Genomic DNA, 55,036 nt, shown 5'->3' with positions numbered 1-55,036 from the left:
CCGGCATGGCTGGGCTGGCATGCGCTGCGCGGTCTGCCGCGGGAACGGCGCCCGCACTGGGTCACGACCATGCACGGGCTCAACTCGCCGGGCCGCTACAGCGCCATCATGGCCACTGGCGAGCGAGTGATCTGCGTGTCCAACACCGTGGGCGACTACCTGCTGGCGCATTACCCGGCGACCGACCCGCAGCGCCTGCGGGTGATCCCGCGCGGCGTGGACCCGGCGCAGTTCCCGCAGGTGGCGGCGTCCGACCGGCGCCCGCGGCAGGCGGTGGATGCGCTGTACCCGTCGCTGGCCGGTGACGGGCCGCTGTTGCTGTTGCCGGGCCGTGGCACCCGCCTCAAGGGGCATGCGCACGCACTGCACCTGCTGGCCGCACTGCGGCGGCAGGGGCTGGCGGCACGGTTGTGGATGCCCGGCGCGCGCGAGCCGGGGCGCGAGGCGTACGTGCGCGAACTCGAGCAGCAGGCCGCGGCGCTGGGCATCGCCGACGCGGTCGCCATCACCGAGCCGACCCCCCGGATCGCGCAGGCCTATGCGGCCAGCGACCTGGTGTTGCAGCTGTCGGACAAGCCCGAGGCATTCGGCCGCACCGTGCTCGAAGCGCTGGCGGTGGGCCGCCCGGTGCTGGGCTGGGACCACGGCGGGGTCGGCGAACTGCTCGCCGAACTACAGCCCAGCGGGGCGGTGCCGCCGGGTGACGCCACGGCACTGGCGGCGCGCGCGCTGGAGCTGCTGCGGCATCCGCCGTCGCTGCCGCGGCGCCTCCCCTACACCCTGCGGGCCATGCAGCGCGCGACGCTGGACGTCTATGGCGAACTCATCGGCTGAATCCTCCGTGCCGTCCGCGACGTTGCCGATGCGGTGGGCCCCGGCCTGGGTGATCGCCTGCGTTGCGGCGTGGCCGGCGCCGGGCATCGCCGAAGCGCTGCTGTCGCTGGGCGCGCTGGTCACCGTGGGAACCCTGCTGTGGCGTCGCTTCACCGGTGACGGCCGCACCCTGCTCAGCGTTCCGGCCTGGGCGCTGACATGCACGCTGTTCCTGGCCTACTGGCTGCCGCAGCTGGTCTCGGCGGTGGATGCCGACGATCCCGGCCGTGCCTGGGGCCGGGTGGCGGCCGGGCTGCGGTACCTGCCTTTCATGTGGCTGGTGGCCATCGCCGTGGCGACCGACGCCCGGCGCCGGGTCACGTTCACCGGATTGGGCGTGGTCGTCGCGCTATGGGTGGGCGATGCGCTGGTGCAGGCGCTGGTCGGCAGCAGTCCGCTGTTCTGGTCGATGGACCAGGTGAAATGGCTGGCCAGCGGGCATGGCCTGTGCAGCGCGGCGGAAGCGGCGCAGGCGGACCGGCTCAGCGGCGTGTTCGGGCCGTGCAACCTCAAGTTCGGGCAGGTGCTCGCCAGCCTGACGCCGTTCGCGCTGTTCGCCGCGGCCGCGCGCTGGGGGCGCTGGGGCTGGCTGCTGGTGGCGGTGCCGACCGGGGTGGTGATCGTGCTCGCCGGTTCGCGCGCGTCCTGGATCACCTATGCGCTGGTGCTGCTGTTCTCCGGCTGGCGGCTGCTGGGCAGGAAGGGCATGGCCCTGGTGCTGCTGTCCGGGGTGCTTGGCGCGGCACTGCTGGCGGGGCTGTCCACCCAGGTGCGCGAGCGCGTGGCCCGCACCACCCTGGCCTTGACCGGCGATGCCGCCGGAATGGATGCGGCGCTGTCCGGGCGCGGCCAGATCTGGTCCGCGGCGCTGTGCATGGTGCGCGCCCATCCGCTCAACGGGGTGGGCGCGCGCGAGTTCCGCAACGCGTTCCCGCAGTGCGATCCGGCGCACGGGCAATACGCTGCCTGGGGGGCGGGCCCGGCGCTGCATGCGCACCAGCTGGTGCTCGAGATACTGGCCGAAACCGGCGTGCTGGGCCTGTTGCTGTGGCTGGCCGGTGCGGCAATGGCGTGGCGCGCGTGGCGCTACGCCGGCGAGGAGGCGCGGGCCCGTGCGCGTCCGGCGACGCTGGCGCTGGCGGTGACCGTGTTCCCGTTCAACACCCACCTGGCGTTCTACTCGGCGTTCTGGGGGGGCGCGACCCTGCTGCTGGCCGCGTTGTTCGTAGGCGCGCTGCTCGCGTACCCGCCGCCGGCGGCCGTAGGCGGCGATCAGTCGCGCTGGTAGAAGCGGCTGCGTCCTTCCGGCTGGCGCTTGAAGCGGCGGTGGATCCACAGGTACTGGGCCGGCGCTTCGCGCACCATCTGCTCGATGGCGGCGTTGACGCGCGCCGTGTCGGCGACCGCGTCGCCGGTCGGGAAGTCCGCCAGCGGCGGCGCGATCTTCAGCACGTAGTGCCCGCCTTCGCGGCGGTGGAAGAAGGGCACCACGGCACAGCCGGTCATGCGCGCGAACTGGTGGGTCGCGGTGATGGTGGAGGCCGGCACCCCGAAGAACGGCACGAACACCGACTCCTTGCCGCGCATGTCCTGGTCGGGCGCGTACCACAGCAGGCCGCCTTTCTTGAGGTGGCGCACGGTGGCACGGATGTCCTCGTTGGCGAACATCGCGCTGGCGTAGCGAAGGCGCCCATGCTTGACCGCCCATTCCATCACCGGGTCGCGGTAGCGCCGGTACATGCCGGCCAGCGGCACGTGGTCGCACAGCAGGCGCCCGCACATTTCCAGGGTCATGAAATGCCCCGACACCAGCAACACACCGCGGCCCTGCGCCCGCAGCGCCTGCAGGTGCTCCAGGCCCTCGATCCGCACCCGCGGGCGGATCGCGTCGATGCTGCCCCACCAGGCGCGGGCGAATTCGAAGATGCCCACGCCCAGCGCGTCGAAGCTGTCGCGCAGCAGTTGCCGGCGCCAGGCGTCGTCCTGCTCGGGAAAGCACAACCGGATGTTCACTTCGGCGGCATGCCGGCGGGTACCGGCCAGGTGCAGCGCCAGCCAGCCGATGCCGCGGCCGATCGCCCGCTGCAGCAGCCAGGGCAGGCGTGCGCCCAGCATGGCCAGCGCCAGCCAGGCGAACGTCGGCCAATGGCGCGGCTGCCACAGTGACGGGCGGGTGGCGGAGGTGGGGGTGTCGGACATGGGGGGATTCTAATGAGGAACCCGTGGATGGGAACCCGGAACCGGTGAAAGCAACAGCGGCGCAGGCTGGTTTCCACGCGTTTCCATCCACTAATTCCCCGCTCCTAGGTATCCTCGCCGCATGCGCAAGGATCCCGTCGAACTGTTGCTGCGGGGCCTGTACTCGGCCTTGCTGTACCTGCTGCTGCCCATCACCGTCTACCACCTGGTATGGCGTGGCTTCCGCGTGCGCGAGTACTTCAAGCGCTGGGACGAACGCTATGCGTCGTATCCGCAGAGCGGCCGCCGGCCCTGTGTCTGGCTGCACGCGGTCTCGGTGGGCGAGGTCAACGCCGCCGCGCCGGTGGTGGACGCGCTGCGCCGGCAGCGCCCGGACATCCGCTGGGTCATCACCACCATCACCCCGACCGGCTCGCAGCGGGTACGCGCGTTGTGGGGCGACGCGGTGGACCACGTCTACCTGCCCTATGACGTGCCCGGCAGCGCCGGCCGGTTCCTCGATCATTTCCGCCCGAGCCTGGCGCTGATCCTGGAAACCGAGCTGTGGCCGAACCTGCTGTTCGGCTGCCGCGATCGCCGGATCCCGGTCTACATCCTCAACGCGCGGCTGTCGGCACGCTCGTTGAAGGGCTACCGGCTGCTGCGGCCGCTGGTCGGGCGCGCGCTGCGCACGGTGACCTGCGTGGCCGCGCAGTCGCGCGAGGACGCGCGCCGTTTCGTCGTGCTCGGTGCCCGCCAGGAGCAGGTCTGCGCGCTGGGCAACCTGAAGTTCGACATCCATCCGCCGGATCCGGCGCCGCTGCTGGCCGCGTTCCACGCGCATGTGCCGGCAGGACGCGTGACCTGGATCGCCGCCAGTACCCACGAGGGCGAGGAGCAGCCGGTCATGGACCTGCACGCGCGGGTGCTGGAGCGCTATCCCGATGCGCTGCTGTTGTGGGCGCCACGGCATCCGGAGCGGTTCGCCAGGGTCGAGGCGTTGGCGCGCGGCCAGGGCTGGCGCGTGGCCACGCGCAGCGTCGAGCAGTGGCCCGCGGCCGATACCCAGGTGTTCGTGCTCAACACGCTGGGCGAACTGATGCCGTTCTTCGCCTGCGCGCAGGTGGCTTTCGTCGGGGGCAGCCTGCAGGCGATCGGCGGGCACAATCTGCTGGAGCCGGCGGCGATGGGCACGGCGGTGATCACCGGCCCGCACCTGCACAACTTCGCGGAGATCTCGCGGCGCATGAGCGAAGCCGGGGCGCTGAGCATCCGCGACGATGCCGCCCAGCTCGGCGACGAACTGCTGCGCCTGCTGGGCGACGCGGCGGCGCGCCAGCAGATGGTGCAGGCCGGCGCGGCGCTGGTGGCCAATGGCCGCGGCGCGCTGGAGCGGACCCTGGAACTGATCGGGCCGCGGCTGCCGGCACCGGAGTAGGGCGCCGGCAGAACCCCGGGCACCGCTACGGGCGGTGGCCCCTGCAGGAACGCGAAAGGCGGGCCGGACCCCGCCTTTCGCGCATCCATGCCAGTGCAGCGGCGGGGCTTACTGCATGCTGCCCGGCGCCAGCTGCGCCTCGGCATCCTGGGTCAGCAGGCGGTTGATGTCCTGCACCTCGGCCACGTCCAGCGCGCCGATGGCCTGGCTGAGCTGCAGCCGGCTGAGCAGGAAGGTGTAGCGGGCCTGCGCATAGTCCAGCTTGGCCTGGAACAGGGTGCGCTGGTTCTGCACCACGTCCAGCACGGTGCGGGTACCGACTTCCAGCCCCACCTGCGAGGCGTCGTACGCGCTCTGCGCCGACACCACGGCCAGGCGCCGTGCCTCGACCTCGCTGATGCCGGCCACCACGGCCTGGTAGGCATTGCGGGTGTTGCGGTCCAGCGCGCGCTTCTGCTGCTCGTAGCCATCCTGGGCGATGTCGCGCTGGGCCAGGGCCTGGCGCACGTAGGACTGGGTGGCGCCACCGGAGAAGATCGGCACGTTCAGGGTCAGGCCGATCGAGTTGGTGGTCGCGTCCGGGCCGAACGAGGAACCGCCGACGCTGTCGCCCCAACTGGCGCTCTTGCCCCAGGTGCCGCCCAGCGACAGGGTCGGGTAGTGCCCGCCGCGGGCGGCCGAGACGCTGGCCACGGCGGCGTTGACCTTCAGCTCCTGCGCCTTCAGCGCCGGGTTCTGCGCGATCGCATCGGCCACCAGCTTGTCGACGTCGCCACGGTTGGCCGGCAGCGCCGGGCGGAAGTCCTCCGGCAGGCTGCGCAGGCCCTGCACCGGCTGCCCGGTCAGTTCGCTCAGCGCCTGGTAGGCATCGGCCAGGGTGTTGCGGGCGAGAATGGTATTGGCGCGCGCCTGGTCGTACTGGGCGCGCGCTTCGTGCACGTCGGTGATCGGGGCCAGGCCGACTTCCAGGCGCTTGTCGGCATAGTCGAACTGCTTCTTGGCGGCCGCCTCGTTGGTCTGCGCGGCGCTGAGCGATTCGATCGCCACCAGCACGTTGAAGTAGGTGGTGGCGGTGCGCACGATCAGGTCGTCGTTCGCCGATTCCAGGTCGAAGTCGGCGGCCTTGCTGATTTCGCGCTGCGCGCGCAGGTTGGCGAACTGGGTCCAGTTGAACAGGGTCTGCTCACCGCTGATGCCGTACTTGCGCGAGGTGGCGGTGGTCGAGCCGCTCACCCCGTCCAGCGAGGTGCGGGTGCGGTTCAGCGATGCCGAGCCGCCCAGCGAGGGCAGCAGGGCCGCGCGGGCCTGCACCTGGCCTTCCTTGGTGTACAGCCGGCTGGACTCTGCGGAGGCCAGCTGCGGATCGCCGTTGCGGGCCATTTCGTAGACCTGCAGCAGGTCGGCGGCGTTGGCCGCCAGCGGCGAGAGGGCGACAGCCAGCGCAAGGGCGAGGGATCGGCGGATCATTGCGGCTTCCTTGGATGTAGCGGATCAGAGTTGGAACTGCGGGGCCGGGGCGGCGCCCTGCAGATAATCGATGTCGGTTTCGAACAGGGACTGCACGCTGCCGTCGGCCTTCACCAGCACCGCTTCCATCACCGGCGAGCGGCCCTGGATCACGAACAGGCGGCCGCCGGGGCGCAGCCACTTGAGGATGTGCGCCGGCACGGTGTCCACCGCGCCGGTGATGCAGATGGCGTCGAAGTGGCGCTGGGTCTGCCAGTGCAGCGCATCGGCGACTTCGATGCGCACGTTGGAGCCGAGCTTGGCCGCGTCCAGGCTGGCGCGCGCGCGCTCGGCCAGTTCCGGCTGGATCTCCAGGCTCAGCACTTCGCGGGCCAGTTCGCCCAGGCAGGCGCTGATGAAGCCGCTGCCGGTGCCGATCTCCAGCACCTCGTCGCCCGGCTGCAGGTCCAGCGCCTGCAGCATGCGGCCTTCGACCACCGGCTTCATCATCTTCTGGCCATGGCCCAGCGGCAGCTCGATGTCGGCATAGGCCAGCGCCTTGTGCGATTCGGCCACGAAGGCCTCGCGCGGCAGCCGCGCCAGGACGTCCAGCACGCGCAGGTCCAGCACGTCCCAGGGACGTACCTGCTGTTCGACCATCAGTTCGCGGGCGTGGGAGTAATCGATCGTCATGGTGTCTCGTCAATCCGGCGCAGTGGGCCGGCCATTTTACCGGTTGGCGCGGGCAGTGCGGGGCAAGCATCGCCGTGCCCGCGGCAGGTCCGCAGTGCCGGAAGTCACCACGACCTCCGGTTCGTTCAGGTTAAGGGCGGGGCGCATAGGCGCGGATGAAGAAGTCGACCGTGGTGGCGATGTGGGCCTCGGCGTCGGGCTGCTCCGGGGCCGCGCACAGCCCGCACATCATGTGCGCGTGCAGCTCGCCCTTGATCAGGCAGAAGAACTGGCGCGCGGCCAGGCGCGGGTCGTCGATCGCCAGCTCGCCACGGGCCGCGCGGGCCTCCAGGAACTCGGCCAGCGCGCTTTCGGTGCGCTTGGGGCCGGCCTGCCAGAACATCTCGCGGATCCGGTCGTCGGTTTCCGGGGTCATCATCATGCGCTGGGTGGCGATGGCCTCGTCACTGCTGATCAGGGCGAAGAAGGCGTGGCCGATGCCGCGCAGCTGTTCGCGCAGCGGGCCTTCGCTGTCGGTCACGAACAGGTCGTCGGGCATCATTTCCACGCACTTGGCCTGGATCGCCTCGAAAAACAGCGTCTCCTTGTCGCCGAAATGGCTGTAGACGGTGAGTTTGGAAACGCCGGCGCCGGCGGCGATGCCGTCCATGCTCACGCCGTTGAAACCCAGTTCGATGAACATTTCCTTGGCCGTTTCCAGGATCGCGGCACGCTTGCCCAGGTCCTTGGGGCGGCCGGGACCGGCGCCGCGCGGAGTCGGCTTGCCGGTGGGTGGGGAAGGATGATGCGCGGACATTCGACAATACTAGACCAGCTGGTTCGATATTTATACTATACCGGCTCGTTCAGTAATGACGCTGAACCGCCAACCTTCCCCCCTCATCCCCTTCCTCACCTGCGATCCTCACCCATGAACATTGCCCGATGGATTGGCGGTTCCCTGCTGGTGGCCGTGCTGGCTGCCTGCGGTAAATCCGAACCTGCTCCCGCACCTGCCGTACCGGTTCTGGTCGTCCACCCCCAGGACGGCGGCCAGGCCATCAGCGCGTACCCCGGCGAAGTGCGGGCGCGCGAGGAAACCGTGCTGTCGTTCCGGGTGGGCGGCAACCTGCTGCGGCGCGAGGTCGATGCTGGCCAGCGGGTGCGCGAGGGCCAGCTGCTGGCCGAACTGGACGTGGCCGACTACGCGCTGCAGGCGCGGGCGGCGCAGGCGCAGTACGCCGCCGCCGAGGCCGATCTGGTGCGCGCGCGCGACGAGCACAAGCGCTATGCCGCGCTGGCCGCGCAGCAGCTGGTCAGCCGCTCGGCGCTGGATGCGCAGACCGCCGCGCTGAAGGCGGCGCAGGGCCAGGCCGATGCGGCCCGTTCCAACCTGGACGTGGCCCGCAACCAGGCGGCCTACGCGCAGCTGCGCGCCCCCGCCGATGGCGTGATCGCCAGCCGCCAGGCCGAGGCCGGGCAGGTGGTCGCCGCCGGCCAGGCCATTTATACGCTGGCCGCCGACGGCGCCCGCGAGATCGCCATCGCCCTGCCGGAGAGCGGGATCCGCGATTTCGCGGTGGGCCAGGCGGTGGAAGTGGAACTGTGGAACCGTCCCGGCAAGCGCTGGCCCGGCACCATCCGCGAGATCGCCCCGGCCGCCGATGCCCAGGCGCGCACCTATGCCACGCGCGTGAGCCTGGCGGCCGAAGCGCTGGATGCGGTGGAACTGGGGCAGAGCGCGCGCGTCTACGTGGCCCACGCCAAGGGCGGCGCGTTGAGCGTGCCGCTGGCCGCGGTGCAGCCGGGCAAGACGCAGCAGCAGGCCGGTGTGTGGGTGGTGGACCCGGCCAAGGGCACGCTGCAGCTGCGGCCGGTGACGCTGGGCGCCTACGGCGCGGAGCGCGTGCCGGTGCTGGCGGGCCTGAAGCGCGAAGACTGGGTGGTCGCCGCGGGCGGCCACCTGCTGCGCGAGGGCCAGCCGGTGACCGCGGTGGACCGGGCCAACAAGCCGGTACTCGCCGCGCCCGCGTCCGCCAAGCGGGAGGACTGAGGCGTGCGCCGCTTCAATCTTTCCGAGTGGGCCCTGGGCAACCGCGCGCTGGTGCTGTTCATGATGATCGCGCTGGCGGTCATCGGCGCCTGGTCCTACAAGCACCTCGGCCAGTCCGAGGATCCGCCGTTCACGTTCAAGGCCATGGTGGTGCAGACCGCGTGGCCGGGCGCCACCGCCGAGCAGGTCTCGCGGCAGGTGACCGAGCCGATCGAGAAGGCGCTGATGAACACCGGGCAGTTCGAGTTCATCCAGTCGTACTCGCGGCCGGGCGAATCGCAGGTGATCTTCATGGCGCGCGATTCGATGCGCTCCAAGGATGTGCCGGAACTGTTCTACCAGGTGCGCAAGAAGGTCGGCGACATCCGTTCGCAGCTGCCGGCCGAGGTGGTCGGGCCGTTCTTCAACGATGAGTTCGGCGACACCTTCGGCAATATCTACGCACTGACCGGCAAGGGCTTCGACTACGCGCTGATGCGCGACTACGCCGACCGCATCCAGCTGGAGCTGCAGCGCGTGGCCGACGTCGGCAAGGTCGACCTGCTCGGCCTGCAGGACGAAAAGGTGTGGATCGAACTGTCCAACACCAAGCTGGCCACGCTGGGCGTGTCGCTGCAGCAGGTACAGCAGGCGCTGGCCGACCAGAACGCGGTGACCCCGGCCAGCTGGTTCGAGACCGGCAGCGACCGCGTGCAGCTGCGCGTCACCGGCCAGTTCCAGTCGGTCGAGGACATCGCCGCGTTCCCGATCCGCGCCGGCGACCGCACCGTGCGCCTGGGCGACATCGCCCAGGTCAAGCGCGGCTTCGCCGACCCGGCCTCGCCGAAGATGCGCTTCATGGGCGAGGACGCCATCGGCATCGCGGTGGCGATGAAGGACGGCGGCGACATCCTCAAGCTCGGCAAGACCCTGGACGACGCGTTCGCGCGGCTGCAGAAGACGCTGCCGGCGGGCATGGAGCTGCGCAAGGTCTCCGACCAGCCGCACGCGGTCGAGGATTCGGTGGGCGAGTTCGTCAAGGTGCTGACCGAGGCGGTGGTGATCGTGCTGCTGGTGAGCTTCTTCTCGCTGGGCTGGCGCACCGGGCTGGTGGTGGCGGTGTCGATCCCGCTGGTGCTGGCGATGACCTTCTTCGTCATGCACCAGTTCGACATCGGCCTGCACAAGATCTCGCTGGGCGCGCTGGTGCTGGCGCTGGGCCTGCTGGTGGACGATGCGATCATCGCGGTGGAGATGATGGCCACCAAGATGGAACAGGGCTACGACCGCCTGCGCGCGGCCAGCTTCGCCTGGGAGTCGACCGCGTTCCCGATGCTGACCGGCACGCTGATCACCGCCGCCGGCTTCCTGCCCATCGCCACCGCCGCCTCCAGCACCGGCGAGTACACCCGCTCGCTGTTCCAGGTGGTGACCATCGCCCTGGTGGTGTCGTGGATCGCCGCGGTGCTGTTCATCCCGTACCTGGGCGACAAGATGCTGCCGGACCTGCACAACCCGCAGCCGCCACGGCCGGGCAGCCTGGCCGGCCGCTGGCATGCGCTGCGGCTGCGCTGGGCCGACCGCAACCCGGCACTGGCCAACCTGATCCGGCCGCGGCAGCTGGAACACGACCACGACCCCTACAAGAGCGCGTTCTACCAGCGCTTCCGGCGTTTCCTCGATGCCTGCCTGCGCCGCCGCTGGCTGGTGATCTTCGCCACCATCGGCCTGTTCGTGTTCTCGCTGGCCATGTTCCGCTTCGTGCCGCAGCAGTTCTTCCCGGACTCGACCCGGCCGGAGCTGATGGTGGACATCGAGCTGGCCGAAGGCGCGTCGCTGGCCGCCACCCAGGCGCAGGCGCACAAGCTGGAGGCGCTGCTCAAGCAGCGCCAGGACATCGCCAACTACGTCGGTTACGTGGGCAGCGGTTCGCCGCGTTTCTACCTGCCGCTGGACCAGCAGCTGCCGGCGACCAATTTCGCCCAGTTCGTGGTGCTGGCGCAGGACATCCACGCCCGCGAAGCGGTGCGCGACTGGCTGCTGAAGGAGGTGGTGCCGCGCTTCACCGACGTGCAGCTGCGCGTGACCCGGCTGGAGAACGGGCCGCCGGTGGGCTACCCGGTGCAGTTCCGCGTGTCCGGCGAGCACATCGACCGGGTGCAGGCCATCGCCCGCGAGGTCGCCGCCAAGGTGCGGCAGAACCCGCACGTGGCCAACGTCAACCTCAACTGGTCCGAGCCGAGCAAGGTGGTGCGGCTGGTGGTGGACCAGGAGCGCGCGCGCGCGCTGGGGGTGAGCAGCGCGCAGATCGCGCACTTCCTGAGCAGCTCGCTGTCGGGCATGCAGGTGAGCACGTACCGCGAGGGCAACCGCCAGATCGGCATGCTGCTGCGCGGCCCGGACGACGAGCGCGCGCGGCTGGACATGCTCGCCAGCCTGGCCATTCCCACGCCCAGCGGCACCGCGGTACCTCTGGCGCAGGTGGCCCGGCTCGAGTACGTGTTCGAGGACGGCATCATCTGGCACCGCAACCGCCTGCCCACGGTCACCGTGCGTGCCGACATCGCCGACGGCCTGCTGCCGCCGGAGGTCACCGGGCAGATCCTGCCGACCCTGGACGGCATCCGCGCCGCCCTGCCTGACGGCTACCTGCTGGAAGTCGGCGGCACGGTGGAGGATTCGGCGCGCGGGCAGAACTCGATCAAGGCCGGCATGCCGCTGTTCCTGATCGTGGTGGTGACCCTGCTGATGCTGCAGCTGCGCAGCTTCTCGCGTGCGGCGATGGTGCTGGTCACCGCACCGCTGGGCATCATCGGCGCGACCCTGTTCCTGCTGATCTTCCGGGTGCCGTTCGGCTTCGTCGCGCTGCTGGGCACCATCGCCCTGGCGGGCATGATCATGCGCAACTCGGTGATCCTGGTGGACCAGATCCAGCAGGACATCGACGCCGGGCATGACCGCTGGCACGCCATCATCGATGCCACCGTGCGCCGCTTCCGGCCGATCGTGCTGACCGCGCTGGCCGCGGTGCTGGCGATGATCCCGCTGTCGCGCAGCGCCTTCTACGGCTCCATGGCGATCTCGATCATGGGCGGGCTGATCGTCGGCACGGTACTGACCCTGGTGTTCCTGCCGGCGCTGTACGCGGCCTGGTTCCGGGTGCGGCCGGACGAAGCGGCAAGCTGAACCGGTCAGCCGCCGGCGCTGCCGGCGGATGGCCGCGCCCCGGCGGTGGTAGATTGGTCTGGCGCGGCGGGCCTGGGTGGCCGGCCGCGCCAGACCGCGAAGGGGGGCGGTTCCGTTGGCCCGTAGTATCGACATCGCCCGGGGCACCGGTTCCCGCGAGCGCAGCGCATGGCCGCCGTCCTGGTGCTGGTACGCGGTCCTGGTACTTGCCTGCCTGGCATGGCTGCCGGCGGCGCGGGCGGCGGACGGCCGCCATTACATGGTCAGCGACTGGACCATGGCCGACGGACTGCCGCACAACCTGGTGCATGCGCTGGCGCAGGACCGCGACGGTTTCATCTGGGCCGGAACCTGGGAGGGCGTGGTCCGCTTCAACGGGCGCCACTTCACCGTGTTCGACCGCCAGAACACCCCGGGCGCGGAGCTGTCGGGCGTGTTCTGCATCCTTGCCGAGGCCGATGGCGGGGTGCTGTTCGGGACCGCCGCCGATGGCGTGTTCCGCTACCACCGCGGGCGCTGGCAGCACCTGGGCGAGCCCGGCGCGCGCCGCCTGCCGGTGACCGCGCTGCTGCGCGACGCCGGCGGCGACCTGTGGATCGCCTCGGCCAACCGCCTGCTGCGGATGGACACCCATGGCCGGATCCATGCCGCCGGCGCCGCAGCCGGCCTGCCCGGCGTGCGGGTCAATGCACTGGTCGATGGCGGTGACGGCGCGGTGCTGGTCGCCACCGATGCCGGCGCCTATCGGCTGCAGGACGGGCGCGCCATGCCCTGGGCGGACTGGGCGGGTACCCATGCCGTGCGTGGCATTGCCGGCGACGGCGCCGGCGGTTGGCTGCTGGCCACCGACAATGGCGTGTACTGGCGCGATGGCGCCGGCAAGGTCACCCACCTGCAGCCCGGCCGGCGGGTGGACGCGGTTCTGCGCGACCGGCTCGGGGCGATCTGGATGAGCCTGTCCAGCAGCAGCGGCGAGCTGCTGCGGCATGCCGGCGACGGCGACGAGCGGCTGCCCACCCCCGGCCCGGTCAGCGCGGCGCTGCTCGCCGACCGCGAGGGCCTGGTATGGAGTGGCAGCACCCATGGCCTGCATCGCGTGGCGGAAGTGGCGGCGGTCGGCTTCACCCGCGCCGATGGCCTGCGCAGCGATTACGTGCGCGTGGTGCTGCAGAGCGGGGACCGCGCGCTGTGGATCGGCCACGCCGAGGGTCTGGACCGCTGGTACCAGCGGCGCATGCACCCGGTGCGGTTGGCCGCCGGAAACGGCCGCGACCCGTCGGTGCTGGCGCTGGCCTGGCGTGACGACACGCTGTGGGCGGGGACCTACGACCAGGGGGTGTTCGGGCTGGATGCGCAGGGCAGGGTGAAGCAGCGGATCCGCGTCGGCGGGCAGCGCGAGCCGATCGTGCGCGCGCTGCTGGCCGACCCTGACGGCGGCCTGTGGATCGGCGGTACCCACGGCCTGAGCCATTACCGCGATGGACGCCTGCAACTGCGCCTGGACAGCAGGGACCAGCCCGGGGCCACGGTGCAGGCGCTGTACCGCGACCCGGACGGCACGCTGTGGATCGGCACCACCGGCGGCATGGCCGCGCTGGGGCCCGACGACGTGCTGCGCACCTGGAGCGCCGAGGGCGACATCCCCGCGCAGTATGTGTTCGATTTCCTGCGTGACCCGGATGGCGACCTGTGGATCGCCAGCGACCGCGGCCTGCTGCGCATGCGCAACGGCAGCTTCCGGGTCTACGATCATCGCCACGGACTGCCGCGCGACAAGCTGTTCCGGATCATCGACGACCAGGCCGGCAACCTGTGGTTGCCCAGCAATATCGGCGTGTTCCGCGTCGCCCGCGCCGAACTGGACCAGATCGACGCCGGCACCCGCAGGCAGCTGGCCGTGCACGTGCTGGACCACAGCGACGGCATGCCCGGCAGCCAGGGCAACGGCGCCTCCATGCCCGCCGGCTGGCGTGTCCACAACGGCGCGCTGGCGTTCCCGACCTCGGCCGGGCTGGGCCTGATCGACCCGCGGATCGCGGGCCGCTACGACGGCAGGGCGTCGCCGGTGGTATTCGAGTCGGTATCGGTGGACGGCGTCGCCCGGGCCCCGGCGGCGCAGCTGCGGCTGGAGCCGGGCGCGCGCCGGGTGGCGGTGGCCTATACCGCGCTCAATTTCCGCGCGCCGGACAAGATGCGCTACCGCTACCGCCTGCGGGGCTTCGATGCCGGGTGGGTGGAGGCGGGCAGCGATACCGAGGCCGTGTACACCAACCTGCCGCCCGGCCGCTACCGGCTGGAGGTGCAGGCCATGGCGTTGCCGCGGGACTGGGCACGGCAGTCCGAGGTGGGCACCGCGCAGATGGCGCTGGAGGTGGTGCCGCCGCTGTGGAAGCGCACGTCCTCGCGGGTGCTGCTCGGCCTGGCGCTGCTCGCTGCCGTGGTGCTGGGGTTCTGGCTGCGCACCGCCAGCTACCGGCGCAGCCAGCGCCGGCTCAGCCGGGTGATCGCCGCGCGCACCGAGGAACTGAGCGACAAGAACCGCGCGCTGGAGCTGGCCGGGATCGAACGCGACCGCCTGCTGCAGCGGCTGGAGCACCAGGCCACCCACGACGTGCTGACCGGCCTGCCCAACCGGCGTGCGGCCGAGTTCCACCTGCGCCAGGCGCTCGAGCGCGCCGGCGACCGCGGCGAGCCGCTGTGCGTGGCACTGATCGACATCGACCATTTCAAGCAGATCAACGACCGCCATGGCCACCACGGCGGCGACCGGGTGCTGCGCGAAGTGGCTGAGCTGCTGCGCCAGCACCTGGACGGCGAACAGTTCGTGTCGCGGCATGGTGGCGAGGAATTCCTGGCGGTGCTGCGCGGCCTCACCCTGGAGCAGGCGCTGCAGCGGCTGCAGGCACTGCGTCTGGCCCTGGCCCGCGCGCGCATGGACGAGGTGGACCCGGGCCTGGTGGTCACCGCCAGCATCGGCGTGGCCGAGTGCCGTCCCGGGCAGGAATCGCCGCGCACGCTGCTGGCGGCGGCCGACCGCCAGCTCTATCGGGCCAAGCGCGAGGGCCGCAACCGGGTCTGCGCCGCGTAGCGGGCCGCGCCCCGGGCGCGACCCGGCCCCGGTCGCCGCGCTCTACAATCGGGCGTTCTCCCAGCCAGTGAGTCCGCGCATGCGCACGCTTTACCCCGCCATCACGCCCTACGACACCGGTACGCTCAAGGTCGACGAGCGCCACACGCTGTACTACGAACAGTGCGGCAACCCCGACGGCAAGCCGGTGGTGATGCTGCATGGCGGCCCGGGCGGCGGCTGCACCGCCAAGATGCGCCAGTTCCACGACCCGGCGAAGTACCGGATCATCCTGTTCGACCAGCGTGGCGCCGGCCGCTCCACCCCGCACGCCGACCTGGTGGACAACACCACCTGGGACCTGGTGGCCGACATCGAGAAGCTGCGCGTGCACCTGGGTGTCGACCGCTGGCAGGTATTCGGCGGCAGCTGGGGCTCGACCCTGGCGCTGGCCTATGCGCAGGCCCATCCGCAGCGCGTGACCGAGCTGGTCCTGCGCGGCATCTTCATGCTGCGCCGCTGGGAACTGGAGTGGTTCTACCAGGAAGGTGCCAGCCGCCTGTTCCCCGACGCCTGGGACCACTACGTCAACGCGATCCCGGCGGTGGAGCGGCACGACCTGATCTCGGCGTTCCACCGGCGCCTGACCAGTGACGACGAGGCGACCCGGTTGGCCGCGGCCAAGGCCTGGAGCGTGTGGGAGGGGGCCACCAGCTTCCTGCACGTGGACGACGATTTCATCAACAGCCACGAAGACCCGCGGTTCGCGCTGGCCTTTGCCCGCATCGAGAACCACTACTTCGTCAACGGCGGCTTCTTCGAGGTCGAGGACCAGCTGCTGCGCGATGCGCACCGCATCGCCGACATCCCGGGCGTGATCGTGCACGGCCGCTATGACGTGGTGTGCCCGCTGGCCAACGCCTGGGACCTGCACAAGGCCTGGCCGAAAGCGCAGCTGCACATCACCCCGGCCTCGGGGCATTCGGCGTTCGAGGCCGAGAACGTCGACGCGCTGGTACGCGCCACCGACAGCTTCGCCTGAACCTGGCGGCGGTGCCGGCCGCGTGCCGGCACCGCGCCGCGTCAGCCGGTGGCGGCGTGCGCCAGCAGCGTCGGCTGCAGGGCGTGAAAGATGCGCTGCAGCCGCGCCGCCCAGGCCTGCTGGCCGGCGGCATCGGCGATCAGGTCCTGGCGGATTTCCAGCTCCACGTGCACCAGTCCGCGGCCCTCGCCGTGCACCGGCACCGCGTAGTCGCTGGTACTGCTGACCGCGTACGGCTGGTTGTCGCCGACCACCAGGTCGCCTTCCTCGCGCAGCGCCTGCAGCAGCGCCTGCGCGAACCGCGCGTCGCGGTGGTAGAGCACGCCGGCATGCCATGGGCGGGCGGCGCCGTTCATCACCGGGGTGAAGCTGTGCATCATCACCAGCAGCGTCGGCATGCCGGCATCGCGGCGGTGGTCCAGTTCGGTGGTGATGCGGGCGTGATACGGCGCGTGGATGGCGCCGATGCGTTGCTGCCGTTGCGACCGGCTCAATCCAGCGTTGCCCGGGATGGCGGTGCCATCGCTGGTTTCGGGGATCAGCGTCGGCGAGGCCAGCGGCCGGTTGCAGTCGATCACCAGCCGCGAATAGGTCTGCTCGATGGCGAAGGCGTCCAGCTGCCGCGCCAGTGCCCGGGTGGTGCCGGCGATGCCGATGTCCCAGCCGATGTGCCGGTCCCGTTCGGCCGGCGCCACGCCCAGGTCGCCGAGCGCGGCGGGAACCCGTTGCCCGGCGTGGTCGGCCAGCAGCAGGAACGGCGAACGGCCGTACGGGTTGTGCACGGTGAACGGCGGCGGGTCCTGCGGGCCCAGCAGCGGCGGGGCGAGGATGTCGGCGGGGGCGTCGAGCCGGCTCATCGCGGGCGGCCATCCAGGTGGTGTTCGATCATCCACAGCCCGGCCCAGAGCTTGGCGTCCAGCTCGTAGCCCTGGCCCATTTTCTCCACCAGCCATGCCGCGGCGCGCGCGCGCGGGACGCTGTGCACGGTGATGTCCTCGCTGTCGTCGCCACCGCCGTCGCCCACCCGGCGCAGGCCGGTGGCGCGCACGAAGGCGATCTTCTCGCTGCTGGCGCCGGAGGAGGTCGGGCCGATCATCAGCACTTCGGCATGGTCGGCGGTCCAGCCGGTTTCCTCTTCCAGTTCGCGCACCGCCGAGGCCTCGATCGATTCGCCGGCGGTGATGTCGCCGACCAGCCCGGCCGGCATTTCGATCGTGCGCGCCTGCAGCGGTACCCGGAACTGCTCGACGAACAGCACCTCGTCGTCGGGGGTGACGGCGATGATGATCGCGGCCAGGCCGCCGGCGTGGGTGCGTTCGCTGTATTCCCAGGTGCCGCGCACCACCATGCGCTGGTAGCGGCCTTCGTAGACGACGCGGGGGGCTGCGGTGTTCTGGCTCATGCGGGTTCGGGGGCGGTGGGGAAGGCGGTTTCCAGGCCGGCGGCGGCCCGCAGCCGGCGCCGGGTCAACGGGCCGAAGCGCAGCGATCCGCACAGGCCGTCGAGCATGTCGGCGTCGGCCGGCATGCGGGTGAACCCGGGCGTGGCCGGGGCCAGCGGCGCATCCACGGCGATGGTGGTCAGTTGCCGGAACAGCAGCGCCAGTTCGCGCTGCTGGCGCAGCCGCACGGCCATCTGCGCGGCGCCGCGCAGGCGCAGGAACGGGATCTCGTCGATCCGCTCCAGCAGCGCGTCGAGGCTGCCGAAGTGGGCCAGCAGCACCGCCGCCGACTTGGCGCCGATGCCGCTGATGCCGGGGATGTTGTCCACCGCGTCGCCGCACAGCGCCAGGTAGTCGGCGATCTGGTGCGCATGCACGCCGTGGCGCGCCTTGACCCCGCCCGCGCCCCAGCGCTGGTTGCGCGCGTAGTCCCACTGCTCGTCGTGATCCAGCAGCAGCTGCGACAGGTCCTTGTCGGCCGAGACGATCACCCCGCGCAGCGCTTGGCCACGGCCCGCGTGCAGCGCGCTGCCGATCAGGTCGTCGGCCTCGTAGTCGCGGTCGGCCAGCACTTCCAGCCCCAGCGCCGCGCACAGCGCCTTGCAGTGCGCGAACTGGCGGCGCAGCGCCTCCGGCGCCGGCTCGCGGTTGGCCTTGTAGGCCGGATACAGGCGGTGCCGGAAGCAGCTGTCCAGCGCCTCGTCGAAGGCAATGGCGATGTGCGCCGGGCGCTCGCGTTCGAGCAGCTCCAGCAGGAAGCGGGCGAAGCCATGCACGGCGTTGCTGGGCCAGCCCTGCGCGTCCTGGAAGCTGTCGGGCATGGAGTGCCAGGCGCGGAACACGTACAGGCTGGCGTCGACCAGGTACAGCGGCCGCGGGGCCCCGGCATCGCTCACGGCTGCCAGTCCCGCAGCAGGCTGGCCGGATCCGGTCGCGCGCGCTCGGGCACCTGCAGCTTCGGCGTGCCGATATGGATGAAGCCGACGATGCGTTCGTTCGCGGCCAGCCCCAGGTGGCGTGCCACGCCTTCGTCATAGGCCATCCAGGCGGTCAGCCACTGCGCGCCGAAGCCGAAGCCCTGCGCGGCCTGCAGCAGGGCGAAGCAGACGCAGCCGGCGGTCAGCAGCTGCTCCTGCGCGGGCACCTTGGGGTTGTCCTGCAGGCGCGCGACCACCGTCAGCACCAGCGGCGCATGCGAAAAGCGCTGGCGGTCCTTCTCGATCACCGCCGGCGCGGCATCCGGGGTGCGCTCGCGGCTGCGCCGGGCCAGGTACTCGCCCAGCGCGTGGCGGGCCTCGCCCCGCACGCGGAGCACGCGGAACGGCACCAGTTTGCCGTGGTCGGGCACGCGCGTCGCGGCCGCCAGCATGGCCAGCACGGTGGCGTCGTCCGGACCCGGTTCGGCCAGTTGCAGGGACGGGACCGAGCGGCGCTGGTCCAGCGCTTGCAGGAAGCAGGAATCGGACATGGGGCATTCGTGGGAAAGACGGCCATGGATTATAGACACCGGGGTGCGCGGGGCCGTCCGGCGGGGGCGGGCGAATCTGAGCACTCCGTCGAAGCCCCCGCCTGGCGGATTTCTCGCCAATTCACCGCGGTACGCTTAGCATGGCGCGACATGCCGGGTTGCCGGTGGCGAGGTACAAAGTGCGGACTGCATCACTGGCCCTGTTCAGCTTCTCCCCCTACCATGCGTGGGCGGAGACCGGGGGGCTGTCCGCTTTCTTCCATACGATCCTTACAGGAGCAGCGCCTGCGAAGGTGCGGAGCCACTGCGCATGATGTCCCAGCCGCATCCTCCAGAGCGCCCCGGCCATAACCCGGACCTGCTGGCGCTGGCGCGCGAAGCCGCGCTGCCCCCGCTTTCGGCCACGTTTGCCCGGGTATTGGCCGGGTTCGACGATGCCCTGTTCGACCGCGCCGAGACCGCGGGCGCGTCGCAACTGGTGTTCCTCGACGGCATGCGCGAGCTGCGCCGGCGCCGCGACGACATCACCGCGCGTTTCAGCGCGCACCTGCGCCAGGCGTGGAGCGCGCTGGAGGCCGCCGCGCCGCTGTCGGCCGAGGCCGCGCTGGCGCAGGCCGGGCAGGGCGATGGCGGGCTGAGCCTGGTCTCCGAACACGACCTGGAATCACGGCTGGCGGTGCGCAATTTCGCCGCGGTGGTGCTGCGCGAATGGAAGCCGGTGCTGGCGCGGCTGGACCGCCGCCTGGCCTGGATCAGCGGCGTGGACGGGCTGGACATCGATCTCAATCCGATCGGCCCCGAACATATCGGCGTGGCGGTGCACGAGGCGTTCGGCGTGTGCGACCTGGCCGCCGAAGTGCGGCTGGTGCTGATCAAACTGTGCGAGCGGGAATTCGCCGTGCAGGTGGGGCGCATCTACCGCGATGTCGACGAACGCCTGGCGCAGGCCGGGGTGATGCCGGGCATTTCGCAGCCGCCGCCGCGCCCGGCACCCGCCGCGCGGCCGCCGCGCCCGGCCGATGCCGATCCCGGCATGGCGCAGGGCGACGACGAAGACCTCTCCGATCCCCAGCACGCGCCGGCCTGGGCGCGCCGCTTCACCGAGCGCTGGGCGCGGCACCGCAGCGAACTGCAGGCCGGCCACCCGGGGGGCTATGACGGCACCCCGTCGGCGAGCGGGCAGAACATGATCCTGGAAGCGCTGCACGAGCTGCTGGCGCAGACCCGGCATGTGCGCGAGGACGCCACCGCCGCCGCGCAGGTGGCGGTCGGCCAGCAGCGCCCGCTCAGCCAGCACGAAATGATGTCGGTGCTGTCGCTGCTGCAGGCCACGCCCACGGCGACGCTGCGCGCGGCGGTGGGCGACCAGAGCGAATCGCTGGCGCAGCGGCTCAAGAACGAAGTGATTTCAGGCGCCACCCGGCTCGGCGTCGATCCCGGGCAGGCGCGGCTGGACCCGCAGGACGAGGACGCCATCGACCTGGTCGGCATGCTGTTCGACGTGATGCTCGACGAGCGCGAGCTGGAAGGCCGCTCGCGCGAACTGATCGGCCGCCTGGTGGTGCCGTTCGTCAAGGTCGCGCTGCTGGACCGGCGCATGTTCGTGCAGAAGACCCACCCGGCGCGGCGCCTGCTCAACTCGCTGGCCGAGGCCTGCGAGGGCAACGCCGGCGAAAGCCAGGCCGAGCGCGCGCTGATGGGCAAGGTCGAGGAGATCATCGACCGGCTGATCGCCGAGTTCAACGAGAACCTGGCGATCTTCCTGACCCTGGAAGAGGAGTTCCGCGAGTTCCTCGCCCAGCACCGGCGCCGCATCGAGATCGCCGAGCGCCGCGCGACCGAGACCCAGCGCGGCCAGGAGAAGCTGGAGCTGGCGCGCAGCCGTGCCCTGGCCGAACTGGAGCGGCGGCTGCAGGGCGCGCCGCTGCCGGCGGCGATCGAAGGCTTCCTGCGCCAGCCCTGGAACCACCACCTGACCATGAGCCTGCTGCGCGAAGGCGACGACGGCGAGTCGGTGGCCGAGGCGCTGGGGCTGGCCGACGTGCTGCTGGAGGAAGTGGCCGAGGCGCGCCGGCATGTGGTCGGCAAGCCATGGCTGCAGTCCCTCCAGCCGGGGCTGCGCAAGGTGTTCGCCAGCGTCGGCCTGCATGGCGAAGGCAGCGTCGGCGCGATCGACGCGCTGCACGACACGCTGCAGGCCATCGCCGAGGCCCGCCCGGAGCTGGAACGGGCACTGCCCGAGCTGCCGCAGGTCAGCCTGCCGACGCCGCCGGCGCAGGAATCGGCGGCGCTGGACCTGGGCGCCGAGGCGCGCCCGGAGAGCGTGGACCACGCCGATGCCGCCCGCTACCGCGCCATGGATATCGGCACCTGGCTGGATTTCATCGACAAGGACGGCAAGGTGCAGGCCGGCAAGCTGTCCTGGGTCAGCCCGATCTCCTCGCGCCTGCTGTTCGTCAACCGCCGCGGCATCCGCTTCTGCGTGGCCTCGCCAGAGGAGCTGGTGGTGATGGAGCGGCTCGGCCGCCTGCGCCCGCACGTGGACGACGGCGCGTTCGACAGCGCCATGCAGGGCGTGATCGACCGGCTCGACCCGCAGACCCCCACGGTGCACTGAGGCCCGACCCGCTTTGCTACGATCCCCGGCGTATTCCACTGCGCATCGGGGACGGGCATGGCCGTTGAGGTACGGGTGTTGAAGGAAGCCGCGGCGGGCGAGCGGCGCGTGGCGGCCACGCCGGAAACGGTGAAGAAGCTGCTGGCGGCCGGGGCCAAGGTGCAGGTGCAGGCCGGTGCCGGGCTGGCCGCCGGGTTCACCGACCAGGCCTACCGCGACGCCGGCGCGCAGATCGACGAGGCCGTGGACGCCGCCGACCTGGTGCTGTGCGTGCAGGCGCCGTCGCCGCAGCTGATCGGGCAGCTCAAGCCCGGTGCGGTGCTGGTCGGTATCCTGCAGCCGCAGGCCGATGCCGCGCGTGCCGCCGCGCTGCAGGCGCGGCAGCTGCTGGCGTTCCCGCTGGAACGGCTGCCGCGCACCACCCGCGCGCAGGCCATGGACGTGCTCAGCTCGCAGGCCGGCATGGCCGGCTACAAGGCCACCCTGATCGCCGCGCAGCTGGCGCCGCGCTTCTTCCCGATGCTGACCACCGCTGCCGGCACCATCCGCCCGTCGAAGGTGCTGGTGGTCGGCGCCGGCGTGGCCGGCCTGCAGGCGATCGCCACCGCCCGGCGCCTGGGCGCGCAGGTGGAGGGCTTCGACGTGCGCCCGGAAACCCGCGAGCAGATCGAGTCGCTGGGTGGCAGGTTCCTGGACCTGGGGGTCAGCGCCGCCGGCGAGGGCGGCTATGCGCGCCCGCTCACCGATGCCGAGCGCGCCGAGCAGCAGCGGCGCCTGGCCGAGCACCTCAAGGGCGTGGACGTGGTGATCTGCACCGCCGCCGTGCCCGGCCGCCCGGCACCGAAGATCGTCACCGCGGCGATGGTCGCGGGCATGCGCCCGGGCAGCGTGATCGTCGACCTGGCCGCCGAAACCGGCGGCAACTGCGAGGCGACGCGACCGGGCGAGACGGTCGAGGTGGGCGGGGTGACCGTGGCCGGCCCGCTCGACCTGGCCAGCATGGGCGCCATCCACGCCAGCGAGATGTATGCGCGCAACGTGCTCAATTTCGTCTCGCTGTTCCTCAAGGATGGCGCGCTGGCCTTCGACTGGAATGACGAACTGCTGGCGAAGACGGTGTGGCCGGAGCGCCCGGCCGCCGGCGAAATTCCCCCGGTCTGAACCGATGCCCGGGATCGGACTGGCCGCCGGCGAGACGCTGCTGCGCGAGGGCGCGGCCAATCTCCAGCGCGGCATGGAGGCGGTCGGCGGCCGCCTGTTCCTGACCGACCGGCGGCTGCTGTTCCGCTCGCATGGATTCAACGTACAGGACGGGGATACGGAAATCCCGTTGGCCCGGATCCGGGGCGCGCGGCCCTGCTGGACCCGTCTTCTCGGCGTGCTGCCGCTGGCCCCCAACTCGCTGGCGGTGGCGACCGATGAGCGCGACTACCGTTTCGTCCTGTTCGGCCGCCGGCAATGGTTGGCGGCCATCCAAGCGCAGATGCCGCCCGTCGGACGCTGACGCTCCGCACCGGCCGCGGCGTCCGCAACGATCGCTGCCGTAAAGGGTGCGGGGCCCGCTTTCGGTGTTGATGGGCGCGTGAGCCCGGCATGGCCAACGGCCGCATCCTATCTTCCACGCCGCGGGCCGCGCGGCAGCCGCCCGTCACCAGGCGAGGGGACGGGGCGGCTACCTGTCGCGCGGCGGTGGCGGATTTGCCTCCAGCCACTGCTGGCGCTGCTCCGGCGTCATCCGGTGCCACTGCTCGCGCAGTTCCTGGCGCTGGGCCTTGTCCATGGTGCGCATCTTCGCGAACAGGGCGCGGGCCTCGAGCTGCTGCTGCGGCGACATGTTCTGGAAGCGGTGCATGCCGCGGCGCGCCTGCGAGCGCTGCTCGGGGCTCATCTGCTGCCAGCCGCGGGCATGCTCGTACATGCGCTGGCGGTGCTCGGGCGAGGCGTTCCAGCGGTCGCGCATCGGCGCGATCAGGGTTTCGCGCTGGGCCGGGGTGAGCTGGTCCCACTCGGGCAGCGACGGCTGCGACGGCTGGGAGAATGCCGGCGCGGCGACGGCCAGCAACAGTGGCAGCAGGCAAAGGCGGATGTTCATGATCATCACTCCATCGCCACCGCGTCCGAACCGAGCCACAGGTAGAGCTCCGGGCTTTCGTCGAACAGCAGGGCATCATCGGACAGGTCGGTGGCGGGGTCGGCCGCCACGCTGGGCGGCAGTACCGGCGCGGTGCGGTTGAACTGCACCGCCACGGTTACCGCCAGTACCGCCGAGCAGGCGGTGGCCAGCCACCAGCCGCGGCGACGCCACGGCGAGGCACCGGTGTCGGCGCCGGTGTCGGCGCCGGAGGTGGCGTGCCGGCGCGCCTGGCGCAGGCGTGCCAGCGTAGCGGCGGAGACCGCGCCTTCGGCATGCTGTTGCAGCTGCCGCAGCGAGCGGTCGAAGTCGTCGTTGCGGGATGTGGGCAGGCGGTTCACCGCGTGGCCTCCAGTTGTTTCTGCAATGCGTCGCGCGCGCGCGACAGATGGGTTTTCACCGAACCTTCCGAGCAGCCCATGATCCGGGCGGTGGTCGCCACGTCCAGCTCCTGCAGCACGCGCAGGCCGAACGCCTCGCGCTGGCGTGCCGGCAATTGCCGCAATGCCTGCACCAGCCGCGCGTAATCCTCGCGCTGCTCATGTTCCTGCGCCGGCCCCGGGCGGTCGTCGGCCCAGTCGATCGGGCCGTCCTCGTCCTGCGCCGGTGCCCAGAACTTCAGCCGGAAGCCGCGCCGGCGCTGCAGGTCGATGATGCGCCGGCGCAGGATGCTCCAGAACAGCGGCGTCCATTCCTCGGCCGGGTGGTCGCGGTAGCCGAGCATCCGTTCCATCGCGTCCTGCACCGCGTCCAGCGCATCGTCGCGCTGGCGCAGGCCGGCCTCGGCGAAGCGGAACGCACGCGGCCCGACGCCGGCAAGGAAGGCGTCCAGCGAGGCGGGGGCGGCAACGGGCGTCAGCGGCGGCGGGGTCACCAGCACAGGGTAGCGTTCCGGATGGTCCTGGCATCGATAACGCGCGGCGGGCGGATCGGTTGACGGCAACGGTCGCGCCGGCGTTCATCGCATGGTTATGATGCGGGACGGGCAGTTCCGGCCTCGGAGAGGGCAGCAATGAACGACGGGTTCGTGGCGTTGTACATCTTCATGCTGGCGGCCATCGCCGGCCACGTGATCATCTCGCGGGTGCCGGTGATCCTGCACACCCCGCTGATGTCCGGTTCCAACTTCATCCACGGCATCGTGCTGATCGGGGCGATGGTGGTGCTGGGCCATGCCGATACCACGCTGGAGAAGGCCATCGGCTTCATCGCCGTCGCCCTGGGCGCGGGCAACGCCGCCGGCGGCTACGTCGTCACCGAGCGCATGCTGGAGATGTTCAAGAGCTCCAGGGCGCCGCAAGGGCCGGGCAAGTGAGCGCACGGGTAGCCCCGGCGCCGGCGCGGCGGATCGAGGCGCGGCAGCTGTTCCAGTGGCTCAGCTACCTGCAGTATCCGGCGCTGCTGGTCGCGCTCGGCCATGCCGCGCTGCCCCTGTTCAGGGGCCTGGATGGCCTGCTTGATGCCTTCAACAACGCCCTGCTGTATGCCGGCGTCGGCATCGGCCTGTCTTCGCTGCAGGACCCGACCCGGACCCAGAACCGGCTCTCGCGCCGGGTCTGGGAGGACCCGCGCAAGGGCGGCTGGATGCTCTGGCTGCTGACCGCCGAGGCGCTGCTGCCGATCGTGCTGGGGCTGGTGGGCGCGGCGCTGGCGGACACTGCGGCGTTGTCGCAGCTGTCGCTGGGGCTGGTGGCGTTCGGGCTGGGCATGATCGGGCTGCTGAAGACCGCGATCGAGATGCGCGAGCATCACCGCCGCGATCGTCACGCCGGCATTGTGGAAACCCGGGTTCAGGAGGAAGCGGCATGAGCATGGCGTTGCTGGTCAAGGCGAGTTACCTGGTGGCCGCCACCTTGTTCCTGCTGGGGCTGCAGCGCATGGCCTCGCCCAGGACCGCGCGCAGCGGCATCCACTGGGCGGGCGTTGGCATGCTGCTGGCCACCGTCGCCACGTTCTTCCTGCCGGGGCTGCACAACATCGCGCTGATCCTGGTGGCGCTGGTGCTGGGCACCGCGCTGGCCTGGGTGTCGGCCAGGAAGGTCGCCATCACCGACATGCCGCAGATGGTGGCGCTGTACAACGGCATGGGCGGCGGCTCGGCCGCGGCCATCGGCGCGGTGGAACTGCTGCGTTTCGCCGACGTCGCCGGCCGCGACACCAGCCACTGGAGCGCGGAAGCCATCGCCGCGCTCGCGGCACGGCAGCCGTCGGCCACGGTGCTGGCCCTGGCGGTGGTCGGCGCGGCCATCGGCGCGGTGTCGCTGTCCGGTTCGGTCATCGCCTGGGCCAAGCTCGACGGCCGCCTGGACAAGCGCGTCACCTTCCCCGGGCAGCAGGCGTTCAACCTGCTGGTGGCCGTGGCGATGGTGGCGCTGGGGGTGTGGGCGGCGCTGAGCCTGCAGCCGCTGGCGATCATCGCCTTCTTCGTGGCGGCGCTGGCGCTGGGCGTGCTGATGACCCTGCCCATCGGCGGCGCCGACATGCCGGTGGTGATCTCGCTGTACAACGCCTTCACCGGGCTGGCGGTGTCCTTCGAAGGCTACGTGCTGGGCAACGAGGCGCTGATCATCGCCGGCATGATGGTCGGCGCGGCCGGCATCCTGCTGACGCGGCTGATGGCCAAGGCGATGAACCGGTCGATCAGCGGCGTGCTGTTCTCCAACTTCGGCGGTGGCGGGCAGGGCGCGGCGGAAATCAGCGGCAGCCAGAAGCCGATCGAGGCCGCCGACGTGGCGGCGATGATGGCCTTCGCCGAGCGGGTGGTGATCGTGCCCGGCTACGGCATGGCGGTGGCCCAGGCCCAGCACAAGATATGGGAGCTGGCGCAGCGGCTGATCGAACGCGGGGTCAAGGTGAAGTTCGCCATCCACCCGGTCGCCGGGCGCATGCCCGGGCACATGAACGTGCTGCTGGCCGAGGCCGGCGTGCCCTACGACCTGATCGCGGACATGGACGACATCAATCCCGAGTTCGCCAGCACCGATGTATCGCTGGTGATCGGCGCCAACGACGTGGTCAACCCGGTGGCGAAGACCGACCCGTCCAGCCCGATCTACGGCATGCCGATCCTGGACGTGGTCAGCAGCCGCAACACCATCGTCATCAAGCGCGGCAAGGGCACCGGCTTCGCCGGCATCGAGAACGCGCTGTTCTATGCCGACAACACGCGCATGCTGTACGGCGATGGCGCCGAGGTGGCGGGCGCGCTGGTCACTGAGCTCAAGGCGCTGGACGGCGGGCATTGAGGTAATGCCCGCCGCTGGCCGCCGATCCGGCGTGGTGGGGTCCCGTAGAGGCGGGGCTTCCCCCGCATGAAGCCTTGCCGGTGAAGCCCCGTGCCGGGCAAGCCCGGCACCTACGGCGCGATCCGGCAAACCCCGCGTTTCTGTAGATGCGGGGCTTGCCCCGCATGAATCCTGCCCGGCACCTGCGCGGCACCGGGCAGTTCAATTCAGCGCGCCAGCCACCATGCCACCGCCAGCCCGGCCAGCAGCCACAGGATCTCGGCGGTGCCGTTGGCCAGTCCGATCAGGGTCCAGGCCAGGTGCGGGCCCAGGCGCAGCGCCGATTCCCAGGGCGCCAGGCCCATCGGGCCGCCGATATAGGCCGCGGCGATGCCCCAGTTGGCGGCCAGCGCGATCAACAGCGTGGCCAGCATCGCCAGCGCGATCCGGGTCCTGCCGGCGGCCAGCATGCCCAGGCGCAACATCCAGGCGGCTTCTGCGGCCGCGGCGACCGCCATCCAGCCGGCCTGCGAGCCGGTGGCCAGTGCGACCATCAGCCAGGCGATGGCCAGGGTGGCGCTGCCCAGCAGCAACAGCAGGGGCCAGAGCCAATGCTGGGGGCGGCCGGGCGGGCGTGGGGCAGGTGGCATGGGCATTCCCGAAAAGGTCACGCAGCATAGCCCTTCAGCGGCCGGCGCGCCCAGTCGGCTAAAATGGCCGTCTTGCGGGTAGCGTCCGCGTCCCCATATCGATCCACATGTACTCCCGCAGCAGCGAACCCGTCCATTTCGAACGCGATTGCCCGGCCGTCATGGTGCCCCAGGGCGACAGCGTGACCCTGCCGGCCGGCAGCTACGGCTACATCACCCAGGCGCTGGGGGGCAGCTACACCGTGTTCGTCGAAGGCAACCTGTTCCGCATCGCCGGCAAGGACGGTGATGCCATCGGCAAGGAGCCGCCGCCGGGGCTGGAACTGCCCGAGGGCGCCGGCGACGAGGACGTGGAAAAGCTGGTATGGGAGCAGCTGCGGACCTGTTTCGACCCGGAAATCCCGTTCAACATCGTCGATCTCGGGCTCATCTACGAGGTCGACATCAAACACCTGGACGCTGGCCGGCGCGAAGTGGACGTGCGCATGACCCTGACCGCGCCCGGCTGCGGCATGGGCGAGATCCTGGTCGACGACGTGCGCAGCAAGCTGGAGATGATCCCGACCGTGGCCGCCGCCGACGTCGAGCTGGTGTTCGACCCGCCGTGGGGCAAGCACATGATGTCCGAGGCGGCACGGCTCGAAACGGGCATGCTGTAAGGTGTCCTACGCGCTGGCCCGGGTGCGGGCCGGCTTCAAAACCCGCAATCTGGAAGGAAACATCCGGTGTCCCAGTCTCTGAGCTTCCACGTCACCCGTTCGGACCACCCGCGCAGCGCCGCCGAGCGCGCCAAGATCCTGGAGAAGCCGGGTTTCGGCCTGCACTTCACCGACCACATGGTGGCCGTGCGCTGGGACAAGGACACCGGCTGGCATGACGCGGCGGTGATGCCGTACGGTCCGATCGCGCTGGATCCGGCCGCGGCGGTGCTGCACTACGGGCAGGAGATCTTCGAGGGCATCAAGGCCTACCGCCATGCCGACGGGTCGGTGTGGACGTTCCGTCCCGAGGCCAACGGCCGCCGCCTGCAGCGGTCGGCCGCGCGCCTGGCGCTGCCCGAGCTGCCGGTGGAAATTTTCGTCGAGTCGCTGAAGCAGATGATCGCGGTGGACAAGGACTGGGTGTCCGGCGCCGACGAGGCCAGCCTGTACTTCCGCCCGTTCATGATCGGCGACGAGGCGTTCCTCGGCGTGCGCGGCGCGCACAAGGCCAGCTACTACGTGATCGCCAGCCCGGCCGGCCCGTACTTCGCCAAGGGCGTGGCGCCGGTGGCGATCTGGCTGTCCAGCGACTATGCGCGTGCGGCCAAGGGCGGCACCGGCGCGGCCAAGTGCGGCGGCAACTACGCCGCGTCGCTGCTGCCGCAGCAGCAGGCGCAGGCGCAGGGCTGCTCGCAGGTGCTGTTCCTCGACCCGGTCGAGGGCAAGTTCCTGGAAGAGCTGGGTGGCATGAACGTGTTCCTGGTCTACGGCAAGGAAAACAGGCTTGTCACCCCGGCGCTGTCGGGCTCGATCCTGGAAGGCATCACCCGCGAATCCATCCTGCAGCTGGCGCGCGACCGCGGCATGACCGTGGAAGAGCGCAAGGTGTCCATCGACGAGTGGAAGCAGGGCGTGGCGTCGGGTGACATCACCGAGGTGTTCGCCTGCGGCACCGCCGCGGTCATCACCCCGATCGGCCAGCTCAAGGGCGAGGGCTTCATCGTCGGCAACCTGGACGCGCCGGCCGGCGAGGTGACCATGTCGCTGCGCAAGGAGCTGACCGACATCCAGTACGGCCGCCTGCCCGACCGCCACGGCTGGCTGGTGCGCCTGGACGGCTGAGTCCCCGGGCCAGGCCGCAGACGGAAAGCCCCGCGCAAGCGGGGCTTTTCATATTAAGTGGCCACCGTTCCTGCCGCGCCGGCTGCCTGGCGTGGCGGTGCCGTTGCCCGCGCGCGTCCGGCAGGTGTCGCGGGGGTGGGCGCCGTCGTGTGTGCGGTTGCGGGTTCAGGCGGGCCGCCGCGGGTGCCGCGCCCGCGGCAGCCGCGCGGTCATTCTTCGCACAGGTCGGCGTAGCGTGCCTGCAGCACGCGCTGCGCGTCGTCCGGGGTGATGTCCAGCAGCAGTCCGCGCTGGCCGGCGTTGATCCAGATGCGGGCGTGCTGCAGCGCGGCGCCGGCGAACAGCACGACGGCCGGGCGCTGCTGCGCGAACGGGCTGATGCCGCCGACCTTGTAGCCGCTGCGGCGCTCGGCCTCGGCCACTTCCATCATCTGCGCGTGCTTGCCGCCACAGGCGGCGGCAAGCTTCTTCAGCGACAACCGCCGGTCGCACGGGATCACCGCGACCACCGGCTGCCTGTCCACCCACGCCATCAGCGTCTTGAACACCAGTTCCGGCGCGATGCCCAGCGCCTGCGCGGCGGCCATGCCCTTGCTGTCCACCTCGGCGGCGTAATCGTAGGCATGCAGTCCGTGGGCGACCCCGGCCTTGTCCAGCGCGGCGGTGGCGCGGGTACCGCGGGCCACTCAGAGCGACTCGAAACGGTTGGCCTCGACGTTCTTGCGCACCTTGTCCGGGTTCCACACGCGGCCGTTCATGGCGATGTAGACGCCTTCGGGCAGCGACTGCACCGCGCCGATCGCACAGCCGATGTTGAACTCGGCGTCCGAGCCGCGGAAGCGCGCCGGGCTGAGCGCGCCGGTCATCACGATGGTCTTGCCGGGGATGGTCTTGAGCACCTTGCCGGTGGCCACCATCGAATCGGTGCCGTGGGTGACCAGCACGTGGCGGGTGGGCTGGGCGGCGATGGTGGCGCGGATCAGTTCGCGGTCGGCGTCGGTGATGTGCAGCGAATCCTTGCGCAGGATCGGGATGACGTTGAAGCGGAAGGTCACGCCCAGTTCGCGCAGGATCATGCCGATCTGCGGATCGCCGATCTGGTAGTCGGACTTGTCGTCGAAATAGATCTTGTCGATCGTGCCACCGGTGGTGACGATCAGGAGGTCTTCCATCATGGCGGTGAATCCAAACGGTGATGGTGCGAATGATAAGCCGCGCCGCGGACGGGGTTCGCCCGCATGGGGTTTTTGCCGGCAGTCCCCGTGCGGGGCGGGCCCCGCCTTTACGGGCGCTTCCTGGCGAAGCGCGCGCGCAGGCCCGGCAGGCTGGCCAGTGTGATCACCAGCAGCGACAGCGCGATTTCCAGCCACGCCAGCGGCGCGGTCTCCGGGTGGCTCCAGGCGCTCATCACGCCATGGCTGAACCAGCCCAGCGCGAACACGCCGGACCAGAACGGCGCCAGCCGCCAGCCAAGGCGCAGGGCGATGGCCAGCAGCAGCGGCGGCCCGGTGAACACCAGTTGCGTCGCCAGCCAGTGCTTGTCGTCCAGGAACCACCAGGTGTAGAGCGCGGCCAGCGCGATCAGCGCCAGCAGCAGGGTCGGGTGCCGTCGTGTCACCGTGCTCATCGCGCCAGCCTCCGCGCGATGTCGGCCACGCGCCGGCCGAGCACGCGCGCCAGGTGGGCTTCGTCGTCGCTCGGCTGCGGGTCGTCCTGGGCGCCGGCCACATGGCTGGCGCCGTAAGGCGTGCCGCCGCTGGTGGTGTGGCTCAGCGCCGGTTCGGTGAACGGAATGCCGACGATCAGGCAGCCGTGGTGCAGCAGCGGCAGCTGCATCGACAGCAGGGTCGATTCCTGCCCGCCGTGCATCGACGCGGTGGAGGTGAACACCGCCGCCGGCTTGCCGGACAGGGTGCCGTTGACCCACTCCGCGCCGAGGCCGTCGAGGAAGTGCTTGACCGGCGCGGCCATGTTGCCGAAGCGGGTCGGGCTGCCGAGCACGATGCCCGCGCATTCGGCCAGGTCGGCGATCTCGACATACGGGGCGCCGTCTTCCGGCACCGGCGGCGCGCTGGTCTGGGTGACGGCGGCGACCGGCGGCACCGTGCGCAGGCGCGCGCCCATGCCCGGCACCTCGCCGATGCCGCGGGCGATCTGCCGCGCCAGCCGCGCCACCGAGCCGCCGCGGCTGTAGTACAGCACCAGGATTTCCGCCATCGCACCATCCACTCATCACACGGGAGGCGGCAGTATCGGCGATGCGGGCCGCGCTTTGCATCGGGTACCCTTGCCGAATGGAACCCCTGGATTCGCTCAATCTATGGATGGAACGGGTCCGTGACAGCGGGCGCCGGGCCAGTTTCGCCCGTTTCCTGTGGCACCGTTTCCTCGACGACCGCCTGTTCGAGGCGGCCGGCGCGCTGGCCTACACCACCGTGTTCGCGCTGGTGCCGCTGGCGATCGTGGTGTTCGGGGTGCTGTCGGCGTTCCCCATGTTCGACCGCTGGAGCGAGGCGCTCAGCGATTACGTGTTCTCCAATTTCGTGCCCTCGGCCGCGCGCGCGGCGGAAGGCTACCTGCGGCAGTTCTCGGCCAGTGTCGGCCAGCTCACCGCGGCCGGCTTCATCGCGCTAGTGGCGTCGCTGCTGATCACCCTCAACAGCATCGAGCAGATCTTCAACCGCATCTGGCGGGTGGCCTCGGCGCGGCCGCGGTTGACCCGCTTCCTGGTGTACTGGACCGTGCTGACACTGGGCGCGATGCTCGCGGCGGCCTCGCTGGCGGTGTCGGCCAAGGTGTTCGCGCTGCCGCTGTTCGGCACCGTCGAGGGCCGCTGGCTGGCCGACCTGGCGCTGCGCCTGGCGCCGGTGCTGATCGAGTTCGCCTGCGTGATGCTGGTCTACCGGGTGGTCCCGCACCACACCGTGAAGTGGCGCCATGCCATCCCCGGCGCCCTGCTGGCGGTGGTGATGCTGGAACTGGTGAAGTGGGGCATGGGCCTGTACCTGGGCAGCTTCCAGTCCTACCAGAAGCTGTACGGCACGGTGGCGTTCGTGCCGATCCTGCTGCTGTGGATCTACCTGGGCTGGGTGTCGGTGCTGCTGGGCGCCTCGCTGGCGTCGTCGATCGCGGCGTTCCGCTACCAGCCGGTCGCCCTGCGCCTGCCGCAGGGCTGCGAGCTGTACGGCCTGCTGCGCCTGCTCGGGCGCTTCCGCGAGGCGCGCATACAGGGGCGTGGGCTGGACGAAGAGGAACTGCTGGCGCTGGAGCCGATGCTCACCGATTCGCTGCTGCAGGAACTGCTGTGCCAGATGGAGGCGATCAACCTGCTGCGGCGCGACGAACGCGGGCAGTGGCTGCTGGCGCGCGACCTGGACGGCATCACCCTGCGCGAGCTGTACGAGAGCTCGCAGCTGCGCATTCCGATCGCCGAGGAATACCTGCCGTTCCGCGAGGACGCGCTGGGCCAGGCGGCCTGCCGCGCGCTGGACGAACTGCGCGTGCCGCTGCGCGAGCTGCTCAAGCGCCGCGTCGGCGACATCTATGCCATTACCGGAGACGAACGATGACCCGATTGCTTCCCTTCGCGCTGCTGGCGCTGGCATTGGCCGGCTGCAGCGCGCCCGACGCCGGCGCGCCCGCCGGGGCCGGGGCCCAGAGCCAGCCCGCGGCCGCACCTGCGTCGAAGCCGGCCGAAGCGCCTGCCGCCAGCGCCAACCCAGGCGTGGTGGCCCAGACCGCGGCACTGCCGCGGCTGCAGGCCAGGACCGTGGCCGGCGAGGACTACGACCTGGCCGGCCATCGCGGGAAATGGGTGGTGGTCAATTTCTGGGCGACCTGGTGCGCGCCGTGCCTGCAGGAAATGCCGGAACTGTCGGCGCTGCACGCCATGCGCGGCAACGTCGAGGTGGTCGGCCTGGCCTACGAGGACATCGAACCGGACGACATGCGCGCCTTCCTGGAAAAGCACCCGGTGGCCTACCCGATCGTCATCCTCGACCCGTACGACCCGCCGCAGGACTTCGCCACGCCGCGCGGTCTGCCGATGACCTACCTGATCGCGCCCGATGGCAAGGTCGCCCACCAGTTCCTGGGCCCGGTCGATGCCGGCAAGATCGAGCAGGCCATCGTCGAGGCCGGCGGCAAGGTGGGCTGAAACCCCGCCGCCTGCCGCGCGGCGCATGCCCGGCGTGACCCCCATGCGGGGCAAGCCCCGCATCTACGGAAAGCGGCTGCGGACCATGTAGGTGCCGGGCTCGCCCGGCACAGGCTTTCCCGCCACGCCCCAATACGGAGCAAGCCCCGCATCCACCCAAGGCGGCTACGGGCCATGTAGGTGCCGGGCTCGCCCGGCACACGCTTTCCCGCCACGCCCCAATACGGGGCAAGCCCCGCATCTACGTCGCGGGGTAGGGCGGCAGCGGCTTCACCATGCCGTACTTTTCCTTCTTCGGCTCGTCCGGCAGCGGCGGCAGGTCTATCAGCGCCTCGTCCAGGCGTGTTTCCGGCAGGCGGTCGAGCAGGTCGCGGATCAGGGTCAGGCGGCCGCGCTTCTGGTCGTTGAAATCCACCAGCGTCCACGGCGCATGGTGGGTGTGGGTCGCCTCGAGCATGGCTTCGCGGGCATGGGTGTAGGCGTCGTACTCCACCCGCGAGCGGAGGTCCACCGGCGACAGCTTCCAGCCCTTGAGCGGGTTCTCGCGACGCTCGGCGAAGCGCTTTTCCTGCTGCGCCTGGTCCACGCACAGCCAGTACTTGAACAGCAGGATGCCGTCATCCACCAGCAGCCGCTCGAACACCGGTGCCTGGGTGAGGAACGCCTGGTACTGGGCGTCGGTGCAATAGCCCATGACCTTTTCCACGCCGGCGCGGTTGTACCAGCTGCGGTCCATCAGCACGATCTCGCCAGCCGCCGGCAGATGCGCCACATGGCGCTGGAAGTACCACTGCGTGCGCTCGCGGTCGGTCGGCTTGGGCAGGGCGACGACGCGGCACTGGCGCGGGTTCAGGTGGCGCGCGATGTCCTGGATGGCGCCGCCCTTGCCGGCGGTGTCGCGGCCCTCGAACAGCACCAGCAGGCGCTGGCCCGAGTGCTGCACCCAGCGCGCCATCGCGGTCAGTTCCAGTTGCATGGGCTCCAGCAACTGCTCGTACTGCTTGCGCTTGAGCTTGTCCACGGCGGTCTCCCTGTCCCGAAGCGCGAGCCTAGCGCAGCCGGGGCACGTTGAACCAGTCGTGCGGTCCTCGCGGCAGCGACGGGTTGCCGGGCCCGCGGCGGAGCGCCCGGTGCCTTCCCGGCCGGCGACCGGCTTTTCCCCGCGCATCGGTTTTCATGTAGTTTTGCCGCAGCGCCGGGCGTGGTGCCCGGCAATGGATTAGGAGCGGTGCGATGGGGCTTGTCCAGGCAGCAAAGGGTGCGATCGGCGGCGTGCTGGCCGACCAGTGGAAGGACTTTTTCACGGTGCCGGACGGCCTGCCGGCGACGGCGGCGCTGTTCGCCGCGGTGCCGCGCGGGACCAATGCCGGCCGTGGTTCCAACACCGGCGCCTCGTCCAACATCATCAGCAACGGCTCGAAGATCGTCGTGCCCGAGGGCTACGGCCTGCTGCTGTTCCAGGACGGCGCCATCACCGGCTTCGTCGCCGAGCCGGGCGGTTACGAGTGGCGTTCGGACGACCCGAACTCGCAGTCGATCTTCGCCGGCGACGGCCTGGTCAGCACCTTCATCAAGCAGAGCTGGGAGCGCTTCAAGTTCGGCGGCCAGCCGGGTGCGCAGCAGGCGGCGTTCTTCGTCTCGCTCAAGGAACTGCCGGACAACCGCTTCGGCACCCAGTCCGAGATCTACTGGGATGACGGCTTCCTCAACACCCAGGTCGGCGCGGTCACGCGCGGCTCGTACACGCTGAAGATCGTCGACCCGATCCTGTTCGTGAAGAACTTCGTGCCGGCCAGTTACCTGCGCCCCGGCCAGGTGTTCGATTTCACCGACCTGGACAACGCCGCCGCCAGCCAGCTGTTCAACGAAGTGGTCGGCTCGCTCGCGCCGGCGTTCAGCCTGTACACGAACGATCCGGCCAAGGGCAACCGCATCACCAAACTGCAGCAGGACTCGATCGGCTTCGCGCAGAGCCTGTCAGCGGCGGTCGAGCAGGCTTACCACTGGCAGTCCGACCGCGGCCTGGCCATCGTCAAGACCGCCATCGTCTCGATCGAGTACGACGCCAACACCCGCGAGCTGCTCAAGACCGTGCAGCGCGCCGACGCGCTGTCCGGCGCGCGCGGCAATTCCAACCTGCAGGCCAGTGTCGCCCAGGGCATCCAGGCGGCCGGCGAGAACGGCGGTGCGGCGGGCCTGGTCGGCGTCGGCATGGCCTCGGGCATGTTCGGCGTCGGCGGCATGCAGCAGCCGGTTGCGCCGGCGGCCGACGATCCGGTGGCCAGGCTGAAGAAGGCCAAGGAAATGCTGGACCTGGGGCTGATCACCCAGGCCGACTACGACGCGCTGAAAGCCAAGGCGCTGGGCCTGTAACCGGCAGGACCCACGACGCCCATGTCCGATCCCCGTAACGGCCCACCGCCGCTGCCCGGGTCCGCCGCCGCGCCGCCGCCCTTGCCGGCGGCGACGCTGGACGGGCCCGGCTCGCCGCGTGACGTGCCGCCGCCGCCCGGCGGTTTCCCGCTGGAGACCGCCGATCTGCCCCAGGCCATCCGCGACGAGGTCGAGGCGCCCGATCCGCTGGCCATCGATACCTCCGCCACCGAGCTGAAGGACGGCCTCAACCGCTGCCCCAAATGCGGTGCCACCGACATCCGCCCGCGGGCCGGCAGCGACGTGCTGGTGTGCCTGTACTGCCGCCACGAGTGGCATGGCGCGCGGGTGGAAGAGGCGTTCGGGCTGGGCGAGGCCATCGACCAGCTGCGCGGTACCGTCATCGCCTCCGGTGCGCGCGACATCGACGCCGATGCCGCGGTATTGATGACCTTCAAATGCAGCGGCTGCGGCGCCGAGGTCACCGTCAACACCCAGAGCAGCATGACCGCGCGCTGCCACTGGTGCCGGCACGTGTTCGGCGTCAACGAACAGATCGCCAACGGCGCGGTACCCGACGCGGTGCTGCCGTTCCACATAAAGAAGGACGACGCGGTCGCGCGCATCCGCCAGTTCGTGGACAAGCGCCGCCTGTTCGCGCTCAAGGCGTTCAAGGACCAGTTCACCCCGGAGAACGTGGTCGGCGTCTACCTGCCGTACATGATCGTTGACGGCAATGTCAGCGCGGCGGTGGCCGGCAGGGGCGAGATCAAGACCCGCGAGTACACCCGCGGCACCGAGAAGAACCGGCAGACCTATTACGACGCCGACGTCTACCAGGTGGAGCGGCAGGTGGACTTCACCGTCGACGACCTGCCGCTGGAATCGTCGGCCGGGCGCGGCAACCTGGACACGCGCATCAATACCAACAACATCATCAACGCCATCCTGCCGTTCGACACCAAGAACGCGCTGAAGTGGAATGCCTCCTACCTGGCCGGCTACACCTCGGAAAAGCGCGACCTGGACGTGGAGAAGCTGCGCCCGCGGCTGGAGGACCAGCTGCTGTCGATCGCGCGTGCGCAGGTACACCGCTCGGTAGCGCGCTACGACCGCGGCGTGCGCTGGGAGCAGGAGCAGCTGGAGGTCCACGGCACCCGCTGGGTATCGATGTACCTGCCGGTGTGGCTGTACTCCTACCACCAGCCCGGCAGCAACGGCGGCATGCTGCACTACATCGCGGTCAACGGCCGCACCGGCGAGACCATGGGCAGCGTGCCCGTGCAGCAGTGGAAACTGCTGCTGGCCGCGCTCACCGCCGGCACGATCATCGAAGCCCTCGCAATCGCATTCCTGGTGGCTGCCTCATGAGCGACGACAGTGGACTCTGGTTGCTGGCCGCAGGCCCGGCCGGCGCGACCGCGTTGTACTGGGCCCTGTACCGGTACTACCGCAATACCGACAAATCGCATGGCTTCGAGCACGAGACCGAGATCGTGGCCAAGCCGGTGAGCGGCTCGGAGCGCAAGGTCGGCGAGGTGAAGGGCACCCAGCAGCGCCGCATCGACGGCGACAACGTCGGTGATTACCGGCGCCGGGTGAAACGCCTGCGCTGAACCTCCGCGCGTGGGTGAGGGGCCCGCACGGCGCATTGCCTGCGCTGGATCCCCCGTAGGTGCAGGGCTTGCCCTGCACGGGCTCTCGCGGCCATGCCCCGTGCGGGGCAAGCCCCGCACCTACGGGCGTTGTCGCAGATCCTTCAACAGCGCGGCGAAATCACGCGCGAAGCCGGCCATGTCGAACAGGCCGGCCTCGCCGCGGGCCGCGGCCAGGCGTTGGCGCAGGCCGGCCAGCGCGGCCGGGTCGTTGCCCAGCCGGACCGCAGTGGCGACGAAGGCCGCATCGTCGGCGGCGTTCATCTCGTCCAGCCCGAGGTGGTGGTTGAGGCTGCCGGCCACGCGCGCGGCGAAGGTGTGGCCGGGCGTGGTCAACACCGGGCAACCGGCCCACAGCGCGTCGGAGGCGGTGGTGTGGGCGTTGTAGGGATGGGTGTCGAGGAACAGGTCGGCATGCCGGTAGCGTGCCAGGTAGTGCGGGTGCGGCAGCTTGGGCATGAACACCAGGCGCGACGGATCGATGCCCTGCCGCTGCGCGACCACGCGCAGGCGCTGGTCGGCCAGTCCCGGCCCCGACAGCAGCCACAGCACGCTGCCGGGCACCCCGCGCAGCACCTCCAGCAGGCGCGCGACGCTGCGCGGGTTGAGCTTGTAACTGTTGTTGAAGCAGCAGAACACGACGCCGCCGCCGTTGCCGTCGCGTCCGGGCAGGCCGCAGTCGCCGCGCGGCGGTGGCGCCTCGACCACGCGGGTGTTGTCCGAGGGCTGGAACGCGCGCGGCAGCCGCAGCACCTTTTCGCTGAACGCCGGTTCCAGTGCCGGCGGCAACACGAACGCGTCGGCCAGCACGTAATCGATCCACGGCGCGCCCGAGGTGCCGGGGTAGGCCAGCCAGTTGACCTGCAGCGGCGCCGGCCGCATCGCCAGCACTTCCGGGGTGCCGCCGCCACCCCAGCCGCGCAGGTCGAACAGCACGTCGATGCCGGCCTCGCGGATACGCGCGGCGATGGCCGCGTGCGGCATGCCATCGACCGCGTGCAGCGTGTGGGCCGCCGCCAGCAGGCGCTGGCGGATGCGGCTGCCGTCGTCGCCGTTGAGCGCGAACAGGTGCACCTGCAGCCCGGCGTCGGCGCGCAGCTGCTCGAACAGCGCCACGGTCAGCAGCCCGGTGGGGTGCGCGCCGAAGCCATTGGAAAGGAAGCCCACCCGCAGCGGGCCGTCGGTGCGCAACTGCGCCGGTGGCAGCCGCGGGGTGGACGCGGCGATCACCTGTGCGCGCTGGCGGGCACAGGCCAGCTGCTCGGCGGCGCTGGCGTCCTCGCTGAGGAAGGCGAACGGCTCCACCGCCGGGTTGCCCTGCGCCACCGCGCCGCGCACCTGCTGCGACAGCGCCTCCAGTCCGCGCCAGTCGCACAGCCGCCGTTGCCAGTTCAGGCGCTGCGCGGCCACATAGGGCTCGTCCGGGAGCAGTGCATGGGCGCGGCGATAGGCATCGGCGGCGGCCTCGGGCTGGCCGGCGTCCTCCAGCGCATGGCCCAGCCACAGCGCGATGCCGGGGTGCCCGGGAACCTGTCGCGAGGCGTGGCGCAGCAGGTTGGCCGCCTCCTCGTGGCGGCCCTGCATCCAGCGCGCGCGTCCCAGCCGGGCCAATGCTTCGGGGTGGTCATGGCGCAACTGCAGCGCGCGCTGCGCGGCGCGTTCGCCGGCGGCCACGTCGCCGGCGCCCAGCTCGGCGTCGGCCAGCATCACCCAGGCGATGAAGTCGGCCGGCTGGCGCTGTACCGCGCTGCGCAGGTGCTGGCGTTCGTCGTGCGGGACATTCATGCGGTGGCGGAACCCTCTGCTGCGATGTGCCGATTGTGCGGGCGTGGTCGTGCATCTGCCGCGGGACCGCCGACAGTGACGACGCGCGGGCCTCAGGTGCCTTCGGACAGGCGCGCCAGTTCGTCCACCTGGTGCTCGTGCAGCAGGCGGCCGACCAGCGCGTCCAGGTCGCCTTCGATCACGTTGGGCAGGTCGTACAGGGTCAGGCCCTCGACCCGGTGGTCGGTGATCCGGCCCTGCGGGAAGTTGTAGGTGCGGATGCGCTGGCTGCGGTCGCCGCTGCCGACCTGCAGGCGCCGCGATTCGGCCTGCGCGGCCGCCTGCCGGCTGCGCTCGGCGTCCAGCAGCTGCGCCTTGAGCCGCTTCATCGCCTTGTCGCGGTTGGCGTGCTGGCTGCGCTCGGTCTGGCATTCGACCACCACCCCGGTCGGCACATGGGTGATGCGGATCGCCGATTCGGTCTTGTTGACGTGCTGGCCGCCGGCGCCGGACGAGCGGAAGGTGTCCACTTTCAGGTCGGCCGGATTGATGGCGATGTCCTCGACGTCGTCGGCCTCGGGAATGATCGCCACGGTGGCCGCGGAGGTGTGGATGCGCCCCTGCGACTCGGTGGCCGGCACGCGCTGCACGCGGTGGGTGCCGGATTCGAACTTCAGCTTCGAGTACGCGCCGCGGCCGACCACGCGGGCCACGATCTCCTTGTAGCCGCCATGTTCGCCGGGGTTGTCCGATTCGATCTCGACCTTCCAGCCCTGGCGTTCGGCATAGCGGGCGTACATGCGGAACAGGTCGCCGGCGAAGATCGCCGCCTCGTCGCCGCCGGTGCCGGCGCGCACTTCCAGGAACAGGTTGCCTTCGTCGCGCGGGTCGCGCGGCACCAGCAGCAGCGCCAGTTCCTCGTCCAGCGCCTGCAGGCGCGCCTGCGCCGCGGCGATCTCCTCTTCGGCCAGCTCGCGCAGTTCGGGGTCGGCGCGCATCGCCTCGGCCGAGGCCAGGTCGGCGCGGGCGCGGCTTTCGGCGGCCAGCGCACTGGCCACCGGCTCGAGCTGGGCGAATTCGCGCGAGAGATCGCGGAAGCGCGTGTTGTCGGCGACCACGTCCGGGTCGGCAAGCAGGCGTTCCAGTTCTTCACGGCGCTCGGCCAGGGCCAGCAGCTTACGGCGCAGGGTCGGCGTCATCGGTCCTCGCAATGGGGTGTCGATACCCGGGCACGGCCGGGAACAGGCGCTCGGCGGCACGGGTCAGGTCGGCGTCGCCTTCCAGCGCGGCCTGCCGCAGCGCGGCGGTAGGGGGGTGCAGCAGGCGGTTGGTCAGCCCGTGCGCGAGCTGCTCGAGCACCTCGTCGGCGGACTTGCCGTGGGCCAGCTGCTGCCGCGCCTTGTCCAGCAGTTCGGCGCGGGTGGCCTCGCCGAACGCGCGCAGCTGCTTGAGCGGCGCCTGCAGGTGGGTGGCGCGCAGGTTCTCCATGTAGCGGGAGACCTGCAGGTCGATGATCGCCTCCGCCTCGGCCGCGGCCTCGCGGCGGCTGCGGCGGTTCTCCTCCACGGCGCGCTCCATGTCGTCGACCGTGTACAGGTAGGCGTCGGCCAGCTCGCCCACGCCGGGTTCGATGTCGCGCGGCACCGCCAGGTCGAACAACAGCATCGGCTTGTGCCTGCGCGCGCGCAGCGCGGCGGCGACCTGCCGCTGCAGGATCACCGGTTCGCGCGCGGCGGTGGCCGAAAACACCACATCGGCCTCGGCCAGGTGGCGTTCCAGTTCGGTCAGCGGCAGCGCCACGCCGCCATGGCGGCTGGCCAGCTCCTGCGCGTGGGCGAGGGTACGGTTGGCGATCAGCAGCCGCTTCACCCGCGCTTCGCCCAGGTGCTTGGCGGCCAGCTCGATGGTCTCGCCGGCACCGACCAGCAGCACCACCGAGTCCTCCAGCCGGGCGAACGAATCCTGCGCCAGCCGCACCGCGGTCGACGCCACTGAAATGGGGTTGGCGCCGACCCGGGTGTCGGTGCGGGCGCGCTTGGCCACCGAGAACGTCTGCTGGAACAGCCGGTCCAGGTGCTGGCCGATGGCGCCGTTGTCGCGTGCCAGCGCCCAGGCGTCCTTCACCTGGCCCAGGATCTGCGGCTCGCCCAGCACCATCGAATCCAGCCCGGTGGCGACGCGGAACAGGTGGCGCACGGCGGCGTCGTCGCGGTGCTCGTACAGATACCCCTGCAGGTCGCCGGCATGGCTTTCCAGCCAGTGCGACAGGTGCCGGCCGTCATCGGCCACGGCATACAGTTCGGTGCGGTTGCAGGTGGACAGCAGCACCGCCTCGGCCAGTTGCGGCGATTGCCGCAGCGACGCCATCGCGCGCGCCAGCGCATCGCCGCCGAAGGCCGCGCGTTCGCGCAGCTCCACCGGCGCGGTCTGATGGTTCAGTCCGAGCACCCACAGGGTCATTCTGTTCAGTTGCTTGCGATAAGCTGCTGGCTGTTGATGGCCGCCATTTTACGGCCCGATTGCCGCAGATGCCCATTTCCAGACCAACCCGGCTCACCCGTATAGGCAGCGTTGCGCTGCTGCTCCTGTCGTCGGCGCCCCTGCTGGCGGCCCCGCCACCGGCGGACCGCGCCCAGGCCGCGTCGCTGACCCCGGTGCTGGCGGGGGAGTTCTCCCTGCAGGCGGGCAAGCTTGCCGACGCCGCGCGCTGGTACCTGCAGGCCGCGCGTGAGCACGCCGGCGACGTCGGCCTGGCCGAACGCGCCACCCGCATCGCCATGCTCGCCGACGACGAGGCTGGCGCCGCCGAAGCGCTGGCGCTGTGGGCGCAGCGCGCCCCCGGCGCGTTGGCGGTACGCGGTACCCGGGCGTCGCTGGCGCTGCGCCAGGGCGACACCCGGCTGGCGCGCAAGGAACTGCTGGCGGTGCTGCGTTCGCGCGAACCGCGGGCATGGCGGTATGCGGTATTGGCGCTGGCCACGGGCGGTCGCGACCCGGCGGCGCCGGCGACGGTGCTGGACCAGCTGGTCGACGCCAACGCCATTCCCGACGATCTCGAGGCCTGGCAGGAGTTCGGCCGCCTGGCGCTGCGGATGGACCGCCCGGAGCTGGCGCGGCGCATGGTCGGCGAGGTGGTCAGGCGCTTCCCCGACGAACCGCGGGTGGCCCTGCTGCATGCGTCCCAGCTCAACCAGGCCGGCAGGAAGGACGAGGCGCTGGCGCTGTTGAAGGGCGTCGAGCCCAAGGCCGCCGGCGACGACGAGCTGCGCAACGCGCTGGCCTTCGCCTACGACGCCTTCGGCGAGCCTGGCGCGGCCGAACGGGTGCTCTCCGCCGGCACCCAGGACGTGCAGACCTGGGGCATGCGCGCCTCGCTGCTGGCCAAGCAGAAGGACGATGCCGGGCTGCTGGCGCTGTACCAGGACATCGCCGCCAGGGCCGCCAAGCCGGATCCGGACCAGCGCCTGCTGCTGGGCCGGATCGCCGAGTACCTCAAGCGCTATCGCGAAGCCGTGGACTGGTACCACGGCGTGCCTGGCGGCCCGCAGCGCAGCGAGGCGCGGCTGCGTGCGGTCAATGCGCTGCACGAGCTGGGCGAGAAGGCGCAGGCGGCCGACGAGGTCCATGCCATCCAGGCCGATGCCTCGGTGGACGACGACGTGCGCCGCGATGCCTACCTGCTCGAAGCCGAGCTGCAGCAGCGCGACGAACGCAACGACGCCGAGGTCGGCATCCTCACCCGCGGCCTTGCCGCCTACCCGGACGACAGCGCGCTGCTGTATGCCCGGGCACTGGCCTGGGAGCGGCGCGACGACATCCCGCGCGCCGAGGCCGACCTGCGCAAGATCCTGGTCGCCGAGCCGGAGAACGTGGCCGCGCTCAATGCGCTGGGCTACACCCTGGCCGACCGCACCGGGCGCTACCAGGAGGCGCTGGAGCTGATCGACCGCGCGCGCGTGGCCGAGCCGGACAACGCGGCCATCGTCGACAGCTATGGCTGGGTCCTGTACCGGCTGGGGCGCAGGGAGGAGGCGCTGGTGCAGCTGCGCCGGGCATGGAGCCTGAACAAGGACCCGGAGATCGCCGCGCACGTCGGCGAGGTGCTGTGGGTGCTCGGGCAGAAGGACGAGGCGCGGCGCTTCTTCGACGAGGCGCGCAGGCTGGATCCGGACAACCGCGCGCTGCAGCGCGCGGTCGAGGCGCTTGGCGTATGACGGCAATGATGTGGCGCTGGATGGCGGTGCCGTTGCTGGCCGGCGCGCTGGCCGGCTGCGGGTCGCTGGCGACGCGGCAGCCGGCGCCGTCCACGCCGGTGCATTCGACCATCGAGCCGGCCGTGGAAACGGCGCGGCTGGCCGTGCTCGATACCGTCCCGGCGTGGTCGTTCCAGGGCCGGGTCGCGATCAGCAAGGGCCGCAACGGCGGCAACGGCCGCATCGACTGGCAGCAGCGCGGCGACGCCTACCAGGTGAGCCTGGCCGCCCCGGTGACGCGCCAGAGCTGGCAGCTGAGCGGCGGTGCCGGGCAGGTGGTGCGGCTGGACGGGCTGGAGGGCGGTCCGCGCAGCGGCGCCGATGCCGGCGAGCTGCTGCGGCAGGCCACCGGCTGGGACATCCCGGTGGCGCAGCTGGCGGCCTGGGTGCGCGGCATGCGCGCCGCCGACGCCGCGACACCCACCTACCTGGGCTACGACGCCGCGGGATTGCCGCGGGTCCTGGAGCAGGGCGGCTGGCGGATCGATTATCTCGACTGGTACCCGCAGGACGCCGGGCGGCCGGCGCTGCCCCGCCGCATCGAGGCGGTCAATGGCGACGCCAAGGTGCGGCTGATCGTGGATGAATGGAGCATGGGCGGGCAATGAACACGGTTGTCGACGCGGCCGGCTGGTCGTACTGGCCGGCGCCGGCCAAGCTGAACCTGTTCCTGCGGATCACCGGCCGCCGGCCGGACGGCTATCACGAACTGCAGACCGTGTTCCGCCTGCTGGACTGGGGCGATCGCATCGGCCTGCGCCTGCGCGGCGACGGCCAGGTCCGCCGCGAGGGAGACTCCGCTCCCGGCGTGGCCGAGGCCGACGACCTGGTGGTGCGTGCCGCGATTGCGCTGAAAGAGGTCGCCAACTGCGCCCAAGGTGTCGATATCCGCGTCGAAAAGCGCATTCCGGCCGGTGGTGGCTTCGGCGGTGGCTCGTCCGACGCGGCGACCGTGCTGGTCGTACTCAACGCGTTGTGGGGCACCGGCCTGGACGAGGAGGCGCTGGCGGCGCTGGGGCTGCGCCTGGGTGCGGACGTGCCGGTGTTCGTGCGTGGGCGCAACGCCTGGGCCGAAGGCGTCGGCGAGCGGCTGCGGCCGCTGGACCTGCCCCCGGCCTGGTACCTGCTGGTCGACCCGGGCGTGCATGTGCCCACCGCCGACCTGTTCCGTTCACCGGATTTGACGCGGGATGCCGCGCCCGCGAAAATAGCGGACTTCGCTTCCGGGACCGACCTCGGGAATGCGTTCGAGCCGGTGCTGCGATGCCGGGAGCCCGCCGTCGATGCGGTGTTCCAGGCGCTTTCGCGCGTCGGCCGGGCACGGCTCACGGGGTCGGGAAGCGGTTGTTTCGTCGAGTTCGCCACGCGCGCTGCCGCCGAGCACGCCCGGGCGGAGTTGCCGGAGCGGCTGCGGGCATGGGTGGTTGCGGGCGCAGCGCGCTCGCCACTGCTCGATGCACTGGAAGCGATAGCAGTGAAGGATTGATGCAGGGGCGTCGCCAAGAGGCCCAAGGCACCAGGTTTTGATCCTGGCATTCGTAGGTTCGAATCCTACCGCCCCTGCCACTGCCCGGGTTTTCCCGTGGCAGCCCGCACGTTGCCGTGCGGGGAAGCAAAGCGCTGGCCGCGGATGCCGGACGCTGCCGCCACAGGATGTTCCCCCGCTCCCGCTCTTTCGCCGCCGCCCGAGAAAGCCCACATGCAAGACGCCCAGAACCTGCTGGTTTTTTCCGGCAATGCCAACAAACCCCTTGCGCAGAGCATCTGCAAGGAGCTGGGCGTGCAGCCGGGCAAGGCGCTGGTCTCCAAGTTCTCCGACGGCGAAGTGCAGGTCGAGATCCAGGAGAACGTGCGCAAGCAGGACGTGTTCGTGGTGCAGCCGACCTGCGCGCCGAGCGCCGAGAACCTGATGGAGCTGCTGGTGATCATCGACGCGCTCAAGCGCGCGAGCGCCGCCTCCGTCACCGCGGTGGTGCCGTACTTCGGCTACGCCCGCCAGGATCGCCGCATGCGCTCCTCGCGCGTGCCGATCACCGCCAAGGTCGCCGCCAAGATGTTCTCGGCCGTGCATACCGACCAGATTCTCACGGTCGACCTGCACGCCGACCAGATCCAGGGCTTCTTCGACATGCCCGTGGACAACGTGTACGCCTCGCCGCTGCTGCTGGCCGACATCTGGCGCGCCTACGGCACCGACAACCTGATCGTGGTCAGCCCGGACGTCGGCGGCGTGGTGCGCGCCCGCGCGGTGGCCAAGCGCCTGGACGACGCCGACCTGGCGATCATCGACAAGCGCCGGCCGCGCGCCAACGTCGCCACGGTGATGAACATCATCGGCGACGTCGAAGGCAAGACCTGCGTGATGGTCGACGACATCGTCGACACCGCCGGCACGCTGTGCGCCGCCGCCGCCGCGCTGAAGGCGCGCGGCGCGGTCAAGGTCGCCGCGTACTGCACCCACGCCGTGCTCTCGGGCCCGGCGGTGGACAACCTGAACAACTCCCAGCTCGACGAGCTGGTGGTGACCGACACCATCCCGTTGTCCGACGTGGCCCGTGTCTGCACCAAGATCCGCCAGATCAGCGTGGCCGAGATGCTGGCCGAGACGATGCGCCGCATCGCCTTCGGCGAATCGGTCAGCTCGATGTACGTGGATTGAAGCATCCCGGTTCCCGGCGCCGTGCCGGGACCGGCAGCGGCATCCCTGGTCGCGGGGATGCCTTCATCACGCACCGCATGCGGTGCAACAACCAAGAGTAGTCAACAATGGCAAAGTCCCACGAAATCAAAGTCGCCCGTCGCGACGTGCAGGGCAAGGGTGCGAGCCGCCGCCTGCGTCACGCCGGCCTGGTGCCGGGCATCGTCTATGGCGGTGACCGCGAGCCGGCGATGGTCGAGTTCAACCACAACGAAATCTGGCTGGCCCAGCAGAACGAGTGGTTCTACTCCTCCATCATCGACCTGAACCTCGATGGCAGCATCTACAAGGTGCTGCTGCGCGACATGCAGCGCCACCCGTACAAGCAGCTGGTCATGCACCTGGACTTCCAGCGCGTGAACGAGAATGAAGTGCTCAACGCCACCGTGCCGCTGCACTTCATCAACGAGGAGATCTCCCCGGCCGGCAAGACCGCCGACGTGCTGGTCACCCACGAGCTGAAGGAAGTGCACATCGCCTGCCTGCCGAAGGACCTGCCGCAGTCGATCGAAGTCGACCTGGCGAACCTGACCGCCGGCGACATCATCTACCTGTCGCAGCTGAAGCTGCCGGCGGGCGTGGAAATCCCGGCGCTGAAGCTGGGCAAGGACCACGACGACGCCGTGGTCATCGCCAAGGCGCCGAGCGCTGCCGAGGAAGCCGCCGAGTAATCGGCCGGCTGCGTCCGCCCGCAACGGGCGGACGCAGCCAACGGTGGACGCATGACTGGCTTGCGCTTGATCGTCGGTCTGGGCAATCCCGGAACCGAACACGCCCGGACCCGGCACAACGCCGGGTTTCATTTCGTTGAGGCCCTGGCCGAACGGGCGGGCGCGCGCTGGGCGCTCGACGCCAAGCTGTTCGGCGAAGTGGCCAGGGTCGACATCGGCGGCCAGCCGGTATGGCTGCTCAAGCCCGCCACCTTCATGAACCTGTCCGGCAAGTCGGTGACGGCCGCGCAGCGGTTCTGGAAGATCGAACCGGAACAGACCCTGCTCGCGCACGACGAGCTGGACCTGCCGCCGGGCACGGCGCGCCTGAAGTTCGATGGCGGCCACGGTGGCCAGAACGGCCTGCGCGACACCATCCGCCTGCTCGGGCATGGCCGGTTCCACCGCCTGCGCGTCGGCATCGGCCACCCGGGCCACAAGGACCGCGTGGTGCCGTGGGTGCTGGGCCGTCCGTCGAAGGACGACGAAGTGCTGATCGCGCGCGCCATCGACGACGCCATCGACGTGCTGCCGCTGGCGGTCGCCGGCGACTTCAACGAGGCCATGAAGCGCCTGCACACGGGCAAGCCGTGATTGCGGCCTGCGCTTTCGCGGACCCAGGCGTCCGTGGAGAGCGCAGGCCGGAATCCCGAATCCTGGAGTTTGTTGCATGGGTATCAAATGCGGCATCGTCGGCCTGCCCAACGTCGGCAAGTCGACCCTGTTCAATGCGCTGACCAAGGCGGGCATCGCCGCGGCCAATTTCCCGTTCTGCACGATCGAGCCAAACACCGGCATCGTGCCGGTGCCGGATCCGCGGCTCGAGGCGCTGGCGGCCATCGTCAAGCCGGAGCGGGTGATCCCCACCACCATGGAGTTCGTGGACATCGCCGGGCTGGTCGCCGGCGCATCCAAGGGTGAGGGCCTGGGCAACAAGTTCCTGGCCCACATCCGCGAGACCGACGCCATCGCCCACGTGGTGCGCTGCTTCGAGGACGGCAACGTCATCCACGTCGCCAACAAGGTCGACCCGATCGCCGATATCGAAACCATCGATACCGAGCTGGCGCTGGCCGACCTGGAATCGGTGCTGAAGGCGCTGGACCGCGCCAACCGCGCGGCCAAGGCCAACGACAAGGAGGCGCTGGCGCGCAAGCCGGTGCTGGAGAAGCTGGCCGCGGCGCTCGACCAGGGCCGCTCGGCGCGCTCGGCCGGGCTCGATGCCGAGGAGAAGGCGTTGGTCCGCGACATGTTCCTGATCACGCTCAAGCCGCTGATGTACATCGCCAACGTCGCCGAGGACGGGTTCGAGAACAACCCGCACCTGGACGCGGTGCGCGCCCGTGCCGAGGCCGAGGGCGCCGAGGTGGTGCCGGTATGCGCGGCGATCGAGGAAGAACTGGCGCAGCTGGACGACGCCGACCGCGACGAGTTCCTCAAGGACCTCGGCCTGGAAGAGCCGGGCCTGAACCGGGTGATCCGCGCCGGTTACAAACTGCTGGGCCTGCAGACCTATTTCACCGCCGGCGTGAAGGAAGTCCGCGCCTGGCAGCTGCGCGCCGGCTCCACCGCGCCGCAGGCCGCCGGCGTGATCCATACCGATTTCGAGCGTGGCTTCATCCGCGCCGAGACCATCGGCTACGACGACTTCATCACCCTCAAGGGCGAGCAGGGCGCCAAGGAAGCCGGCCGGCTGCGCCTGGAAGGCAAGGACTACATCGTCAAGGAAGGCGACGTGCTGCACTTCCGCTTCAACGTCTGATCCGCGGCGCACCGCCCGGAACACGAAGGCCCCGCAATGCGGGGCCTTCGCATATGTGGCCCGCGCCGGATGTCGCCACGGCGCCCGCCGCCCTGGACAAAAATGCGCCAGAGTGCGCGCCGCCCTTGCAGCATCGGCGCGCGTCAGGGTTGTCCACAGGCTTTTCCCTGCCTTCTGCACATGCGCTGTGGAGAACCCGGAAGGGCCCGGGTGGCATCGACGGGGCGGGGTGCCCAGGCGCGGAAAACGACAAGGCCCGCGATGCGGGCCTTGTCGTTGTTGCGAGGAGCGGGCGTATTACAGCGGCTTGCCGCCCAGCTTCCAGGTGACCTGCACGAAGTAGCTGCGGCCCGTGCTGTCGAACCAGGCGGTGTCGTAGTACGGGTAGTTGGCCCAGGTCGGGTCCTTCGGCGGCATCTTGTCGAACAGGTTGTTGACCGACAGCGACACCCGCAGATGATCGCTGATGTCGTAGCGCGCGCCGGCGTTGAAGCGCCAGGTGGCCTGGGTCCAGGCGTCGTCGTCGTAGTTCGGGACGCGGCCCAGATAGTTGCCGAACAGGCTGGCGCCCCACGCGCCCTTGTCCCAGTTCACGCCCACGTTCGCCTTGGCCCGCGGCAGCGCGGGGCTGAAGGTCTCGTAGTGCAGCATGTCCTCGGACGCGTCGCCCGGGTAGCGCTGGAATGTGTGGTCCTTGACCCAGGTGTAGTTGCCGTTGACGCGGAAATCGCCGGCCCGGGTCTGCAGCCGGTAGCTGGCGGCGACGTCGATGCCGGAGGTTTCCTCCTTGGCGATGTTGATCGGCGCGAAGCGCACGCTGCTGATGTCGCCATCGGCATCGCGGATCACCCGGGCAAGCGCGTCCTGGCAGGTCGGCGAATTGATGTCCACGGCCACGCCGGCGTCGGTCTTGCCGAGGCGGCAGTTGGCCTCGGTGATGCGCAGCCGCTCGCGGTCCTGCACCTGGACCTGGTTCATGACCTTGATCTGGTAGTAGTCCACCGCCAGGTCGAGGCCGTCCAGCGGTGACCAGACGAAGCCGGCCGAGAACGACTTGCTGGTCTCCACGCCCAGCTCGATGTTGCCCTTGTAGACGTCGAAGGTGCTCACGTCCCAGCTGCCATCGTCGTAGCAGTCACCGTCGCTGAAGCCCGGCTCCTCGCTGCGGCACTGGTAGTAGTCGGTGGCGTAGCGGGTGCGGTAGTAGTCGTCGCCGGCGAACAGGTAGTGCATGTCCGGCGCGCGGAAGCCGGTGCCATAGGAGCTGCGCACCAGCAGGGTGTCGAGCGGGCGCCATTCCAGGCCCGCGCTGTAGGTGAACTTGCCCGGGTGCTTGCCGCCGTAGCTGTAGCGGTCGTAGCGTCCGGCCAGGCTGGCCTGCAGGGTGGACAGCATCGGGATGCGCAGTTCGCCCGCGGCACTCCAGTGGTTGCGGCTGCCGCTGCCGTCGCCGTAGCGCGGACCGGTGTAGGCGTCCTCGGTCAGGGCCAGCGGATCGGGGTTGATGCGGTAGGACTGGCGGCCATACTCGATCGCACCGGCAAAGCCCACGTCGCCGGCCGGCAGCGAGAACAGCGCGGTGTTGTCGGCGGTGAAGCTGACGTTGTCGTTCTTGGCCACCGGGCGGAACGTGGACATGGCCGCGATGGAGGCGAACTCGGCCGGCGTCAGCGGGGTGAACAGGCGCGTCGGGTCCGGGTTGTAGATCGCGTAGCCGCTGTCGGTGTAGCCCAGTCGCTCGCCCAGGAAGAAACGGTTGGCGGCGTCGGCCTTGATCCGCGGCATCTCCACGTCGGCCTTGTACTGCGAATGGTTCCAGGCCGCTTCCCAGTTCCACGCCTCGGCGAAGATGCCCTTGAGGCCGGTGGTCACCGCCAGCGTCTTCTGGGTGGTGGTGTTCATGCGGTTGCGCAGCCCGCCGATCTCTTCCGGCGAGAACTGCCGCGACCAGATCTCGCGGCTGTCGGTGGCGGCGTTGTAGAACACCTTGTTGCGGTAGTTGTTGGTCGACGCCGGGTCGTGGAACTCCCAGCCCATGACGTCGCTGACGACGTCGTTGCCGTTGGTGCCGGTCAGCAGGCGCACCGTCTGGTGGCCGGCCTGCAGGTCGGCGAACCACGACAGCTCGTCGTTGAAGCGGTATTCGAACGAACCGTAGGCGTTGATGCCCTTGCGCTCGTTCTGGATCGTGCGGTACGCGATGGCGCGCTCACTGCCGCAGTAGGGCTCGCCGAAGCGGTCCTCGGCCAGGTGGGTGGTGCCGTCGTTCAGCCCCGACAGCGCCTTGCAGCCATCGGCGGGCGCGATGTTGACGTCGTCTTCCCAGTTGGTGATCTGGGCGATCAGGCGCGGCAGGCGGCGGCGCTCGGTCGGCGCGTCCAGGGTGGAATCCTGCACGTTGCGCTGGGTACCCCACAGCGGGCGCTTGTTGAGCAGCTCCATGCCGACGATGCCGCTGAAATTGCCCTGCTCGAAGCCGGTGGTGAGGGTCAGGTCATGCGATTCGCCACCGCCGCGGCTGGTGTCGCCATAGCGGTAATCGATGGTGGTGCCGTCGGTGGACTTCTTCAGGATGAAGTTGATCACGCCGGCCATCGCGTCCGAGCCGTAGACCGCCGATGCGCTGCCGGTCAGCACCTCGATGCGGTCGATCATGCCCAGCGGGATGTTGCCGATGTCGGTGAAGTTGCTCCTGCCGTTGAGCGGCAGCGGGAAATCGGCGATGCGGCGGCCGTTGATCAGCACCAGGGTGTGGTTGGGGCCGAGGCCGCGCAGGTCGACCGCCTGCGCGCCGGGCGTCGACTGTGCGCCGGTGGTGTTCTGCTGGCCCTGCACGGTGCCGCTGTTCTGGCTGAGCGAACGCAGGACGTCGGGGACGGAGGTGAACCCGGCCGACTGGATCTGCTCGGCGGTCACCACGGTGACCGGGGCGGGGCCTTCCACCTGCGCGCGCGGGATGCGCGAACCGGTGACCTGCACGGTATCCAGTTGCTTGGTTTGATCGTTGTCGGTGCTCTGGGCCAAGGCCGTTGCGGAGGCGGCCATGCCAAGCAGGGCCAACTGGATCGAACACACCATTGCGTGTTTGCGCATGAATCAGGTCTCTGCTGAAAGTGTTCCGGAAAGTGTCTGGCCGGCCCGCGCAAGCGCCGGGAGCCCCGGCAAACGTGAATGGGGCGTGATCATCTAACACCTTTTTTACACGCTTGACCACTGCCGGAAAGTCTGGCATTACGGTATGGAAGCGATTACATGATGGTCTGGAGGGCGGTATGAGGCGGATGGTGTCCCGATGCGGGCGGTTGGCCCTGGTGCTGGTGGCGCTCGGCATGGCCGGCGGCGCGGTTGCCGCGGGGAGCAGGGGGCTGTCGGATCCGGGCTACCGCTATTACGAAGTGGGCGACCTGGACGCCGAGCGGCCCGGCCAGACCCAGGCAGCGATGATGCTGATGGGCGGCGGCGACTGGGTTCCCGAAGCCTTCCACTGGTGGGTCGAGCGCGCCGGCAACGGCCGCGTGGTGATCCTGCGCGCCTCCGGCGACGACAACCTGCAGAACGAGCTGTACTACGACATCGGCGGGGTCACCTCGGTGCAGACCCTGGTATTCGACAGCCGCAAGGCCGCCGACGACCCGGCGGTGCTGCGGGTGGTGCGCGGCGCCGACGCCATCTTCATCGCCGGCGGCGACCAGTCCCGCTACATCCGCTTCTGGAAGGGGACCGAGCTGAACCAGGCCCTCAACGAGCACGTCGCCGCGGGCAAGCCGATCGGTGGCACCAGCGCCGGGCTGGCGATTCTCGGGGGGTACAGCTATGGCGCGCTGGACGGCGGCAGCGTCAACTCGCCCACCGCGCTGAGCGACCCGATGGGCAGCAAGGTCACCATGGACCAGGACTTCCTGACCATGCCCTATCTTTCCAACGTGGTCACCGACACCCATTTCGCCAAGCGCGAGCGCCTGGGCCGGCTGATCGTGTTCGTCGCCCGCGCCGCCCAGGAGAAGGGGCAGGACGATATCGTCGGCATCGGCGTGGATGAGGACACCGCGCTGTGCGTCGAGGCCGATGGCCGCGGCCGCGTCTACTCGCTCGACGACGGCTATGCCTGGCTGGTGATGCCGCACCGCACCGCCGACCGCCTGAGCAGCGGCGAATCGCTGGAATTCAGCTCCATCCCGGTGACCGGGGTGGGCGCCGGCAGCCGCCTGCACCTGGACGGGTTCACCGTCGACAACCCGGCCTTCACCGCCGTCGCCAACGTGGTCGATGGCGAACTGGAGCTGCAGCCGGACTGATGCCTGCGCGTGCAGCCCGGATGGACGTGGAAGGGGCTTCGGCCCCTTCCCGCGTTTCAGTGGGGGGGGCGTGAATGGCAGGATCCGTGGCGACAGCGTCTGTTCAGACCCATGAAGGCGTGCCTAGAATCGGGCACCTTTCCTGAGTGAAGAAACATGAAGCTGACTTCCGCGGTGTTGCTGGGCCTGGCGTCGTTGTCTTCCGTGTCGGCGGTGGCCGCGCCGGCCTCCCCCCTGCTGGTGATCCACGGTGGCGCCGGCGTGGAGCGCCAGGACCTCAACCCGGAGGAAGTGCGCGCGGCGCGCGCCGCGCTGGAGGCGGCGCTGCGCAAGGGGCACGAGGCGCTGGCGGCCGGCAAGCCGGCGATGGACGCGGTCACCGCCGCGATCACCGTGCTGGAGAACGACCCGACCTTCAATGCCGGTCGTGGCGCGGTCTTCACCCATGACGGCAAGAACGAGCTCGATGCCTCGCTGATGGACGGCGCCACCCTGCGCGCGGGCGCGGTGGCGGGCGTGCACACCGTCAAGAACCCGATCCTGCTGGCGCGCGCGGTGATGGAGCATTCGCCGCACGTCATGATGATCGGGCAGGGCGCGGAGATGTTCGCCGCCGAGCAGAAGATCGAGCAGGTGGATCCGTCCTACTTCCGCACCGAGAAGCGCTGGCAGCAGCTGCAGCGCGCGTTGAAGGAAGAGGCCGCCGGGCAGGCGCACGCCGACCTGGAGACGGCCAAGCATTTCGGTACCGTCGGCGCGGTCGCGCTCGACGCGCAGGGCAAGCTGGCCGCGGGCACCTCCACCGGCGGCATGACCAACAAGCGCTACGGGCGCGTGGGCGACTCCCCGATCATCGGCGCCGGCACCTATGCCAGCGACAGCTGCGCGGTGTCGGGTACCGGCTGGGGCGAGTTCTACATCCGCCTGGCCGCGGCCCACGAGATCTGCTCGCGCATGAAGTACCTCGGCGAAACCCCGGCCCAGGCCGGCGACGAGGTCATCGTCAGGCGCCTGCCGGCGATGGGCGGCGATGGTGGCGCGATCGTGCTGTCGGCCGACGGCAAGGCGGCCACGCCGTTCAACACCGAGGGCATGTACCGCGGCTGGATCGGTGCCGACGGCGTGCCGCACGTGGCGATTTTCGCCGACGAGAAGCTGAAGATGCCGGGCGAGTGAGCGGGTCGCGCTGCCGGTGATGGAAATTTTCGCGGAATGTGAAAATTTCTGTTGACAGCATCGCGGGCCATCACCAGAATAGCGGGCTCTCCCACCCCTGACCGGTTAGGCCAAGGTCATCAGAAAAGGGGTGGAGCGGAGGGATACCCAAGCGGCCAACGGGGGCAGACTGTAAATCTGCTGGCTTACGCCTTCGGTGGTTCGAATCCACCTCCCTCCACCAGTTTCATGTTGTGGCTGTTTTCCCGGTGCGGGAGTAGTTCAATGGTAGAACCTCAGCCTTCCAAGCTGATGGTGCGGGTTCGATTCCCGTCTCCCGCTCCATTGAACGAAATTGAAAACATGTCATAATACAAAACTCGCTCACGTAGCTCAGTCGGTAGAGCACCTCCTTGGTAAGGAGGAGGTCGAAGGTTCGATTCCTTTCGTGAGCACCATCTTGCTCAAAGCGCCATAACCAACCAGTTACCGAGAAGAAGCAGCCATGTCCAAGGGTAAGTTCGAGCGTACCAAGCCGCACGTCAACGTCGGCACCATCGGCCACGTCGACCATGGCAAGACCACGCTGACCGCCGCGCTGACCAAGATCGGTGCCGAGCGTTTCGGTGGCGAGTTCAAGGACTACTCCTCGATCGACGCCGCGCCGGAGGAGAAGGCGCGTGGCATCACGATCTCGACCGCGCACGTCGAGTATGAATCCGCGACCCGCCACTACGCCCACGTGGACTGCCCGGGCCACGCCGACTACGTGAAGAACATGATCACCGGTGCGGCGCAGATGGACGGCGCGATCCTGGTGTGCTCGGCCGCTGACGGCCCGATGCCGCAGACCCGCGAGCACATCCTGCTGTCGCGCCAGGTCGGCGTGCCGTACATCGTCGTGTTCCTGAACAAGGCCGACATGGT

General features: G+C 70.3%; 51 protein-coding genes and 4 tRNA genes (1 of these 55 cut by a window edge). 34 read left to right on the top strand and 21 right to left on the bottom strand.

Annotated features, from left to right (window positions below; translation table 11 throughout):
• Positions 1-834 carry the 3' portion of a glycosyltransferase gene (locus tag MKP15_RS16175; protein WP_240213417.1) on the top strand. 279 nt of this gene lie to the left of the window's left edge, so the window shows 834 of its 1,113 coding nt (coding positions 280-1,113); its start codon lies beyond the left edge, outside the window; the stop codon is at positions 832-834.
• Positions 815-2,161: an O-antigen ligase family protein gene (locus MKP15_RS16170; protein ID WP_240213416.1), complete on the top strand. Its 1,347-nt coding sequence runs from the start codon at positions 815-817 to the stop codon at positions 2,159-2,161. Before MKP15_RS16175 ends, MKP15_RS16170 begins: the two co-directional genes overlap by 20 nt.
• Here the strand turns inward: MKP15_RS16170 and MKP15_RS16165 are convergent.
• Positions 2,146-3,072 carry an LpxL/LpxP family Kdo(2)-lipid IV(A) lauroyl/palmitoleoyl acyltransferase gene (locus MKP15_RS16165; RefSeq protein WP_240213415.1) on the bottom strand — a complete coding sequence of 309 codons (927 nt, stop codon included), beginning with the start codon at positions 3,070-3,072 and terminating at the stop codon, positions 2,146-2,148. The genes MKP15_RS16170 and MKP15_RS16165 overlap by 16 nt on opposite strands.
• 121 nt (positions 3,073-3,193) lie before the next feature.
• Here MKP15_RS16165 and waaA point away from each other — a divergent pair, with 121 nt between their 5' ends.
• The gene (gene waaA, locus MKP15_RS16160) at positions 3,194-4,489 is read left to right on the top strand and encodes a lipid IV(A) 3-deoxy-D-manno-octulosonic acid transferase (RefSeq protein ID WP_161613258.1); all 1,296 of its coding nucleotides are present in this window, start codon (positions 3,194-3,196) and stop codon (positions 4,487-4,489) included.
• 108 nt (positions 4,490-4,597) lie between these two features.
• On the opposite strand, the gene MKP15_RS16155 is transcribed toward waaA, so the two are convergent.
• From MKP15_RS16155 to MKP15_RS16145, 3 genes are all read right to left on the bottom strand, one after another.
• Positions 4,598-5,956, bottom strand: a complete 1,359-nt coding sequence (locus tag MKP15_RS16155) for a TolC family outer membrane protein (RefSeq protein WP_161613259.1) — start codon at positions 5,954-5,956, stop codon at positions 4,598-4,600.
• Between the two features lie 24 nt (positions 5,957-5,980).
• Positions 5,981-6,628: a protein-L-isoaspartate O-methyltransferase gene (locus MKP15_RS16150; RefSeq protein WP_161613260.1), complete on the bottom strand. Its 648-nt coding sequence runs from the start codon at positions 6,626-6,628 to the stop codon at positions 5,981-5,983.
• 130 nt (positions 6,629-6,758) lie between these two features.
• Positions 6,759-7,424, bottom strand: coding sequence for a TetR/AcrR family transcriptional regulator (locus MKP15_RS16145; protein ID WP_104938099.1), 666 nt, complete (start codon positions 7,422-7,424; stop codon positions 6,759-6,761).
• A 114-nt stretch (positions 7,425-7,538) separates the two neighbouring features.
• Between MKP15_RS16145 and MKP15_RS16140 the strand changes: the two genes are divergently transcribed.
• From MKP15_RS16140 to pip, 4 genes are all read left to right on the top strand, one after another.
• Entirely contained in the window at positions 7,539-8,660 is a 1,122-nt protein-coding gene (locus tag MKP15_RS16140; RefSeq protein ID WP_240213414.1) for an efflux RND transporter periplasmic adaptor subunit, read from the top strand.
• A 3-nt stretch (positions 8,661-8,663) separates the two neighbouring features.
• Positions 8,664-11,825 (top strand): efflux RND transporter permease subunit, encoded by a 3,162-nt coding sequence (locus tag MKP15_RS16135; protein WP_104938100.1) that lies wholly within the window; start codon positions 8,664-8,666, stop codon positions 11,823-11,825.
• Between the two features lie 115 nt (positions 11,826-11,940).
• Complete coding sequence (locus tag MKP15_RS16130) at positions 11,941-14,913, top strand: diguanylate cyclase (protein WP_240213413.1); 2,973 nt, start codon at positions 11,941-11,943, stop codon at positions 14,911-14,913.
• A gap of 79 nt (positions 14,914-14,992) precedes the next feature.
• A complete protein-coding gene (pip, locus tag MKP15_RS16125; RefSeq protein ID WP_161613262.1) occupies positions 14,993-15,934 on the top strand; it encodes a prolyl aminopeptidase in 942 nt (313 codons plus the stop codon).
• A 41-nt stretch (positions 15,935-15,975) separates the two neighbouring features.
• Here the strand turns inward: pip and MKP15_RS16120 are convergent, their stop codons facing one another.
• From MKP15_RS16120 to MKP15_RS16105, 4 genes are read right to left on the bottom strand one after another with little or no spacing between them, the layout of a single operon-like run.
• Positions 15,976-16,791, bottom strand: a complete 816-nt coding sequence (locus MKP15_RS16120) for an N-formylglutamate amidohydrolase (RefSeq protein WP_240213412.1) — start codon at positions 16,789-16,791, stop codon at positions 15,976-15,978.
• A complete protein-coding gene (locus MKP15_RS16115; RefSeq protein ID WP_161613264.1) occupies positions 16,788-17,336 on the bottom strand; it encodes an NUDIX hydrolase in 549 nt (182 codons plus the stop codon). Before MKP15_RS16115 ends, MKP15_RS16120 begins: the two co-directional genes overlap by 4 nt.
• Entirely contained in the window at positions 17,333-18,271 is a 939-nt protein-coding gene (locus tag MKP15_RS16110) for a 5'-3' exonuclease H3TH domain-containing protein (protein ID WP_240213411.1), read from the bottom strand. Before MKP15_RS16110 ends, MKP15_RS16115 begins: the two co-directional genes overlap by 4 nt.
• Positions 18,268-18,843, bottom strand: a complete 576-nt coding sequence (locus MKP15_RS16105; protein WP_240213410.1) for a nitroreductase — start codon at positions 18,841-18,843, stop codon at positions 18,268-18,270. Before MKP15_RS16105 ends, MKP15_RS16110 begins: the two co-directional genes overlap by 4 nt.
• A 310-nt stretch (positions 18,844-19,153) precedes the next feature.
• Here MKP15_RS16105 and MKP15_RS16100 point away from each other — a divergent pair, with 310 nt between their 5' ends.
• The 3 genes from MKP15_RS16100 to MKP15_RS16090 are packed head-to-tail and all read left to right on the top strand — an operon-like array spanning position 19,154 to position 22,964.
• Entirely contained in the window at positions 19,154-21,460 is a 2,307-nt protein-coding gene (locus tag MKP15_RS16100; RefSeq protein WP_161613266.1) for a DUF1631 domain-containing protein, read from the top strand.
• A gap of 57 nt (positions 21,461-21,517) precedes the next feature.
• Entirely contained in the window at positions 21,518-22,621 is a 1,104-nt protein-coding gene (locus MKP15_RS16095; protein ID WP_240213409.1) for an NAD(P) transhydrogenase subunit alpha, read from the top strand.
• A gap of 4 nt (positions 22,622-22,625) precedes the next feature.
• A complete protein-coding gene (locus tag MKP15_RS16090) occupies positions 22,626-22,964 on the top strand; it encodes a GRAM domain-containing protein (RefSeq protein ID WP_240213408.1) in 339 nt (112 codons plus the stop codon).
• Between the two features lie 168 nt (positions 22,965-23,132).
• Here the strand turns inward: MKP15_RS16090 and MKP15_RS16085 are convergent, their stop codons facing one another.
• Genes MKP15_RS16085 through MKP15_RS16075 form a run of 3 tightly spaced genes read right to left on the bottom strand, consistent with a single transcriptional unit; the run spans position 23,133 to position 24,471 of the window.
• Positions 23,133-23,552 (bottom strand): DUF3106 domain-containing protein, encoded by a 420-nt coding sequence (locus tag MKP15_RS16085; protein ID WP_240213407.1) that lies wholly within the window; start codon positions 23,550-23,552, stop codon positions 23,133-23,135.
• 5 nt (positions 23,553-23,557) lie between these two features.
• Positions 23,558-23,932, bottom strand: a complete 375-nt coding sequence (locus tag MKP15_RS16080) for a hypothetical protein (RefSeq protein ID WP_240213406.1) — start codon at positions 23,930-23,932, stop codon at positions 23,558-23,560.
• Complete coding sequence (locus MKP15_RS16075) at positions 23,929-24,471, bottom strand: RNA polymerase sigma factor (protein WP_161613270.1); 543 nt, start codon at positions 24,469-24,471, stop codon at positions 23,929-23,931. Before MKP15_RS16075 ends, MKP15_RS16080 begins: the two co-directional genes overlap by 4 nt.
• Positions 24,472-24,603: 132 nt before the next feature.
• On the opposite strand from MKP15_RS16075, the gene MKP15_RS16070 reads away from it, so the two are divergent.
• Genes MKP15_RS16070 through MKP15_RS16060 form a run of 3 tightly spaced genes read left to right on the top strand, consistent with a single transcriptional unit; the run spans position 24,604 to position 26,836 of the window.
• Positions 24,604-24,906 carry an NAD(P) transhydrogenase subunit alpha gene (locus tag MKP15_RS16070; RefSeq protein ID WP_240213405.1) on the top strand — a complete coding sequence of 101 codons (303 nt, stop codon included), beginning with the start codon at positions 24,604-24,606 and terminating at the stop codon, positions 24,904-24,906.
• Entirely contained in the window at positions 24,903-25,400 is a 498-nt protein-coding gene (locus MKP15_RS16065) for a hypothetical protein (protein ID WP_240213404.1), read from the top strand. Before MKP15_RS16070 ends, MKP15_RS16065 begins: the two co-directional genes overlap by 4 nt.
• Positions 25,397-26,836, top strand: coding sequence for an NAD(P)(+) transhydrogenase (Re/Si-specific) subunit beta (locus MKP15_RS16060; RefSeq protein ID WP_240213403.1), 1,440 nt, complete (start codon positions 25,397-25,399; stop codon positions 26,834-26,836). The genes MKP15_RS16065 and MKP15_RS16060 overlap by 4 nt, the downstream gene beginning before the upstream one ends.
• Before the next feature lie 206 nt (positions 26,837-27,042).
• On the opposite strand, the gene MKP15_RS16055 is transcribed toward MKP15_RS16060, so the two are convergent.
• Positions 27,043-27,465: a hypothetical protein gene (locus MKP15_RS16055; RefSeq protein ID WP_240213402.1), complete on the bottom strand. Its 423-nt coding sequence runs from the start codon at positions 27,463-27,465 to the stop codon at positions 27,043-27,045.
• A 107-nt stretch (positions 27,466-27,572) separates the two neighbouring features.
• On the opposite strand from MKP15_RS16055, the gene sufT reads away from it, so the two are divergent.
• Together sufT and MKP15_RS16045 are read left to right on the top strand one after the other, a co-directional pair.
• The gene (gene sufT, locus MKP15_RS16050; RefSeq protein WP_161613274.1) at positions 27,573-28,124 is read left to right on the top strand and encodes a putative Fe-S cluster assembly protein SufT; all 552 of its coding nucleotides are present in this window, start codon (positions 27,573-27,575) and stop codon (positions 28,122-28,124) included.
• 66 nt (positions 28,125-28,190) lie between these two features.
• Positions 28,191-29,288, top strand: a complete 1,098-nt coding sequence (locus MKP15_RS16045; RefSeq protein WP_240213401.1) for a branched-chain amino acid aminotransferase — start codon at positions 28,191-28,193, stop codon at positions 29,286-29,288.
• A 209-nt stretch (positions 29,289-29,497) separates the two neighbouring features.
• On the opposite strand, the gene ybaK is transcribed toward MKP15_RS16045, so the two are convergent.
• The 4 genes from ybaK to wrbA form a co-directional block, all read right to left on the bottom strand.
• Complete coding sequence (ybaK, locus tag MKP15_RS16040) at positions 29,498-29,974, bottom strand: Cys-tRNA(Pro) deacylase (RefSeq protein WP_240213400.1); 477 nt, start codon at positions 29,972-29,974, stop codon at positions 29,498-29,500.
• Positions 29,975-30,460, bottom strand: coding sequence for an asparaginase domain-containing protein (locus MKP15_RS16035; RefSeq protein ID WP_104940122.1), 486 nt, complete (start codon positions 30,458-30,460; stop codon positions 29,975-29,977).
• A 110-nt stretch (positions 30,461-30,570) separates the two neighbouring features.
• Positions 30,571-30,915 carry a DUF2069 domain-containing protein gene (locus MKP15_RS16030; protein ID WP_240213399.1) on the bottom strand — a complete coding sequence of 115 codons (345 nt, stop codon included), beginning with the start codon at positions 30,913-30,915 and terminating at the stop codon, positions 30,571-30,573.
• Complete coding sequence (gene wrbA / locus MKP15_RS16025; RefSeq protein ID WP_104940123.1) at positions 30,912-31,505, bottom strand: NAD(P)H:quinone oxidoreductase; 594 nt, start codon at positions 31,503-31,505, stop codon at positions 30,912-30,914. The genes MKP15_RS16030 and wrbA overlap by 4 nt, the downstream gene beginning before the upstream one ends.
• A 77-nt stretch (positions 31,506-31,582) precedes the next feature.
• Here wrbA and MKP15_RS16020 point away from each other — a divergent pair, with 77 nt between their 5' ends.
• Both MKP15_RS16020 and MKP15_RS16015 read left to right on the top strand, forming a co-directional pair.
• The gene (locus MKP15_RS16020) at positions 31,583-32,857 is read left to right on the top strand and encodes a YihY family inner membrane protein (protein ID WP_161613278.1); all 1,275 of its coding nucleotides are present in this window, start codon (positions 31,583-31,585) and stop codon (positions 32,855-32,857) included.
• Positions 32,858-32,862: 5 nt separating this feature from the next.
• A complete protein-coding gene (locus tag MKP15_RS16015; RefSeq protein WP_240213434.1) occupies positions 32,863-33,444 on the top strand; it encodes a TlpA disulfide reductase family protein in 582 nt (193 codons plus the stop codon).
• A 241-nt stretch (positions 33,445-33,685) separates the two neighbouring features.
• Here the strand turns inward: MKP15_RS16015 and ppk2 are convergent, their stop codons facing one another.
• Positions 33,686-34,465 (bottom strand): polyphosphate kinase 2, encoded by a 780-nt coding sequence (ppk2, locus tag MKP15_RS16010; RefSeq protein ID WP_104938115.1) that lies wholly within the window; start codon positions 34,463-34,465, stop codon positions 33,686-33,688.
• Between the two features lie 212 nt (positions 34,466-34,677).
• On the opposite strand from ppk2, the gene MKP15_RS16005 reads away from it, so the two are divergent.
• From MKP15_RS16005 to MKP15_RS15995, 3 genes are read left to right on the top strand one after another with little or no spacing between them, the layout of a single operon-like run.
• Positions 34,678-35,817, top strand: coding sequence for an SPFH domain-containing protein (locus MKP15_RS16005; protein ID WP_240213398.1), 1,140 nt, complete (start codon positions 34,678-34,680; stop codon positions 35,815-35,817).
• 21 nt (positions 35,818-35,838) lie between these two features.
• A complete protein-coding gene (locus MKP15_RS16000) occupies positions 35,839-37,188 on the top strand; it encodes a TFIIB-type zinc ribbon-containing protein (RefSeq protein WP_240213397.1) in 1,350 nt (449 codons plus the stop codon).
• Positions 37,185-37,433 (top strand): hypothetical protein, encoded by a 249-nt coding sequence (locus MKP15_RS15995; protein ID WP_240213396.1) that lies wholly within the window; start codon positions 37,185-37,187, stop codon positions 37,431-37,433. Before MKP15_RS16000 ends, MKP15_RS15995 begins: the two co-directional genes overlap by 4 nt.
• 120 nt (positions 37,434-37,553) lie before the next feature.
• On the opposite strand, the gene MKP15_RS15990 is transcribed toward MKP15_RS15995, so the two are convergent.
• The 3 genes from MKP15_RS15990 to hemA all read right to left on the bottom strand — a co-directional run bounded on the left by MKP15_RS15990 (position 37,554) and on the right by hemA (position 41,696).
• On the bottom strand, positions 37,554-39,257 hold the full coding sequence (locus MKP15_RS15990) for a tetratricopeptide repeat protein (protein WP_240213395.1): 1,704 nt from the start codon (positions 39,255-39,257) through the stop codon (positions 37,554-37,556).
• Between the two features lie 92 nt (positions 39,258-39,349).
• Entirely contained in the window at positions 39,350-40,435 is a 1,086-nt protein-coding gene (gene prfA, locus MKP15_RS15985; RefSeq protein ID WP_104938120.1) for a peptide chain release factor 1, read from the bottom strand.
• Positions 40,413-41,696, bottom strand: coding sequence for a glutamyl-tRNA reductase (gene hemA / locus MKP15_RS15980; protein ID WP_104938121.1), 1,284 nt, complete (start codon positions 41,694-41,696; stop codon positions 40,413-40,415). The genes prfA and hemA overlap by 23 nt, the downstream gene beginning before the upstream one ends.
• 68 nt (positions 41,697-41,764) lie before the next feature.
• Between hemA and MKP15_RS15975 the strand changes: the two genes are divergently transcribed.
• The 8 genes from MKP15_RS15975 (at position 41,765) to ychF (ending at position 48,659) form a co-directional block, all read left to right on the top strand.
• Positions 41,765-43,450, top strand: a complete 1,686-nt coding sequence (locus MKP15_RS15975) for a tetratricopeptide repeat protein (RefSeq protein ID WP_240213394.1) — start codon at positions 41,765-41,767, stop codon at positions 43,448-43,450.
• Positions 43,447-44,097: a lipoprotein insertase outer membrane protein LolB gene (lolB, locus tag MKP15_RS15970; protein ID WP_240213393.1), complete on the top strand. Its 651-nt coding sequence runs from the start codon at positions 43,447-43,449 to the stop codon at positions 44,095-44,097. The genes MKP15_RS15975 and lolB overlap by 4 nt, the downstream gene beginning before the upstream one ends.
• A complete protein-coding gene (ispE, locus tag MKP15_RS15965) occupies positions 44,094-44,975 on the top strand; it encodes a 4-(cytidine 5'-diphospho)-2-C-methyl-D-erythritol kinase (RefSeq protein ID WP_240213392.1) in 882 nt (293 codons plus the stop codon). Before lolB ends, ispE begins: the two co-directional genes overlap by 4 nt.
• 3 nt (positions 44,976-44,978) lie before the next feature.
• A tRNA-Gln gene (locus MKP15_RS15960) sits at positions 44,979-45,055 on the top strand.
• Positions 45,056-45,188: 133 nt separating this feature from the next.
• Entirely contained in the window at positions 45,189-46,148 is a 960-nt protein-coding gene (locus MKP15_RS15955; protein WP_056931954.1) for a ribose-phosphate diphosphokinase, read from the top strand.
• A gap of 107 nt (positions 46,149-46,255) precedes the next feature.
• Positions 46,256-46,858 (top strand): 50S ribosomal protein L25/general stress protein Ctc, encoded by a 603-nt coding sequence (locus MKP15_RS15950; protein ID WP_104938125.1) that lies wholly within the window; start codon positions 46,256-46,258, stop codon positions 46,856-46,858.
• A gap of 51 nt (positions 46,859-46,909) precedes the next feature.
• Positions 46,910-47,491, top strand: a complete 582-nt coding sequence (pth, locus tag MKP15_RS15945; RefSeq protein WP_104938126.1) for an aminoacyl-tRNA hydrolase — start codon at positions 46,910-46,912, stop codon at positions 47,489-47,491.
• A 76-nt stretch (positions 47,492-47,567) separates the two neighbouring features.
• On the top strand, positions 47,568-48,659 hold the full coding sequence (gene ychF / locus MKP15_RS15940) for a redox-regulated ATPase YchF (RefSeq protein ID WP_104938127.1): 1,092 nt from the start codon (positions 47,568-47,570) through the stop codon (positions 48,657-48,659).
• 297 nt (positions 48,660-48,956) lie between these two features.
• Here the strand turns inward: ychF and MKP15_RS15935 are convergent, their stop codons facing one another.
• On the bottom strand, positions 48,957-51,752 hold the full coding sequence (locus tag MKP15_RS15935; protein ID WP_240213391.1) for a TonB-dependent receptor: 2,796 nt from the start codon (positions 51,750-51,752) through the stop codon (positions 48,957-48,959).
• Between the two features lie 236 nt (positions 51,753-51,988).
• Between MKP15_RS15935 and MKP15_RS15930 the strand changes: the two genes are divergently transcribed.
• The 6 genes from MKP15_RS15930 to MKP15_RS15905 all read left to right on the top strand — a co-directional run.
• Complete coding sequence (locus tag MKP15_RS15930; RefSeq protein ID WP_237723396.1) at positions 51,989-52,954, top strand: cyanophycinase; 966 nt, start codon at positions 51,989-51,991, stop codon at positions 52,952-52,954.
• A 156-nt stretch (positions 52,955-53,110) separates the two neighbouring features.
• Complete coding sequence (locus tag MKP15_RS15925) at positions 53,111-54,130, top strand: isoaspartyl peptidase/L-asparaginase (protein WP_240213390.1); 1,020 nt, start codon at positions 53,111-53,113, stop codon at positions 54,128-54,130.
• Positions 54,131-54,267: 137 nt separating this feature from the next.
• Positions 54,268-54,353 (top strand) — tRNA-Tyr (locus MKP15_RS15920).
• Positions 54,354-54,380: 27 nt separating this feature from the next.
• A tRNA-Gly gene (locus tag MKP15_RS15915) sits at positions 54,381-54,454 on the top strand.
• Positions 54,455-54,491: 37 nt separating this feature from the next.
• Positions 54,492-54,567, top strand: a tRNA-Thr gene (locus tag MKP15_RS15910).
• Between the two features lie 47 nt (positions 54,568-54,614).
• Positions 54,615-55,036, top strand: a 422-nt coding sequence (locus MKP15_RS15905; RefSeq protein WP_240213389.1) for a GTP-binding protein, incomplete at its 3' end; no start/stop codon positions are given.

Origin of the sequence: Stenotrophomonas sp. Y6, assembly GCF_022436665.1 — a bacterium.
Taxonomy (GTDB): Bacteria; Pseudomonadota; Gammaproteobacteria; order Xanthomonadales; family Xanthomonadaceae; genus Stenotrophomonas; species Stenotrophomonas acidaminiphila_A.
Note: the sequence above shows the minus strand (reverse complement) of the source record. Positions and strands in the feature narration are given on the sequence as shown.

Excerpts from the sequence above, each read along its gene's own strand:
- MKP15_RS16170 (WP_240213416.1), top strand. The coding sequence starts at position 815 with ATGGCGAACTCATCGGCTGAATCCTCCGTGCCGTCCGCGACGTTGCCG.
- MKP15_RS16165 (WP_240213415.1), bottom strand. The coding sequence starts at position 3,072 with ATGTCCGACACCCCCACCTCCGCCACCCGCCCGTCACTGTGGCAGCCG.
- waaA (WP_161613258.1), top strand. The coding sequence starts at position 3,194 with ATGCGCAAGGATCCCGTCGAACTGTTGCTGCGGGGCCTGTACTCGGCC.
- MKP15_RS16155 (WP_161613259.1), bottom strand. The coding sequence starts at position 5,956 with ATGATCCGCCGATCCCTCGCCCTTGCGCTGGCTGTCGCCCTCTCGCCG.
- MKP15_RS16150 (WP_161613260.1), bottom strand. The coding sequence starts at position 6,628 with ATGACGATCGATTACTCCCACGCCCGCGAACTGATGGTCGAACAGCAG.
- MKP15_RS16145 (WP_104938099.1), bottom strand. The coding sequence starts at position 7,424 with ATGTCCGCGCATCATCCTTCCCCACCCACCGGCAAGCCGACTCCGCGC.
- MKP15_RS16140 (WP_240213414.1), top strand. The coding sequence starts at position 7,539 with ATGAACATTGCCCGATGGATTGGCGGTTCCCTGCTGGTGGCCGTGCTG.
- pip (WP_161613262.1), top strand. The coding sequence starts at position 14,993 with ATGCGCACGCTTTACCCCGCCATCACGCCCTACGACACCGGTACGCTC.
- MKP15_RS16120 (WP_240213412.1), bottom strand. The coding sequence starts at position 16,791 with ATGAGCCGGCTCGACGCCCCCGCCGACATCCTCGCCCCGCCGCTGCTG.
- MKP15_RS16115 (WP_161613264.1), bottom strand. The coding sequence starts at position 17,336 with ATGAGCCAGAACACCGCAGCCCCCCGCGTCGTCTACGAAGGCCGCTAC.
- MKP15_RS16105 (WP_240213410.1), bottom strand. The coding sequence starts at position 18,843 with ATGTCCGATTCCTGCTTCCTGCAAGCGCTGGACCAGCGCCGCTCGGTC.
- MKP15_RS16100 (WP_161613266.1), top strand. The coding sequence starts at position 19,154 with ATGATGTCCCAGCCGCATCCTCCAGAGCGCCCCGGCCATAACCCGGAC.
- MKP15_RS16095 (WP_240213409.1), top strand. The coding sequence starts at position 21,518 with ATGGCCGTTGAGGTACGGGTGTTGAAGGAAGCCGCGGCGGGCGAGCGG.
- MKP15_RS16090 (WP_240213408.1), top strand. The coding sequence starts at position 22,626 with ATGCCCGGGATCGGACTGGCCGCCGGCGAGACGCTGCTGCGCGAGGGC.
- MKP15_RS16085 (WP_240213407.1), bottom strand. The coding sequence starts at position 23,552 with ATGAACATCCGCCTTTGCCTGCTGCCACTGTTGCTGGCCGTCGCCGCG.
- MKP15_RS16070 (WP_240213405.1), top strand. The coding sequence starts at position 24,604 with ATGAACGACGGGTTCGTGGCGTTGTACATCTTCATGCTGGCGGCCATC.
- MKP15_RS16060 (WP_240213403.1), top strand. The coding sequence starts at position 25,397 with ATGAGCATGGCGTTGCTGGTCAAGGCGAGTTACCTGGTGGCCGCCACC.
- MKP15_RS16055 (WP_240213402.1), bottom strand. The coding sequence starts at position 27,465 with ATGCCACCTGCCCCACGCCCGCCCGGCCGCCCCCAGCATTGGCTCTGG.
- sufT (WP_161613274.1), top strand. The coding sequence starts at position 27,573 with ATGTACTCCCGCAGCAGCGAACCCGTCCATTTCGAACGCGATTGCCCG.
- MKP15_RS16035 (WP_104940122.1), bottom strand. The coding sequence starts at position 30,460 with ATGGAAGACCTCCTGATCGTCACCACCGGTGGCACGATCGACAAGATC.
- MKP15_RS16030 (WP_240213399.1), bottom strand. The coding sequence starts at position 30,915 with ATGAGCACGGTGACACGACGGCACCCGACCCTGCTGCTGGCGCTGATC.
- wrbA (WP_104940123.1), bottom strand. The coding sequence starts at position 31,505 with ATGGCGGAAATCCTGGTGCTGTACTACAGCCGCGGCGGCTCGGTGGCG.
- MKP15_RS16020 (WP_161613278.1), top strand. The coding sequence starts at position 31,583 with ATGGAACCCCTGGATTCGCTCAATCTATGGATGGAACGGGTCCGTGAC.
- MKP15_RS16005 (WP_240213398.1), top strand. The coding sequence starts at position 34,678 with ATGGGGCTTGTCCAGGCAGCAAAGGGTGCGATCGGCGGCGTGCTGGCC.
- MKP15_RS16000 (WP_240213397.1), top strand. The coding sequence starts at position 35,839 with ATGTCCGATCCCCGTAACGGCCCACCGCCGCTGCCCGGGTCCGCCGCC.
- MKP15_RS15995 (WP_240213396.1), top strand. The coding sequence starts at position 37,185 with ATGAGCGACGACAGTGGACTCTGGTTGCTGGCCGCAGGCCCGGCCGGC.
- MKP15_RS15990 (WP_240213395.1), bottom strand. The coding sequence starts at position 39,257 with ATGAATGTCCCGCACGACGAACGCCAGCACCTGCGCAGCGCGGTACAG.
- prfA (WP_104938120.1), bottom strand. The coding sequence starts at position 40,435 with ATGACGCCGACCCTGCGCCGTAAGCTGCTGGCCCTGGCCGAGCGCCGT.
- hemA (WP_104938121.1), bottom strand. The coding sequence starts at position 41,696 with ATGACCCTGTGGGTGCTCGGACTGAACCATCAGACCGCGCCGGTGGAG.
- MKP15_RS15975 (WP_240213394.1), top strand. The coding sequence starts at position 41,765 with ATGCCCATTTCCAGACCAACCCGGCTCACCCGTATAGGCAGCGTTGCG.
- lolB (WP_240213393.1), top strand. The coding sequence starts at position 43,447 with ATGACGGCAATGATGTGGCGCTGGATGGCGGTGCCGTTGCTGGCCGGC.
- ispE (WP_240213392.1), top strand. The coding sequence starts at position 44,094 with ATGAACACGGTTGTCGACGCGGCCGGCTGGTCGTACTGGCCGGCGCCG.
- MKP15_RS15955 (WP_056931954.1), top strand. The coding sequence starts at position 45,189 with ATGCAAGACGCCCAGAACCTGCTGGTTTTTTCCGGCAATGCCAACAAA.
- MKP15_RS15950 (WP_104938125.1), top strand. The coding sequence starts at position 46,256 with ATGGCAAAGTCCCACGAAATCAAAGTCGCCCGTCGCGACGTGCAGGGC.
- pth (WP_104938126.1), top strand. The coding sequence starts at position 46,910 with ATGACTGGCTTGCGCTTGATCGTCGGTCTGGGCAATCCCGGAACCGAA.
- ychF (WP_104938127.1), top strand. The coding sequence starts at position 47,568 with ATGGGTATCAAATGCGGCATCGTCGGCCTGCCCAACGTCGGCAAGTCG.
- MKP15_RS15935 (WP_240213391.1), bottom strand. The coding sequence starts at position 51,752 with ATGCGCAAACACGCAATGGTGTGTTCGATCCAGTTGGCCCTGCTTGGC.
- MKP15_RS15930 (WP_237723396.1), top strand. The coding sequence starts at position 51,989 with ATGGCCGGCGGCGCGGTTGCCGCGGGGAGCAGGGGGCTGTCGGATCCG.
- MKP15_RS15925 (WP_240213390.1), top strand. The coding sequence starts at position 53,111 with ATGAAGCTGACTTCCGCGGTGTTGCTGGGCCTGGCGTCGTTGTCTTCC.